This window comes from Bradyrhizobium sp. 35 (assembly GCF_023073215.1).
GTDB lineage: Bacteria > Pseudomonadota > Alphaproteobacteria > Rhizobiales > Xanthobacteraceae > Bradyrhizobium > Bradyrhizobium canariense_D.
The window spans coordinates 56585-114255 of sequence record NZ_JADPJC010000157.1 but is presented as its reverse complement, the minus strand read 5'-3'; the positions used below and the strand labels follow the sequence as shown (position 1 = coordinate 114255).

51 protein-coding genes and 1 pseudogene (2 of these 52 running past the window's edge) are annotated in these 57671 nt (G+C 64.1%); 17 read left to right on the top strand and 35 right to left on the bottom strand.

Annotated elements, in window-relative coordinates:
- The 3 genes in view from IVB36_RS32885 to IVB36_RS32875 are tightly spaced (at most 4 nt apart) and all read right to left on the bottom strand, a layout consistent with a single transcriptional unit that may run on beyond the window.
- Positions 1-211 carry the 5' portion of an amidohydrolase family protein gene (locus tag IVB36_RS32885; protein ID WP_018458704.1) on the bottom strand. It extends 1160 nt beyond the left edge of the window, so the window shows 211 of its 1371 coding nt (coding positions 1-211); it begins with the start codon at positions 209-211; its stop codon lies beyond the left edge, outside the window.
- 4 nt (positions 212-215) lie between these two features.
- Positions 216-1295: a maleylacetate reductase gene (locus tag IVB36_RS32880; RefSeq protein WP_018458705.1), complete on the bottom strand. Its 1080-nt coding sequence runs from the start codon at positions 1293-1295 to the stop codon at positions 216-218.
- Positions 1292-1615, bottom strand: coding sequence for a Dabb family protein (locus IVB36_RS32875; protein ID WP_018458706.1), 324 nt, complete (start codon positions 1613-1615; stop codon positions 1292-1294). Before IVB36_RS32875 ends, IVB36_RS32880 begins: the two co-directional genes overlap by 4 nt.
- Before the next feature lie 108 nt (positions 1616-1723).
- On the opposite strand from IVB36_RS32875, the gene IVB36_RS32870 reads away from it, so the two are divergent.
- The 6 genes from IVB36_RS32870 to mdlC all read left to right on the top strand — a co-directional run bounded on the left by IVB36_RS32870 (position 1724) and on the right by mdlC (position 9456).
- Entirely contained in the window at positions 1724-2647 is a 924-nt protein-coding gene (locus IVB36_RS32870) for a LysR family transcriptional regulator (RefSeq protein WP_018458707.1), read from the top strand.
- A 43-nt stretch (positions 2648-2690) separates the two neighbouring features.
- A complete protein-coding gene (locus IVB36_RS32865) occupies positions 2691-3158 on the top strand; it encodes a MarR family transcriptional regulator (RefSeq protein WP_018458708.1) in 468 nt (155 codons plus the stop codon).
- Between the two features lie 46 nt (positions 3159-3204).
- Complete coding sequence (locus IVB36_RS32860) at positions 3205-4914, top strand: FAD-dependent oxidoreductase (RefSeq protein ID WP_026233641.1); 1710 nt, start codon at positions 3205-3207, stop codon at positions 4912-4914.
- 89 nt (positions 4915-5003) lie between these two features.
- Positions 5004-6329 (top strand): MFS transporter, encoded by a 1326-nt coding sequence (locus IVB36_RS32855; protein WP_026233642.1) that lies wholly within the window; start codon positions 5004-5006, stop codon positions 6327-6329.
- 35 nt (positions 6330-6364) lie between these two features.
- Entirely contained in the window at positions 6365-7813 is a 1449-nt protein-coding gene (locus IVB36_RS32850; RefSeq protein WP_247394370.1) for an aldehyde dehydrogenase, read from the top strand.
- A 35-nt stretch (positions 7814-7848) separates the two neighbouring features.
- Positions 7849-9456 carry a benzoylformate decarboxylase gene (mdlC, locus tag IVB36_RS32845; protein ID WP_018458712.1) on the top strand — a complete coding sequence of 536 codons (1608 nt, stop codon included), beginning with the start codon at positions 7849-7851 and terminating at the stop codon, positions 9454-9456.
- On the opposite strand, the gene IVB36_RS32840 is transcribed toward mdlC, so the two are convergent.
- From IVB36_RS32840 to IVB36_RS32830, 3 genes are all read right to left on the bottom strand, one after another.
- On the bottom strand, positions 9453-10988 hold the full coding sequence (locus IVB36_RS32840; protein WP_026233643.1) for a hypothetical protein: 1536 nt from the start codon (positions 10986-10988) through the stop codon (positions 9453-9455). The genes mdlC and IVB36_RS32840 overlap by 4 nt on opposite strands.
- 30 nt (positions 10989-11018) lie before the next feature.
- Positions 11019-12194 (bottom strand): glycosyltransferase family 4 protein, encoded by a 1176-nt coding sequence (locus IVB36_RS32835; RefSeq protein WP_018458714.1) that lies wholly within the window; start codon positions 12192-12194, stop codon positions 11019-11021.
- 301 nt (positions 12195-12495) lie between these two features.
- Positions 12496-13842 (bottom strand): polysaccharide biosynthesis C-terminal domain-containing protein, encoded by a 1347-nt coding sequence (locus IVB36_RS32830; RefSeq protein WP_018458715.1) that lies wholly within the window; start codon positions 13840-13842, stop codon positions 12496-12498.
- A 433-nt stretch (positions 13843-14275) separates the two neighbouring features.
- Here IVB36_RS32830 and IVB36_RS32825 point away from each other — a divergent pair, with 433 nt between their 5' ends.
- On the top strand, positions 14276-15499 hold the full coding sequence (locus tag IVB36_RS32825) for an NAD(P)/FAD-dependent oxidoreductase (protein ID WP_018458716.1): 1224 nt from the start codon (positions 14276-14278) through the stop codon (positions 15497-15499).
- A 30-nt stretch (positions 15500-15529) separates the two neighbouring features.
- Here the strand turns inward: IVB36_RS32825 and IVB36_RS32820 are convergent, their stop codons facing one another.
- A complete protein-coding gene (locus IVB36_RS32820; RefSeq protein WP_018458717.1) occupies positions 15530-16666 on the bottom strand; it encodes a GNAT family N-acetyltransferase in 1137 nt (378 codons plus the stop codon).
- A gap of 1067 nt (positions 16667-17733) precedes the next feature.
- Here IVB36_RS32820 and IVB36_RS32815 point away from each other — a divergent pair.
- Positions 17734-18882, top strand: coding sequence for an ABC transporter substrate-binding protein (locus IVB36_RS32815; RefSeq protein ID WP_018458718.1), 1149 nt, complete (start codon positions 17734-17736; stop codon positions 18880-18882).
- Positions 18883-18916: 34 nt separating this feature from the next.
- On the opposite strand, the gene IVB36_RS32810 is transcribed toward IVB36_RS32815, so the two are convergent.
- Positions 18917-19675: an SDR family NAD(P)-dependent oxidoreductase gene (locus IVB36_RS32810; RefSeq protein WP_018458719.1), complete on the bottom strand. Its 759-nt coding sequence runs from the start codon at positions 19673-19675 to the stop codon at positions 18917-18919.
- Positions 19676-19838: 163 nt separating this feature from the next.
- Between IVB36_RS32810 and IVB36_RS32805 the strand changes: the two genes are divergently transcribed.
- From IVB36_RS32805 to IVB36_RS32780, 6 genes are read left to right on the top strand one after another with little or no spacing between them, the layout of a single operon-like run.
- Positions 19839-21098, top strand: a complete 1260-nt coding sequence (locus IVB36_RS32805; RefSeq protein ID WP_247394367.1) for an extracellular solute-binding protein — start codon at positions 19839-19841, stop codon at positions 21096-21098.
- 50 nt (positions 21099-21148) lie between these two features.
- Positions 21149-22042 carry a sugar ABC transporter permease gene (locus IVB36_RS32800; protein ID WP_088930799.1) on the top strand — a complete coding sequence of 298 codons (894 nt, stop codon included), beginning with the start codon at positions 21149-21151 and terminating at the stop codon, positions 22040-22042.
- Entirely contained in the window at positions 22035-22883 is an 849-nt protein-coding gene (locus IVB36_RS32795; protein ID WP_247299707.1) for a carbohydrate ABC transporter permease, read from the top strand. Before IVB36_RS32800 ends, IVB36_RS32795 begins: the two co-directional genes overlap by 8 nt.
- 22 nt (positions 22884-22905) lie before the next feature.
- Positions 22906-24003 carry a Gfo/Idh/MocA family oxidoreductase gene (locus IVB36_RS32790; RefSeq protein ID WP_247299704.1) on the top strand — a complete coding sequence of 366 codons (1098 nt, stop codon included), beginning with the start codon at positions 22906-22908 and terminating at the stop codon, positions 24001-24003.
- 10 nt (positions 24004-24013) lie between these two features.
- A complete protein-coding gene (locus IVB36_RS32785; RefSeq protein ID WP_026233644.1) occupies positions 24014-24658 on the top strand; it encodes a ThuA domain-containing protein in 645 nt (214 codons plus the stop codon).
- Positions 24655-25704, top strand: coding sequence for a LacI family DNA-binding transcriptional regulator (locus tag IVB36_RS32780; protein WP_026233645.1), 1050 nt, complete (start codon positions 24655-24657; stop codon positions 25702-25704). The genes IVB36_RS32785 and IVB36_RS32780 overlap by 4 nt, the downstream gene beginning before the upstream one ends.
- Before the next feature lie 23 nt (positions 25705-25727).
- Here the strand turns inward: IVB36_RS32780 and IVB36_RS32775 are convergent, their stop codons facing one another.
- From IVB36_RS32775 to IVB36_RS32655, 25 genes are all read right to left on the bottom strand, one after another.
- On the bottom strand, positions 25728-26354 hold the full coding sequence (locus IVB36_RS32775) for an NAD(P)H-dependent oxidoreductase (protein WP_026233646.1): 627 nt from the start codon (positions 26352-26354) through the stop codon (positions 25728-25730).
- Positions 26355-26357: 3 nt separating this feature from the next.
- A complete protein-coding gene (locus IVB36_RS32770; protein WP_085394193.1) occupies positions 26358-27932 on the bottom strand; it encodes an isochorismatase family protein in 1575 nt (524 codons plus the stop codon).
- A gap of 18 nt (positions 27933-27950) precedes the next feature.
- Positions 27951-28799 (bottom strand): MBL fold metallo-hydrolase, encoded by an 849-nt coding sequence (locus tag IVB36_RS32765; RefSeq protein WP_007593031.1) that lies wholly within the window; start codon positions 28797-28799, stop codon positions 27951-27953.
- Between the two features lie 41 nt (positions 28800-28840).
- Positions 28841-29725, bottom strand: a complete 885-nt coding sequence (locus IVB36_RS32760; protein WP_018458727.1) for an amidohydrolase family protein — start codon at positions 29723-29725, stop codon at positions 28841-28843.
- A complete protein-coding gene (locus tag IVB36_RS32755) occupies positions 29722-30843 on the bottom strand; it encodes a VWA domain-containing protein (RefSeq protein ID WP_018458728.1) in 1122 nt (373 codons plus the stop codon). The genes IVB36_RS32760 and IVB36_RS32755 overlap by 4 nt, the downstream gene beginning before the upstream one ends.
- Complete coding sequence (locus IVB36_RS32750; RefSeq protein WP_018458729.1) at positions 30840-31721, bottom strand: MoxR family ATPase; 882 nt, start codon at positions 31719-31721, stop codon at positions 30840-30842. Before IVB36_RS32750 ends, IVB36_RS32755 begins: the two co-directional genes overlap by 4 nt.
- A gap of 7 nt (positions 31722-31728) precedes the next feature.
- Entirely contained in the window at positions 31729-32751 is a 1023-nt protein-coding gene (locus IVB36_RS32745) for a molybdopterin cofactor-binding domain-containing protein (RefSeq protein WP_085352430.1), read from the bottom strand.
- A gap of 1 nt (position 32752) precedes the next feature.
- Positions 32753-34348, bottom strand: a complete 1596-nt coding sequence (locus IVB36_RS32740) for a molybdopterin cofactor-binding domain-containing protein (RefSeq protein ID WP_247299701.1) — start codon at positions 34346-34348, stop codon at positions 32753-32755.
- Between the two features lie 11 nt (positions 34349-34359).
- On the bottom strand, positions 34360-34836 hold the full coding sequence (locus IVB36_RS32735; protein ID WP_007593025.1) for a (2Fe-2S)-binding protein: 477 nt from the start codon (positions 34834-34836) through the stop codon (positions 34360-34362).
- 5 nt (positions 34837-34841) lie between these two features.
- Positions 34842-35660, bottom strand: coding sequence for an FAD binding domain-containing protein (locus tag IVB36_RS32730; protein ID WP_018458732.1), 819 nt, complete (start codon positions 35658-35660; stop codon positions 34842-34844).
- Positions 35657-36106: an SRPBCC family protein gene (locus tag IVB36_RS32725; protein WP_018458733.1), complete on the bottom strand. Its 450-nt coding sequence runs from the start codon at positions 36104-36106 to the stop codon at positions 35657-35659. Before IVB36_RS32725 ends, IVB36_RS32730 begins: the two co-directional genes overlap by 4 nt.
- A 5-nt stretch (positions 36107-36111) precedes the next feature.
- On the bottom strand, positions 36112-36549 hold the full coding sequence (locus tag IVB36_RS32720; protein ID WP_018458734.1) for an SRPBCC family protein: 438 nt from the start codon (positions 36547-36549) through the stop codon (positions 36112-36114).
- A 9-nt stretch (positions 36550-36558) separates the two neighbouring features.
- Positions 36559-39462, bottom strand: a complete 2904-nt coding sequence (locus IVB36_RS32715; protein ID WP_026233647.1) for a flotillin family protein — start codon at positions 39460-39462, stop codon at positions 36559-36561.
- 25 nt (positions 39463-39487) lie between these two features.
- Positions 39488-40321, bottom strand: coding sequence for a phosphoenolpyruvate hydrolase family protein (locus tag IVB36_RS32710; protein ID WP_018458736.1), 834 nt, complete (start codon positions 40319-40321; stop codon positions 39488-39490).
- Between the two features lie 3 nt (positions 40322-40324).
- Positions 40325-42538, bottom strand: a complete 2214-nt coding sequence (locus IVB36_RS32705) for an ABC transporter permease (RefSeq protein ID WP_018458737.1) — start codon at positions 42536-42538, stop codon at positions 40325-40327.
- Entirely contained in the window at positions 42531-43313 is a 783-nt protein-coding gene (locus IVB36_RS32700) for an ABC transporter ATP-binding protein (protein WP_007593014.1), read from the bottom strand. Before IVB36_RS32700 ends, IVB36_RS32705 begins: the two co-directional genes overlap by 8 nt.
- Positions 43306-44427 carry a branched-chain amino acid ABC transporter permease gene (locus IVB36_RS32695; protein WP_247299699.1) on the bottom strand — a complete coding sequence of 374 codons (1122 nt, stop codon included), beginning with the start codon at positions 44425-44427 and terminating at the stop codon, positions 43306-43308. The genes IVB36_RS32700 and IVB36_RS32695 overlap by 8 nt, the downstream gene beginning before the upstream one ends.
- Before the next feature lies 1 nt (position 44428).
- Entirely contained in the window at positions 44429-45439 is a 1011-nt protein-coding gene (locus tag IVB36_RS32690; RefSeq protein WP_018458740.1) for a branched-chain amino acid ABC transporter permease, read from the bottom strand.
- A 200-nt stretch (positions 45440-45639) separates the two neighbouring features.
- On the bottom strand, positions 45640-46467 hold the full coding sequence (locus IVB36_RS32685; protein ID WP_018458741.1) for an AraC family transcriptional regulator: 828 nt from the start codon (positions 46465-46467) through the stop codon (positions 45640-45642).
- Between the two features lie 130 nt (positions 46468-46597).
- Positions 46598-47848 carry an ABC transporter substrate-binding protein gene (locus tag IVB36_RS32680; RefSeq protein ID WP_026233649.1) on the bottom strand — a complete coding sequence of 417 codons (1251 nt, stop codon included), beginning with the start codon at positions 47846-47848 and terminating at the stop codon, positions 46598-46600.
- 339 nt (positions 47849-48187) lie between these two features.
- Positions 48188-49153 carry an ABC transporter ATP-binding protein gene (locus IVB36_RS32675; RefSeq protein WP_018458743.1) on the bottom strand — a complete coding sequence of 322 codons (966 nt, stop codon included), beginning with the start codon at positions 49151-49153 and terminating at the stop codon, positions 48188-48190.
- Positions 49150-50124 carry an ABC transporter ATP-binding protein gene (locus tag IVB36_RS32670; protein ID WP_247394364.1) on the bottom strand — a complete coding sequence of 325 codons (975 nt, stop codon included), beginning with the start codon at positions 50122-50124 and terminating at the stop codon, positions 49150-49152. The genes IVB36_RS32675 and IVB36_RS32670 overlap by 4 nt, the downstream gene beginning before the upstream one ends.
- Before the next feature lie 3 nt (positions 50125-50127).
- Entirely contained in the window at positions 50128-50973 is an 846-nt protein-coding gene (locus IVB36_RS32665; RefSeq protein WP_240543193.1) for an ABC transporter permease, read from the bottom strand.
- A gap of 11 nt (positions 50974-50984) precedes the next feature.
- Positions 50985-51929 (bottom strand): ABC transporter permease, encoded by a 945-nt coding sequence (locus IVB36_RS32660; RefSeq protein WP_247394362.1) that lies wholly within the window; start codon positions 51927-51929, stop codon positions 50985-50987.
- A gap of 78 nt (positions 51930-52007) precedes the next feature.
- Positions 52008-53549, bottom strand: coding sequence for an ABC transporter substrate-binding protein (locus tag IVB36_RS32655; protein WP_026233651.1), 1542 nt, complete (start codon positions 53547-53549; stop codon positions 52008-52010).
- Between the two features lie 15 nt (positions 53550-53564).
- Between IVB36_RS32655 and IVB36_RS32650 the strand changes: the two genes are divergently transcribed.
- Together IVB36_RS32650 and IVB36_RS32645 are read left to right on the top strand one after the other, a co-directional pair.
- Positions 53565-53765 carry a hypothetical protein gene (locus tag IVB36_RS32650; RefSeq protein WP_157643066.1) on the top strand — a complete coding sequence of 67 codons (201 nt, stop codon included), beginning with the start codon at positions 53565-53567 and terminating at the stop codon, positions 53763-53765.
- Positions 53766-53788: 23 nt separating this feature from the next.
- Complete coding sequence (locus tag IVB36_RS32645) at positions 53789-54745, top strand: MurR/RpiR family transcriptional regulator (protein WP_018458748.1); 957 nt, start codon at positions 53789-53791, stop codon at positions 54743-54745.
- Between the two features lie 33 nt (positions 54746-54778).
- Here IVB36_RS32645 and IVB36_RS32640 read toward each other — a convergent pair whose 3' ends face one another.
- Both IVB36_RS32640 and IVB36_RS32635 read right to left on the bottom strand, forming a co-directional pair.
- On the bottom strand, positions 54779-56146 hold the full coding sequence (locus IVB36_RS32640) for an amidase (RefSeq protein WP_018458749.1): 1368 nt from the start codon (positions 56144-56146) through the stop codon (positions 54779-54781).
- Positions 56127-57324: pseudogene (locus IVB36_RS32635) on the bottom strand (MFS transporter). Before IVB36_RS32635 ends, IVB36_RS32640 begins: the two are co-directional and overlap by 20 nt.
- Positions 57325-57350: 26 nt before the next feature.
- Here IVB36_RS32635 and IVB36_RS32630 point away from each other — a divergent pair.
- Positions 57351-57671: the 5' portion of a hydroxyisourate hydrolase gene (locus IVB36_RS32630; protein ID WP_026233653.1), read on the top strand. The gene runs 15 nt beyond the window's last position; the window shows 321 of its 336 coding nt (coding positions 1-321); it begins with the start codon at positions 57351-57353; the stop codon falls past the right edge of the window.

The following is a 57671-nucleotide window of genomic DNA, read 5'->3' as shown; positions in this document are numbered from 1 at the left end:
GCCAGGTGTGCATATGGGCGTTGATCAGGCCGGGGATGACGATGCGGCCGGTGCCATCGACGATCTCGGTCTCGGTCGCGCCGCCGACGTCGATCGATGGACGCACATCAACGATGCGGCTGCCCTCGATCAGCACGTCGCCGCCAGGTAAATCGCCGATCGTGTCATCCATGCTGATGATGACGGCGGATTTGATGAGCGTGCGCCGCATCGAATCAAACTGCCGTTTTGATGGCGCCGGGCGGCTCGCCGGCCCAGGCGCGCGCGATCAGGTCGCGAATGGCGTCGCGTTCGAGCGGGCGCGGGTTCCAGTAGGCGTTGGTGACCGCGAGGTCGGCAGCCTTGTCGATGCCGCCTTCGGGCATGCCGATGTCGCGCAATGCGACCTTCGCACCCAGCCGCTTCGCGAGCTCGAAAAGTCCTTGCGGTGCATCGGCGGCGCCGATTGCGCGTGAGATCCGCGCCATCGCATCGGGCACGGCCGGCGCGTTATAGGCCAGCGCGTGCGGCAGCACGATGGTGTGGGTCTCGGCATGCGGCAGGTCGAAGGTGCCGCCGAGCGTGTGGCAGAGCTTGTGATGCAGCGCCATGCCGACGGTGCCGAGGCAGACGCCGCACAGCCAGGCGCCATAGAGCGCTTCGGTGCGAGCCTCGCGATCGTCGCCCTTGGCGGCGATGGCGGGCAGGGCACGCGCCAAGGCGCGAATGCCTTCTTCTGCCATCAGCGAGGTGACGGGATTGGTGTCGCGCGCGTAGAGCGCTTCTACCGCATGTGCGATGGCGTTGATGCCTGATGTCGCGGTCAGGCTCGCCGGCAGCGTCAAAGTGAGATCGACATCGTAGATCACGGTCTCCGGCAGGATGGCGGCGTCGCGGACCGTGGTCTTCAGGCCATTCTCGGTCTGGCCGACGATCGGCGTCATCTCCGAGCCGGCATAGGTCGTGGGAATGCAAAGCTGGTTGATGCCGGTGCGCAAGGCCAGCGCCTTGCCGAGGCCGGTCGTGGATCCGCCACCGAGGGAAATGACGCAGTCGGCCTCGCACGCCTTCATCGCCGCGAGCGCCCGCTCCGTGACCTCGACCGGCGTGTGCATGGTCGCGCCCGGAAAGATGCCGCCGTAGAGCGGACCGAGCGCCGCGCCCAAACTTTTGCCTTGCGCCTCCTGCTGCGGCGTCGTCAGCACCAGGGCGCGCTTGCCACCGAGCCGCTCGACCTCGGCCTTGGCCGAGGCCAAAGCTCCGCTGCCGAACACGACGCGGCAGGGCAGGTTTTCAAAGGTGAACGTACCGATCATGCGCCGGTCTCTTTGATGGGATAATCGACCTGGAAGCGTCCGATCCGCAAGTCGCCCAGCGCCTCGCGCACGCGCAGATGTTCCGGGTGGGTGGCATAGGCCGCGAGCGCAGCGTGGTCGGTGAATTCGGAGAACAGAACGACGTCGCAGGCGTAGTCGACATCGCTGACATCGAGACCGACTTCGATATGGGTGAGGCCGTCGATCCGGCCGCGCAGCCCCTCGAACAGGGTCTTGACCTTGACCCGGGCGGCAGAACGCTCCGCCGGCGTCTCGCCGCGCAGCCGCCACATCACGATGTGCCTGATCGGGCCCGACATTTCCCTGTTTCCTCGCCTGCTATCTTGCTTGTGTTTAGGCCATTTTGACTTGCGGGATACGGAAATAAAGCTCAATAATCGTAAGTCTCTTTTCCTGTTTGCGAAAAAATGGACCGCCTGCTCCAGTTGGAAGTATTCGCCAAGACGGCCGAGCTCGGCAGCATGTCCAAAGCTGCCGAAGCCCTACGGATGTCGAATGCTGCCGCGAGCCGCCATCTCAGCGCTCTCGAGGAGCGCCTTGCAGTCCGGCTGATCGAGCGCAACACCCGTCGGCTGTGGTTGACTGAGGCGGGGCAGGAGCTGCTGGAGCGCTCGAGCCGGGTTTTGAGCGAGTTGGCCGAGGCCGAGGACATCGTCAGCGATCGGGCGCTGTCGCCGCAAGGCATGCTGCGGGTCACGAGCTCGCTGTCCTTTGCGGTGATCTATCTGGCGCCGATGCTGCCAGCCTTCCGCGCGCGCTATCCGAAGCTCAACATGCAGATCACCACCGCCAACCGGTACTCCGATTTCATCGAGGCCGGCATCGACGTGGCGATCAGGACGCGCGAGCAGGAGCCGGATTCCAACATCATCGTCCGCCGCATCGGCCAGATGCGGCGGGTGCTCGCTGCTGCGCCGTCCTACCTCGCAAGCTGCGGCGAGCCGGAGCAGCCCGCCGATCTCGCGCGCCACAACATGCTGATCTACAATCTCGCCAACGATCCCTATTCGCTGCGCCTGCGCAAGGGCAATGGCGCGCAGACTGTTCGCATCACGTCGACGCTCGACAGCAATGACGGCCAGGTCATCCGCGGCGCCGCGCTGGCGGGGCTCGGCATCCTCATCCAGCCGCTCTATATCGTGCAAAGCGATATCGCTGCGGGCCGCCTCGTCCCCGTTCTGATGGACTGGGAGCTGCCGCTGCTCACGATGAACATCGCCTACCAGAACCGTGCCGGACTGCCTGCCAAGATCAGGGTCTTTTCCGACTTCCTGGTCACCCACATCCGCGAGCATTCGCAGCCGGGGATCTGGATCGACGCGGCGAAGTGAGCGACATTTTCGAATTCAGGCGGCTTTGTAGAAGGCACATCCATTGAAAGCCAGGACATCCGGCACCGCATGGCGGCATGCCAACATCGGTCGGCTGCTCAACAACGCGGTGCGGCGCTTCGAAGGTCGTGTGCTCGAACTGATGAGCGAGAAGGGGCATGGCGAAACGAGGATCGCGCATGTCGGCCTCACACGTAATCTCGACGTGGAGGGGACCAGACTGACGGAGCTCGCCCGCCGCGCCTCCATGAGCAAGCAGGCGATGGGCGAGCTGGTCGATCAATGCGCCGAGCTCGGCTTGGTCGATCGGATCGCCGATCCGACCGATCGCCGCGCGCGCATCGTCATGTTCACGCCGGCCGGGCGCAAATGGCTCGATGCGTTCCGCGACGCGGTCGACGTCGCCGAGCAGGAGATGCGCGCCGAACTCGGCAAGGCCACGATGGATGCAATCCTGAAGGGACTGGCGGTCTATGGCGCGACGTTCGATACGCTCGATGACGCCAAGTAGTCAGGCTACTTGACGATATCGTCAGGCGACCTTACCATGCGGAATAATGCTGGTTGGGAGAAGCGCCTTGGAAACATGTCTGACGGCCTCGGTGCTCATCGTGGGTGGGGGGCCCTGCGGCCTGATGCTCGCCAACGAGCTCGGCCGGCGCGGCGTGTCCGCGATCCTGGTCGATGAAAAGCCGGGCACGGCATTCAATCCGCAAGCCAATGCGACGCAAGCGCGCTCAATGGAGCACTATCGGCGGCTGGGTTTTGCCGACGAGATCCGACGCGAAGGTCTGCCTGCGGATTATCCGACCGACGTTGCGTATTTCACGCGCTACACCGGTTACGAGCTGGCCCGATTTCAATTGCCGTCATCGTCACGCGCGGGCGAGCTCGTCAAGGGCATGTCGGGCTCCTGGAGCGCCGCCGAGCTGCCGCATCGGGTCTCGCAAAAATACGTCGAGGCGGTGCTGCGCCGCCACGCCGAACGGCTTCCCGGAATACGGCTCAGCTACGGTCATCGTCTGATCAGCTACGTCGAGAGCGGTGACGGCGTTATCGCCGAGATCGAATGTCTCGATGACAACAGCCGCTTTCAGGTCCGGGCCGACTTCCTGGTCGGAGCCGACGGGCCGCGCTCGATGGTCCGGCAATCGCTCGAGATCGTCTACGGCGGCGAAACCGGAACGCAGCGCGATTTCATGGGCGGCCGCATGCTGGCGGTCTATCTCCGTTCGCCTGGCTTCTACGCGAGCATCCCGCATGCCAAGGCGTGGATGTACAATTGCTTCAACGGCGACCGCCGCGCCTTCATGGCATCCGTGAATGGTCGCGACGAATTTGCGTTTCACACGCAGCTTCGGCCCGGGGAAGACGAGATTGCGATCACAATCAACGAGGCCAAAGCAGCGTTCCAGCGCGCTTGCGACGCGCCGATTGACTGCGAAGTGCTGTCATTCGTGACCTGGACCGCCGGCCACGCGCTGGTCGCGAACGGAATGCAGCGGGGCAGAGTGTTCCTCGGCGGCGACGCGGCGCATCTGTTCACGCCGACCGGAGGCCTTGGCTACAACACCGCGATCGAGGATGCGGTCAACCTCGGCTGGAAGCTCGCAAGCGTCGTCAAGGGTGTGAGCCCGGCGGGGCTGCTCGACAGCTATGAGGTCGAGCGGCGTCCGGTGGCGCTGCGCAACACCGATTATGCGCGTCGCTTTGCCGACTCGCTCGGTCTGTTCGCTCCCGCGCCTGACATCGAGGACGCCACCGAGGCCGGCGACGAGGCGCGGCGGACGGCGGGCGTCTATCTCGAACAGCACGCCCGCGCGGAATTCAACATTCCCGGCGTCACCTTCGGTGGGCGCTACGACGGCTCGCCGATCATCGTCTCCGACGGCAGCCAGCCGCCGCCCGATGCCGCGAACGTCTACGTTCCGAGCGCCTGTCCCGGCGGCCGCGCCCCGCATACGTGGTTGGAGGACGGCGTCTCGCTGTACGACCTGTTCGGGTTCGAGTGGACGCTGCTCCAGTTCGGCGAGGTCATGACCTCTCAAGCGTCAGTCGTCGAGACCATCCGTGCGATCGGGGTTGATGTGAAACTCGTCACGCTGCCGAAATCCCTGCGCGATCTCTATGAGGCGGATCTGGCTTTGATACGCCCCGACCAGATCGTGGCTTGGCGCGGCAGCGCGTCACAGGCTGGTACGATCGGGCGCGTCCTTGCCCGAGCACTCGGACACAACGCGAGCGACGGCGCACGGCTGGCAAGCTGATCGACTCTCGCCGTTGCATCCGACCAGCGGCTGCGGCGGCCAATAACAACAAGACAACAAAACGACAAATGACACCGGAGGAGGAAACCGTGACGACAAGAGCATTGGAGCACTACGACGACCATGCCGCCGCCGGCGCCACTGCCGAGCAGACGGCGAGCAGCCGCCGGCGTATCCTGATCGCCGGCACCATCGGCACCGCGATCGAATGGTACGACTTCTTCATCTACGGCCTGATCGCGCCGCTGGTGTTCGATCAATTGTTCTTTCCGAAGTTCGACCAGCTCACGGCGACGATTGCGGTGTTCGCGACGTTTGCCGTCGGATTTTTGGCGCGTCCGCTCGGCGGGCTTGTATTCGGCCATTTCGGTGACCGTCTCGGCCGAAAGTCCGTCTTGCTGTGTACGCTGCTCATGATGGGACTTGCGACCATGTCGATCGGATTGTTGCCGACCTACGCCAGTGCAGGCGTGGCTGCGACCGTCGCGCTCGTGGCGTTGCGCTTCGTTCAGGGGTTTGCGCTCGGCGGCGAATCGACTGCGGCGATCCTTATGGCGATCGAGACGGCGCCCGGGCACCGGCGCGGCTTCTCGGCCGCGGTGATCCAGGCCGCAGGACCCGTCGGTGTCGTGCTCGCCTCGTTTGCGGCGCTCACGATCGCGCGGCTGCCGGAAGCGGACCTGCTGTCATGGGGCTGGCGCGTGCCGTTCCTGATCAGCGCGGTTCTGGTCGCGCTCGGCGTCTATATGCGCCTGCGCATCGAGGAGAGCGCGACATTCCGAAAGGCGAAGGTGACGGAAGTAGCGCCTGTGGTCGAAGCGCTGCGGGAACATTGGCGGCCGATCCTCATCGTATTCTTCGCCGAGATGGCGCAGACGTCCTATTTCTATCTGACAGCCATCTTCACCATCTCCTTCGCGACCCGTCAGCTCGGCGTCCAGAAAGACGTCATCACGCAGGCCGTGCTGTTCGCCAATCTCGTCGGGCTCGTTGCGATGCCACTCATCGGAGCCTGGTCCGACCGTATCGGACGAAAGCGTCTGTTCTTGGCCGGCGTGGTGCTTGCAGCCATCTCGATGTTTGCATTCTACGGTGTGGTCGCGAGCCGCGACACGGTGCTGGTGACGGGCGCGGTGATCCTCGCCGCGGGGGTGATCCATCCGCTGATGTTCGGCAGCGAAGGAAGCTATTTTCCGGAATTGTTTCCGACCCGCATTCGCTTCACCGGCGTGTCGATCGGAAAGCAGCTCGGGACGGTGCTCGGCGGCGGCATTGCGCCGCTGGTCGCCACCAGCCTGTTTGCGCAGACGGGCTCCACCTACGCGATCACAGGATACTACGTTGCGCTCGCGCTCGCGGCGATGATTGCGCTCGGCTTTGCGCGTGAAACCGGAAAATCGCGGCTGCTCGGCTAGAGCGAGCGCCATTATCAACCCCAGGGAGGTTTTTCATGGACGTCAGTCTTCTCATCAACGGGCAGGATCAGGCCGCTTCCAGCGGCAAGGTGTTCGAGCGGCGCAATCCGCTGTCGCAGGAGGTCGCAAGCCGCGCGGCCGCCGCGACCGCTTCCGATGCCGACGCCGCGGTGGCGGCGGCCTCCGCCGCGTTTGCCGCATGGTCGGCGCTCGGCCCGAATGCGAGGCGAGCCCTGTTGCTGAAGGCCGCAGATGCGCTTGAGGCCAAGCGCGACGCCTTCGTCCGGATCATGATGGCCGAGATCGGCACGACGGAGATCTGGTCGGCCTTCAACGTCAAGCTCGCGACCGGCATGCTGCGCGAAGCGGCGTCGCTCACCACGCAGATCGCCGGCGAGGTGATCCCGTCGGACAAGCCGGGATGCCTCGCGATCTCCATTCGACAGCCCGCCGGCGTGTGCCTCGGCATCGCCCCGTGGAATGCGCCGATCATTCTCGGCGTTCGCGCCGTGGCGACGGCGCTTGCCTGCGGCAATTCCGTCGTGCTCAAGGCCTCCGAGATATGCCCGGGGACGCACCGGTTGATCGGCGAGGTCTTCAAGGACGCAGGCTTTCCGCCCGGTGTCGTAAATGTTCTGACCAACGCACCGGCCGATGCGCCCGCTCTGGTCGAGCGCCTGATCGCCAATCCGGCCGTGCGGCGGATCAATTTCACCGGCTCGACCCGCGTCGGTCGCGTCATCGCCGAGCTGGCCGGGCGCCAGCTCAAGCCAGTGCTGCTCGAACTAGGGGGCAAGGCGCCTCTGGTCGTGCTCGACGATGCCGACGTCGATGCCGCCGTCGCGGCCGTGGCGTTTGGCGCCTTCATCAATCAGGGCCAGGTCTGCATGTCGACCGAACGGGTGATCGTCGACGAGGCGGTAGCGGCGTCCTTTGTCGACAAGCTCGCGAAGAGAACGGCTGCGCTTCCGGCCGGCGCCCCGCGCTCCGGTCCCGTTGTCGTCGGCTCGATGATCGACGAGGCGCCGGCCAAGCATGTCGTTGCGTTGATCGACGACGCGGTCGCCAAAGGCGCCGTCAAGCTCGCGGGCGGCGACCGGGTTGGCACGGTCGTCCCGGCCACCGTGCTCGACCGCGTGGTGCCCGGCATGCGCATCTATACCGAGGAGAGCTTTGGTCCCGTCGTCTCGGTGATCCGGGCAAGTGGCGTGGATGACGCGGTGCGGCTTGCCAACGATACCGAGTACGGCCTCTCGGCCGCCGTGTTCGGCCGCGACGTCGCGCGTGCGCTGACGGTGGCGCAGCGGATCGAAAGCGGCATCTGCCACGTCAACGGCTCGACCGTGCATGACGAGGCGCAGATGCCGTTCGGCGGCATGAAGGGATCGGGCTACGGCCGCTTCGGAGGTCAGGCCGGGATCGCCGAGTTCACCGATCTGCGCTGGATCACCATCGAGACCCAGCCGCAGCACTATCCCTTCTGACCGCGCAACAAGCGAAGCCCATCAGGACGCTATTCATGAATTCGAAAGTTCTCACGGTTCGGGAAGCGACCCTCGGTGTGCTTCGCTCCTTTGGCGTCGATCGCGTTTTCGGCAACCCCGGCTCGACCGAGCTTGCCTTCCTTGGCGACTGGCCCGACGACATCGACTACGTGCTCGGATTGCAGGAAGCCTGCGTCGTCGGCATGGCAGACGGCTATGCGCAGGCCACGGGACGAGCGGCGTTCGTCAATCTGCACTCGGCGGCTGGGCTCGGTCATGCCCTCGGCAATCTCTTCACCGCATTCCGCAACAAGACACCGATGGTCGTGACAGCCGGGCAGCAGGCGCGCAGCCTATTGCGGATGCGACCCTATCTCTTCTCCGAGGACGCCGCACAGTTTCCAAAGCCCTATGTGAAATGGAGCGCCGAACCGGCGCGCGCCGAAGATGTTCCAGCGGCGATCGCGCAGGCCTTCCTCACCGCCATGCAGCATCCCCGCGGTCCGACATTCGTGTCGGTCCCGTCGGATGATTGGGCGCGGCCCGCAACCGCTCCACCGGTCCGCTGCATCGCGACGGAGTTTGCGCCCGATCCGGCGGCGATCGTTCGGCTCGGCGCGGCGATCCGAGCCGCCAAAAAACCTATCTTCGTTGTCGGACCCGAGATCGATCGCAGCGGCTGCGTCGACGCGATGGTCGCTGTGGCCGAGCAGGCGAGCGCGGCCGTTTGGGCAAGCCCGATGTCGAGCCGTTCGAGCTTTCCGGAATTGCATCCGCTGTTCGCCGGCTTCCTTCCGGCAGCACCGGGAGGGCTCGCCCGCGCATTGCGCGGCGCCGATCTGATCGTCGTGGTCGGCGCGCCGGTGTTTACTTTCCATGTCGAAGGACAATGCGAATTGCTCGACGATGGAACGCCGGTCTGGCAGATCACGGATGATCCGACGGAAGCCGCATCCGCTTCTGTCGGTGACACCATCATCAGCACGCTCCCGAAGGCGCTGGCTGGGCTGCTGTCGGTGATGCCTGACATCGCGGAGCGCGAGGTGCCGGCCGCGCGGTTGCGGCCTGCCGCTCCTGCCGCGCAAAATCCGATTCCGCCGGGCTATGCGCTCGCCCGGCTCTCGGCGTTGATGCCGGGCGATGCGATCGTGGTCGAGGAGGCGCCGTCGCATCGCCCCGCCATTCAGCAATTCCTGCCTCGGCCCGGCGCGGACAGCTTCTACACGATGGCGAGCGGCGGACTTGGTTATAGCCTGCCGGCCTCGGTCGGCGTGGCGCTGGCGCGGCCGGGCCGCCGCATCGTCGCCCTGATCGGTGACGGATCGGCGATGTATTGCATCCAGGCAATCTGGACCGCGGTGCAACGCCGCCTGCCGATCACTTTCGTGATCATGAACAATTCAGGCTATGGCGCGATGCGCGCCTTCAGCCAGCTGATGCAGGCGCATCGCCCGCCCGGGATCGACCTGCCCGGGCTCGACTTCGTGGCGCTCGCAAGGGGAATGGGTTGTCCGGGGCAGCGCATGACCGATGTCGGCGACGTCGACGCCATCTTGACCGAAGCGTTGGCATCAAGCGGTCCCGCGCTGGTCGATATCGCCGTCGACGACGCCACGACGGACCTGTTCAGCCATCCGCGCTAGCTGGCGGCAGAGGGGCTGGTCCGCGGCGACAAGACAGCCGATGGAAATTTGCCTCCGAAGGCACGGGTCTTCGGTTGGACACGCGACCCGTCGATCACCTCGAGTTGTCCGCAGCGATTCAAGGTATGCAACTTCCTGCCGGGCCATGCTGGCCCTGGCCGCAGAGAGTGGCGGATAATCTGCTTGAACGTCGTCGGCGACAGTTCGACGATTTCCGCCAGGGCGAGCGCTGCCCCATATCCGCCGGCACAATCCTGGACCGGGCGCCACAATTTGTCATTGATGGTGACGAAATTCCCCGCAGGCCGCGTGCTCGCGCGGTCGATCAGGACCGGGTTGCTGGCATGCGGCAACCACGGGCCCATGAGGTGCTCGGCGTGATAGATCGCCAACGAATCCGAATACCCGCCAGTGCCATCGCGCCAGGCTCCGAACAGATAGTGCAGGCCGTTGTGCCGCGTGATCGTCACATCGGCGAGTTCAAGTCCTGAAAGCAGCGTCGCGTGGCGCTCCCATTTGTCCGGGAACCGAACGCATTTATAGATGGCGACGTCCCCATTGGTCGAGCTCTCCGGGATCATCCACAATGCGCCATCGTCCTCGATCAGGAACGGATAGGAGAGGTGCCAGGGCTCGTCCAATACGGGCACGACCGCTCCGACCGGGCCCTTATCGTCGAACTCGATCGCGGAAATGATTCCTTTTCCAATCCGGTGATCGAGATCCTCAAAGAAGACGAATGTTCTTCCCTGCCACGTGATGGGGAAAGGATCGGCGTAGAAGTGGTTTCCGGGATCGGCAAGGACGTTCCAGCGAGGCCCTGACAGGTCTCCGGTCTGCCAGACGCCTGCGCCCTTGTTGATGCGCCATCCGACATGCCAATGCGGGGCATAGCAGCAGAGGCGATAGATCTCCTTGGCGATCGATATGGTGAGGCCGCGCGCGACATAAGCCGTTGGCGGGCGGCCGTTGTCCGCTCGGGCCGGTCGTGCCAGCTGCGGCACGATGCGCGGTCGTCCCGACAGGATGGCGGCCACCATGGTCAGGGTTCGCGCCATGACCGTTTCCAGGCCCCCGCTCAGACCGGCCGCGATTTCGGCGGAGGGATGGCCACGATCGAGGACTGCACCGTCGACCTCGTCGACGATTTCGATCACCGGCAGATCGCCGGCGAGAATGGCGGCAAGAGCTGCGTTTTCGCCTGCCACTCCATTGAACAGCGGGCGGAGATACTGCCGGGCGGAGCAGTTCGGATCCCGCGCGCCACCGGTGAAATCGACGACGACGTCTGCCGTGCCGGCGCGAGCCTGCATCCGGTCCGGACTGATCTTCAGCCTTTCGGTGCCGCTGTGTTTGCCCTTGTGCAACACCAAACGTTCGAGCTCGAACAGCATGTCGAGACCCGCCGGCCGCGGCTCCGCCGTTGCCGTCCACGCGATCTGGACCGGTACATCCCGCCCGTCGATCGACAGCGTCTCGCGGCCCATCCACCGCCGCGCATTCTCAATTTCACAGCGAAACTCGATGGTCATGTCGAGCCGATCCGTTTCCATGCGCCCCGATCAAATGACCTGGCCGAGAATTCGAACGTATTCCTCCACCATGGCGTCCACTGAATAGCGCAGCTTCAGGCCTTTGGCGTTTTGCCGCAGTTCGTCGCTCAGTCTTTGGTCCGTCAGGAGCCTCGAGACGGCCGCTGACAGCTTGGCGTGATCGGAGGTATCGACGAACAGCGCTGTCGGCTTCCCTTCGACGGACAACACTTCGCGCAAGACCGGAAGATCGGTGACGACCGAGGGAACGCCGGCGTTTGCAGCCTCCACAGCGGCGAGGCCGAAGGTCTCCGCCTGCGTCGGAAATACGAACACGTCGAGAGCGGCGAGAAACTCCGCCATCTGGCGCGGGGTGATTTCGCCGAGCAGATGCAGCCTGTCCGATACTCTCAGCTCATCCGCCAACTGCCGCAGCCGGGCCTCGTCGGCTCCCTGGCCGGCCAGCGCGAGATGCCAGGATGGTTGATCCGGCAACAGACGTATCGCCGCGTCGAGCCGCTTGTGCGGGTGCAATCTTGCTGCGCAGCCGAGCAGGGGGCTATCCGGCGGGAGATTGAACTTCTGTCGCGCAGCTTGCTTCGACAGGGTGAGCGCCTTGTCGTCGAAGCCGTGCGGGACATGCACCATGCGCGCGCGATAAGCCCTGGGGTAGCGCGAATACTCGCGCTGCATGTCCAGCGAGTTGAGCGTGATGCGGTCGAAGAAGCCGAGGCTGCCCATGACGATGTCGGCCGTACGGACCGGCCAGCTCATCGACAGCGCGGATGAAACCTGATTGGCGATGACAGGTGCGCGGCAGATCAGGCGCGCCACACCGGCGCCGATGACATTGCCGAAGTGCTGAAAGGTCAGAACGGCGTCAGGCCTGGTGGCCCTGATATGGCGGCCGAGCGTCCACAGCATTTGCAGCAGCGCCAGCGGATTTCCCGGCCGGCTCGACGCGCAATAGACCGTGTGGGGCGGCTCATCGAACGAATCCGACTTGCGGAAGAAGAAAAGATTGGTGACGCGATAGCCGCGGGCGGTCAGCCCGGCGCCAAGCAGGCGCGAGATCTCCTGCGCACCGGCGTTCTCAGCCTGGGTCTGTACGAGCAGCACGTGCGGCTTGCGTCCGCCACCGTTGGGCGACGGGAGTGCTGTCGCAGTCGTCTCGCCCAACGCCTTGTTTGGCTGGTAATGCAGCACGGATCCCGACCCATTAGAGAAGCGAATTTTTCACCTTCTTAACTCCGTATCTACCATGCGGGCATCGCGCGGACACCGACTAGCAATAAACGGAGTTAATGCGCCCTGCCGCAAGGGCATGAGGGAATTCCGCTGGTTCCGACGAAGTGCAGAGGACGCGGGCAACCGCCGATTAACCATCGATATTTGGGTTGGAGCGGGCCCACTAAAGCATATGAAAACGACGCACATTCCGCCGGTGCGCCGACGGCTGCTGGTGCGCTCTCCTTCATGCGGGACACGCGCGACATATGCTGACGCTCTATTCGCCGGAGTCCGCGCCACGGACCGCGTAGGCGCTGGGCTTCGATGCGGAGAAGCGCAGAAGCCCTAGAATCGAAGGATCGACGCCGGTTCGCCGGCGACAGAGGATGTTGAGGACGATGGTCGCTAACGCGAGCGACACAGTGGCCGAGATCGCTGCGCCAAGAACGCCGAGCCAGGGAATGAGGACGAGAAATCCAACCAGCCGTAGCGCTACGTTCCCGGCAATCACGGGGACATACTCGCGCTCATGGCCGGTCAGTTGCAATATCGCCGCAGACGGACCGCCCGCCGCCTGGACCGCCGTTCCGATCGCGAGCACGATCAGGACCCAGTGCTGCGCAGCGAAATGTGGCCCGAACAAGTTGAGTAGATGGGGACCTCCAACCCAGATCAGGAGGAGTCCGCTGACCACGCACACCGCGGTCACTTCCGCCATGAGCCGCAACGTTCGCTCGAATTCCTGATGGTTCTTGCTGAAGTACAGCGAGGGGAGCCGACGTGCGCCAAAGCTGTACAATGCGGCCGACAGCATGGCGAAGATGTTGGCCAGGCGCGAAGCGGCAAAATAAATTCCGGCGGTTGCCGGGTCCAGCATCCAGTAGACCAGAATGACGTCGAAATACTGGTTCGCGGCTTCGAGAATGGATGCGACCCAGAAATGAAGCGCGCTCGATCTCCAGCGCGACGGCTCGGAACGCACCGCCGTGCCGCGGAAATCCGGTAGAACTCGCGCAATCGCGATGATCTGTGCGACCAGTCCGACCGACATGGCAATCGTCATCACGGCGATCAATTCGGCGGGATCAAGCTGCCGATGGCCGAACATGATTGCGAGCAGAAACAGCACCACGCTGACTCGCCAGAAGAACTCCCTGTTTCCTTCCCCCATGAGAATGCTGACCAGCGAGCGTGCGATCTGGCTGCCAAGCATCAGTCCGGCATTCACGGCTGTGTAGGCCGACACCGCGACAACCAGCAGCCACGAGGCGCCTTTGATGTTCGCGCCGATCGCGATTGCGCCGATCGCAATCAGCATCGCGACGGAGGAAATCTTGAAGCTCGATAGCAGCACGCCCTTGGTGAGATCAGGCTGATTTCCCACCCGATACTCGTTCAGAAATCGCACCAGCAGCGATTCCTGGCCCACCAGACCGACGACCGCTGCCATCTGGGCGACCGAAAGCCAGGTCGCAAAGATGCCAAACCCATCGGGCGACATCGTTCGTGCCGCAAGCGAGAACAACGCGAACGCAAGCGCGCCGCTACCAACCTTGAGAAGGATGGTTCCGGCAACACCGCGCGTCACGTCGCGCCGCATGAACTGGACGATGGATTCGATCATGGAGATTTAAGGGGCAACTTCCCCTGAAGAGACATTTTCCGATTACCTGCGACAGCCTAGCATGCCGAAAAACCGCGAGTGTTAATGGACGGCCTCCATGATCCCGCCGGCCGCGGCGACGTCGCGGCCATGCCTGTTGCTTCACTATGGAACATCGCTGACCCCATTGTCCCAGATAGAGCAAAGTGCGGCCCGGTCGCGTGGCGGCAGAGCGCCGCATCGACGGCCGATGAGGCGAGATGAGCCGTTGGAATGCGGACCGGCTCGGCGGGAATGGCCATCCCGAGCAAGGCGCGTGCCGGATCTCATCGGGCCGGGCAGGTCTCCGCTGCGTTAACCGAGATATCGAGAAATGATCGCGTTTGGTCCTGCGATGCGACATCAGGCGAGAGAATTGCACGGGCAACCATCGTTGACCGTGGGAGCCTGGACCATGACGGCGGATAGCAACGTGACCGAGCCGAGCGCTGGATCTGCGACCGCGGCGATCGTCGTCGACATCGCGATCGTCGGCGGCGGCCTTGCGGGCTCGCTCGCGGCGGCCGTGCTCGCGCGGGCAGGGCATCGTGTCGCTCTCGTCGACAAGCGCGCGGTCCATCCGGACGAGTTTCGGGTCGAAAAAATAGGCGGCCGTCAGCTGGAGATGTTGCGCAAGCTGGGCTTCCTCGATGCGCTCGACAACGTGGCCTGTCGATATGATCAGGTGCTCAACATCAGGGAAGGCAAGGTGGTCGATGTCAGCGTCGGCCGGGCTTACGGGCTTCCATATGCCGATCTCGTCGCCATGGCGCGCAGCCAGCTGCCTGATCCGTCCAGCCTCATTGTCGATGAGGTCACTGCGGTCAATTGTCGCGACGATCTCCAACATGTCGAGCTCGCGTCAGGGGGGCGCATAACTGCGCGCCTCGTCGTGCTGGCCACGGGCATGGCGGGCGTGCTCGGCTACAAGCTCGGCATCAAGCGGCGCGTGCTGGCCGAGCGCCATTCGGTTTCGTTCGGCTTCACGATCGCCCGCCGCGACCACGCGCCGTTCGATTTCGAGGCGTTGACCTGTTATGGGGAGCGCACAGCGGACGGCATCGATTATCTCAGCCTGTTTCCCGTGCGTGCCGGCATGCGGGCAAATCTCTTCATGTTCCGAGACCCGACCGATCCGATCATGCGCGAGCTGCGCCGTGAACCGGAGGCGACGGTCTTGCGCCTGCTTCCGGGATTGCGGCCCTACCTTGGCGACTTCCACGTGATCGACCGGGTGCAGAATTGGGTGATGCACCTGTCCGTCGTGGAAGGACATCTCCAGCCCGGAGTCGTGCTCATCGGTGATGCGTTCCAAACGAATTGTCCGGCCGCCGGCACGGGCGTCGCCCGTCTGCTGGTCGACGTCGAGCGCCTCTGCACCGAATATGCGCCGCGTTGGCTCGGGACCGAGGGCATGGGTCGGGAGAAGATTTCTGAATTCTATTCCGATCCCGACAAGGTCGCGGCGGACCAGCAGTCACTGAAGATGGCGCGCTTCCGGCAGGCCCTGACGTCCCGCAACGATATTGGCTGGGACGTGCGGCGGCGGCTGCACTTCCTGCGACGCAGTATCACCCACCGGCTCGATCAGATGCGGCCCGGCTGGCTCGCGCAGGTTCGAAGCGCGCTACGCGCCTGAGAGCGGCACCCGGTCGGCCCCTCGCACCGGTCAGCGCGTCGGCGTTGAGGTCCGGGTCGGCAGGAACCTGAACTCCGACATCCGCTTGGCGGCCAGCTTGAGCCAAGGCGCCTGTTTCAGTGCGAACAAGGAGATGGCGCCCGTGGTGCTGCCCGCCTGCGTGACCGTCCACATCGGTGAAGGCTGAGCGCCGAACTGCTTCTTGTAGGGCTCGTCGCCGATGGTGAAATCGAGCATCTGATCCCCGCGCTCGATGCAATCCTTCGCCACCTGCTCGAACATCAGCGCGCCCAAGGACTGGCTTTTGTATCCGGCAATGTCGAAGGCGCCCATGATCACGAGGAAGCTGCCGTGATGGCTGAGTCCGAGCACGGCTGCGATGACCTCGCCGTTCATCTTCATCGCATAGAGCCGGACAAAGGAGCCGAGGCCGCGCTGCGCCACGTCGGAATAGAAGCCGTAATATTCGGGGCGCTGGAGCAGATCTCCGTCGCCGTGTGCCTGAAAGCGCGGCCCGCGAAATTTCTTCATCACGTCCAGCACCTCCAAGACAGCGGCACTGTCGCGGCAGCATGAAAAACTCAAGTCCCCCTTCTTCTGGAGCTGCCGGGCTTTCTTTGCGAGCTCCTTCTGGTAGGAACGGTCCAGCGCACTGGCGCGCCATTGCTCGAACGGCGCGACCAGAACGGTCGCATAGGCATTGGTGTCCATCGCTATGCGGCGGGGCGCAGCCAGCAGGTTCTCGATCGGAAGCCGTCCATCCGGCAGCTTGGTCATCCGGAGCAGATCGAACGGGCGGACGAGGCACCGGATTTCTGCGCAGGCACTCTCGTCCTTGAGCAGCTCGGAAAATACCTGCGGGCTGCATACGGGCGCGAGGTAGTCGGAAACGCGGAGGTCGGCGAATTCGACGGTCCGTATCGGGCCGCGCCGGATCCGCAGCAAGGGCAACACCATCGCAAGGGCGCCCGTCGCGCGGTGGCGGACCACGACAACCAGAGGAGTTGCGCTCACATGAGACGCGAGCCTGGTGTAGAGGGTGTCGAGCCAAAGCGGATGCTGGAACGCGGTGGCGGCCGAGTTGTCGAACAGCTCCGCGTAGTCCGGCGACAGGAAGTCGAATCCCTGCTCGATGGCGATGTCGAATGTGTTGCTAGGTCTGTTCATACGCAACCAAGAAAGCAGATGGCTCGGGACGATTGATGGAGCCGGATCTACGCTCTATAGCAGGGTCGTTACGGGGGAGACACCGGCGGCGTATGATTTGCATTAATCCTTCGAGCGAGGCGCGTATGGTTACCAAACCGCTAATTCCTCATCGAGCGGCCTCGCAGCCGAAACAGCCACGACCGCGTCAACCCCCCTCGTCAGAAATATTCCACTTTACCGAAATTCGGTTTTAGCGTATGTGTCGTCCATCCCGGCTCATCCTTGAGGGGCGATCTTGTGGTCGTCATGTTCGCGAGCCGGGCTTGCGGTGGACGCGGCAGCGTTCGGGTGCGAGAGGCTAAGGGCAGGGCGGATTGCTCTCCGTGAGCCCAGGCTGCGTTCCGACGAGCGGCGCTGCTAGGCTTCGTCTCGTCTGTAAGTTTCCGGCTCCGTCGACAGGGCTGGGAAAACTGCGGCGAAATGGCGAGCCGTGCGTACGGCAAAAACCGTGTGGTCCTAGCCGTCGTTGCTACGGTCAAGCCCTGGCGAATGCGGCATCTGCGTCAACCGGCGCGGTGGCGGTGACTTTCGTTGGGACGAGGGAGGCCAAAGAGAACTCGGCTCCCGGGAGAGCACGGCATAAGCCGTCCAACCATCGCGCAGGGAAGGCCGAGTGATTGGCTACACCTGTATGCTGCTGTGCGGTTTTCCTGCGTGTGCTTTTCGCGCAGCGGACCGCGGGTGCCAGCCGGCACCCGGCCTTCCCTGCGCCCTCTTGGACAAGAGGGTGAAGCGACCAAGCAAAGCTCGGGCGAAATGCGCCGCGAGAACGCGAAGGCGTGTCCGTCTACCTCGAGATTCCGGTTCGAGCACCGACGTCTTGTCCCTAACGCTAGGGACAGACACGTTGCCGCGATCCGCTTAGCATGATCCGCCCGCTTGCTCGGGACCGCAGGAGGGAACGCGTATGTCGGACGACGTGCCTTCTGGGCAGCGTCGGTGCGTCCCGGAGAGCAGTGCAAGCTCGAGCCGGGGCGCCCGATGCAGCCGGCGGAGTCATCAAAGCGGACAGGGAGGAACGGGACATGAAGATCGGTTTCGCGCGAGCCTCGCTTCTTGTGGCATGCGTCCTTTTTGGAAATGCTGCTCACGCGGACATCAAAATTGGAATTGTGATTTCGGCAAGCGGCCCGGGATCCGCTCTGGGACAGCCGCAGCTCAAGACGGTTGCAGCTCTTCCGAAAGAGATCGGTGGAGAGAAGGTGACCTATATCGTCCTGGACGACGAGTCGGATTCGACCAAAGGGGTCCAGAACGCACGCCGGCTGGTGATCCAGGATAAGGTCGACGTGCTGGTCGGCTCCTCTCTGACCCCGGTGACCATGCCGATGCTGGATGTCGCGCTCGAATCGAAGACGCCGCTGCTGTCGCTCGCTGCCGCTACGGCCATCGTTCAACCGATGGATGAGAAGCGTGCCTGGGCTTTCAAGGTCGTTCCCAATGACGACCTCATGGCGGCCGCCATCCTCAAGCATATCGCGACATCAGGCGTGAAGACGCTCGGCTATATCGGCGTTTCGGATGGCTACGGCGAGGGCTACTACAAGGAGGTGAGCCGCCTCGCGCCTGCGTTGGGGCTGACCGTAGCCACACATGAGGTCTACGCGCGCGCCGACACCAGCGTCACCGGTCAGGCGCTGAAGGTGATGTCGACCAATCCCGATGCCGTCTTCATCGCGTCCGCAGGAACTCCGGCCGTCCTGCCGCAGCAGGCGCTCCGCGAGCGCGGATACGCCGGGAAGATATTTCAGACACACGGCGTGGCCAGTGAGGAGTTCATCAAGCTCGGCGGCGCGAACGTCGAAGGTGCGGTATTCGCGGGCGAAGCTTTTACCATTGCCGCCGATCTTCCCGCAGGAGATCCGTTCCGTCGTTCGACGGAGGAGTTCGTGACCGCGTATGAAGCGGCGAACGGACAAAAGCCCAACATGTTCGCTGCTCACCTCTGGGATGTCGTGGCACTGATCGGAAAAGCTGCACCGGATGCGCTGAAGACGGCAAAGCCTGGCACAATCGAATTTCGCGCGGCGCTGCGGGACGCACTCGAGCGTGGGCAGAACATCTATCTCAACAATGGGCTGTCGAACATGAGCAAGGCCGATCACAACGGCTATGATGAGCGCTCGGCCTTTCTCATCAAGGTCGAAGGCGGGAAGTTCCGCCTGGCAAAGTAGCGGCGCGCCGATGCACGATCTGGTCTGGTCCGCCTCAGACCCAGCCGCCATCGACGATGTAGTGCTGGGCTGTGCAGGCAGAAGCCTCGTCGGAAGCGAGGAAGATGGTGAACTTCGCGACCTCGTCGGGCATGAGCTTGCGCTTCAGGCATTGTCGTTGCATGAGCTCGACCTCGCCCTGGGGTGTCATCCATTTATCGAGCTGGCGCTCAGTCATGATCCATCCCGGCGCTATCGCGTTCACGCGGATATTGTAGGCGCCGTAATCGCGCGCCAGAGAGCGTGTGAGACCGATCACACCCGATTTGCTGGCGGTGTAGGCGGCCATGCCGCCTTGTCCGGCGATCCACGATACCGAGCCGAAATTGATGATAGCGCCGGCGTTCGCCGCCTTCATGTCCGGCAACACGGCCTGCGCAGCAAAGAACTGGTGCTTCAAGTTGACCCCGATGCGGTCGTCCCAATATTCCGGTGTCATTTCCTCGGTGCTGTGCCGCTCGTCATGCGCGGCATTGTTGACGAGGATGTTGATCGCGCCGCGCACATTGCGCGCCTCCGCGACACCGGCACGTAACGCGGCAATATCGGTCAAGTCGACACGCATGAAACGCGCGCTAAGACCTTGATCCGACAGCTCGCGTGCCAGCGATTGGCCCGCGTCGACATTGATGTCGAAGAACACGACATTGGATTTCTGCTGTGCGAAGCGCCGCACGATCGCAGCGCCAATGCCCGATGCGCCTCCGGTGACGAGAACGACCTTGCCGGCGAGGTCGGAATAAACGGCAGCCATGGATATCCCTCGATTTGCGTTGGGGGCAGCGCGACGCGGCCCGACTCTCCCGCTCACCTTAGCGACCTCCCTCGTGAGGTGCATAGGTCAGAATTTCAGTTGCGTACCTCAAAAATCGAAGGCAGGATTGCATCAAAGAATAAGAGCCCTTGGGAGGAATGTGATGAGACTGCTCGGGAAACTGGGACTAGCCGTTGTCGCATGCCTGTTCGGAGCGAAACTCGCTGCGGCCGAAACGACGGTCAAGTGGCTGCACATCGAGGCCAACCCGGCCCAGGTCAAAATCTGGGAGGAGGTTGCGCGCGCCTATGAGGGGTCGCATCCCGGCGTCAAGGTCGAGATGCAGTTCCTCGAGAACGAGGCCTACAAGGCCAAGCTGCCGACCATCCTGCAATCCAGGGACCGGCCCAACATCATCTACAGCTGGTCCGGCGGTGTCCTGAAGACGCAGATCGAGGCCGGCGTGCTCGACGACATCACCGATTCCGTGAAGGGCTACAGCGACAGTCTCACACCCGCGGCGCTCGCCGCCTTCACCAGCAACGGCCGTGTTTATGGTCTGCCCACGGCGCTCTCGCAGGTCGGCTTCCTCTGCAACAAGGAGCTGATGGCCAAGGCGAAGGTCGACCCTGCCGGGATCAAGAGCTGGGACGATCTGCTTGCTGCCGTGAAGACGTTGAAATCCGCCGGCGTGACCCCGATCGTGGTCGGCGGCGCCGATAAGTGGCCACTGCACTTCTACTGGACGCATCTTGCTGTGCGCATCGGCGGCAAGGCGGCGTTCGATGCGGCGCTGCGTGGCGAGAACGGCGGCTTTGCCGGGGAAACCTTCCAGAAATCCGGCGAGCTGTTCAAGCAACTCGTGGATCTCCAACCGTTCCAGAATGGCTTCCTGGGTTTCAAGAACCCGCAGGCGGTCGGCTATTTCGGCGACGGCAAGGCGGCGATGACGCTCGCGATCAGCACGGTCTATCATCTGCAGCGCGCTCTCGCCGCCGACAAGATCGGATTGACCGAGGACAAGATGTGCTGGTTCGACTTCCCGGTCGTGACCGGCGGTAAGGGCGCGCCGACCGATACGCTCGGGGGCATCACCGGTTGGCTGATCACGAAAGGCTCGCCGAAGGAGGCTGTCGATTTCCTGAAGTACTTCGTCTCCAAAGAGGTGCAGACGCGGCTTGCCGCCGGCAACTTCATCATCCCGGTGGTGCAGGGCGCGGATGTCGGCCTCAACAACGGCTTCATGAAGCTGATCGCCGCCAATCTGGCGAAGTCGAACTACCACCAGAACTTCCATGACCAGAGCCTGGGTCCGTCCGTCGGCCGCGTCGTCAACGACGTCACGGCCGAGATCGCCGGCGGCAGCATGAGCCCGCAAGAGGCTGCCAAGGCGATCGAGGCGGCGCGGAAACAGGGCAACTGACGGTGACGCGGCGGACCGCGAGCGTGTCGGCGATCGGCGCTGCTGGCGAGATGGTCCCGCAGGTCACGGTCCGTGGCCCGAGTTGGGACGGCAGGCTGACGGTGCTCATCCTGTTCCTGCCGCCGGCGCTGCTGTTGTTCACGTTGTTCGTTGTGCTGCCGATCGGCGAAGCAGCTTGGTACTCGGGCTTCAATTGGAACGGATTCGGCAGGCCGACCAACTGGATTGGCCTGGACAATTACCGCTTTGTGCTGGAGACCCGCGCCTTCTGGCTCGCTCTGCGCAACAACGGCCTGATCATCGCTGTTTCGCTCGCCATCCAGCTGCCGCTTGCGCTCACCCTGGCCTTGATGCTCGCCGAACGCTTTCGAGGGGCGGTGGCGCTGCGCATGCTGGTCTTCATGCCCTATATCCTGGCGGAGATCGCAACCGGGCTGATCTTCAGCTTCGTCTATGATGGCGACTACGGCCTTGTGGCCTCGATCTGGCGCAGCTTCGGCGCCGAGCCGCCGCATCTGCTTGCATCGACGGATACGGCCATGCTGGCGGTGCTGATCGTGGTCGTCTGGAAGTACTTTGGCTTCCACATGATGCTATTCATCGCAGCGCTCCAGGGCCTCGACAAGAGCCTGGTCGAGGCGGCGCGTATCGACGGCGCGACCCGATCGCAAGCCTTGCGACATGTGGTCATCCCCTTGCTCTATCCGACGATAAGGCTATCCGTGTTCTTCGCCATCGTCGGCTCGCTGCAGCTGTTCGACCTCGTCATGCCGCTGACGCGCGGGGGGCCAGCGGACTCCTCGAACACGATGGTGAGCTTTCTCTACAACAACGGCATCTCGCGCATGCGGGTCGGCTACGGCAGTGCCATCGGCGTCATTTTGTTTGCGATCTGCGTGACCTTTGCCTTCACGTACAAGCGATGGTTCATGCGCGATGAGTAATGCCAAGGCGATCCGCGCGCCATTCGATCCCGCAATGCTGTTCAAGCTGGTGTTCCTCGCCGTCGTCGCCATCATCGTAGTGGTCCCGCTGCTTGCGACCTTGTTCGGTGGTTTCAAATCGCTCGGCGAGCTGCGCGTCAATCCGTTCGGCCTGCCACGTCACTGGGAGTGGCAGAATTACGCCGACATCCTGTTCTCGGCACGCTACTGGCAGCTCTTGCGCAACTCGCTGATCATCTCGACCCTCACGGTGGCCCTGACCCTGATCGTCGCCTCGATGGCGGCGTTCACCTTCGCCCATATCAGGTTCTATGGCAGCTCGATGCTGCTGAGCTACCTGACGCTGGGCCTGCTGTTTCCAGCCGCGACAGCGGTGCTGCCGCTCTTCATCAAGGTCCGCGATCTCGGATTGCTCGATACATACTTTGGCGTTGCGCTGCCGCAGACGGCTTTCAGTCTCGCCATGAGCGTGCTGCTGCTGCGGCGTTTCTTCAAGGACATCCCGTACGAATTGCTGGAGGCCGCGCTGGTCGACGGCTGCAGCTATATCAAATTCTTCCGCTATGTGACCCTGCCTTTGTCCCGGCCGATCCTGGCGACCGTCGGTACCATCACTTTCGTCAACAGCTGGAACGCCTATCTGCTGCCGCTGGTGATGCTCAACACCGACGCGCTCTATCCCTGGCCGCTCGGTATCATGATTTATCAGGGCGAGTATTCGTCCGAGTGGCATCTGATCCTGGCCTTCATCACGTTGACCATCCTGCCGACGATCATTCTCTTCCTCCTGGCGCAGAAGCACATCGTCGCAGGCCTCACCGCCGGCGCGGTCAAGGGATGAACGGTACCTCACGGAGATCACAATGAGAAAAGTCGGCATCGGCATCATCGGCTGCGGCAATATCAGCACCGCTTATCTGAAGGCGGCCCAGCGCTTCGCGGTCATGGAAATCAAGGCGCTCGCCGATATGCGCAGCGATGCGGCAGAGCGGCAGGGCGCCGCCTTCGGGTTGCCGGCGATGCGGGTTGATCAGCTGCTCAAGCGAGACGACGTCGAGATCGTCATCAATCTCACCGTGCCACTCGCCCACACCGACGTCAGTCTCGCAGTGCTGAACGCCGGCAAGCACGTTCATTCCGAGAAGCCGCTCGGCATCAACGTCACGGAAGCGCGCAAGGTGATGGAGCTCGCTGCGCAGAAGAGTCTTCGCGTCGGTTGCGCACCCGATACGTTCCTTGGCGGTGGGCACCAGACCGCGCGCAAGCTGATCGACGATGGCGCGATCGGCACGCCCGTGGCCGGCAGCGCCTTCTTCGGCTGCCCCGGCCACGAGCGCTGGCATCCGGCGCCGGGTTTCTATTATTTGCGCGGCGGCGGGCCTATGCTTGACATGGGCCCGTACTACATCACCGATCTCGTGCAGCTGCTCGGCCCCGTGGCGAGCGTGATGGGTTCGACCGCGCGCCCGAAATCCGAACGGCTGGTCACCAGCCAGCCGATGAACGGAACGCTGATCCCGGTCGAAGTTGCGACCCATGTCGCCGGCACGCTCGAATTCGAGAGCGGGGCGATCGTCTCGATCGCGATGAGCTTTGACGTGCCCAAGCACCGGCACGCGCCGATCGAGATTTATGGCGACAAGGGCAGCATGCTGGTGCCGGACCCGAACCGCTTCGGCGGCGAGGTGCAGGTCGCCAAGGCTGGCGGCGACTGGGAGCCGGTCCCGCTGACCCACGGTCATGTCGATGGCGAGTTCCGTTCCATTGGCGCCGCCGATATGGCCTCCGCGATACTGAACAACCGGCCGCATCGTGCGAGCGGCGCGCTCGCTTTCCACGTGCTGGAGGTGATGGAGGCGTTCCAGATCTCTGCCGACGAAGGCCGGCGCGTCAAGATCGAGAGCCGCGTCGAGCGGCCGGCGATGCTGCCGGCCGGGCGCGAAACCGGACAGATCGACTGAGGGAATGACCATGCGCAAGGCAATGATTGTATGGGGCGGCTGGCCGGGACACGATCCCGATCTCTGCGCTTCGATGATCCGCGGCTGGCTGAAGGCTGAAGGCTTCGAGGTGCGGATCGAAACCACCACCGCCGCGTTCGCCGATCCCGCGATTCACGACCTGTCACTGATCATCCCGATCTACACCATGTCGAAGATCGAGAAGGCGGAAGCGCTCAATCTCTGCGCTGCGGTCCGAAGCGGCGTCGGGCTCGCCGGCCATCATGGCGGCATGGGTGACGCGTTCCGCGATTCCGTCGACTACCAGTTCCTGTGCGGCGGGCAGTGGGTTGCGCATCCCGGCAACATCATCGACTACAAGGTCGACTTGACGAAGCCGGATGATCCCATCATGAAGGGCCTGAAGAGTTTCGAGCATCGTTCCGAGCAGTACTACATGCATGTCGACCCCGCCAACGAGGTGTTGGCGACGACGACCTTCACCGGCGAGCACGCGCCCTGGATCGAGGGCGTGGTAATGCCCGTGGTCTGGAAGAAGCGATACGGCGCGGGCAGGGTGTTCTATTCCTCGCTCGGCCACCGCGCCTACGAGCTCGACGTACCGGAGATCCGGACGTTGATGACCCGCGGCATGCTGTGGGCGGCGCGCGAATGAATGCTGGTGCGAGCCAGCCGGTGATTCGTGCCACGCTTGAGGACGTTGCGCGCACGGCGGGTGTTTCGCTCGCCACGGTCGACCGCGTCGTCAACCGGCGCGAGGGCGTGCGCGCCAAGACCGTCGCGCGGGTCGAGGCCGCGGTGGCAAAACTCGGCTATCGAGCCGACGTCGCGGCCGCGCGGCTTGCCCGCGGGCAGACGTTCCGCTTTGCCTTTGTGCTGCCGACGGGCAGCAACAGCTTCATGACCAACCTGACCGAGCAGGTCCAGCGCACCGCAGACTGGCTCGCCGGCCAGCGCGGCTTCATTGATATCCTGCGTGTCGACGTGTTCGATCCGGACGTACTCGCCGCCGCGCTGGAAAATCTCTCGCCTGCCTATCAGGGCGTCGCCGTGATCGCGCTCGACCATCCCAGGGTGCGCGCCGCGATCGACGAACTCACTGCGCGCGGGGTCGCTGTGGTGACCCTCGTGTCGGACGCGCCGAGCTCGCGCCGGCTGCACTATGTCGGCATCGACAACCCGGCGGCAGGCCGCACCGCTGCAACGCTGATGGGACGGTTCCTCACTGGTCGCAAGGGGACGGTGGCCGTCATCGCGGGATCGTTGTCGCTGCGCGATCACACCGAACGGCAATTCGGCTTCCACCAGATCCTGTCCAGCGAATATCAGAGCCTAGTCGCGCTGCCGGTGATCGAGGGCCGCGACGACAGCGAGCGCACCCGGGAGCTCACTGCGGCACTGCTCGCGCGCCAGCCCGATCTGCGCGGCATATACTGCTGCGGCGCCGGGAACCGTGGCATCGCCGACGCGCTTGAGGCCTCGGGACGGGCGCGCGAGGTGGTCTGGATTGCCCATGAGCTGACCCAATACACGCGGCGTTTCCTGGTCCGCGGCACGCTCGATGCCATCATCAACCAGGATCCCGGCCACGAGGCACGGTCTGCGGCGCGAGTCCTGCTCGCGCATTGTTCGGGTGAGCCGATCAGCCCCGACCAGGAGCGCATCCGCATCGACATTTTTCTGCGGGACAATCTGCCGTAGCCTCGACTGACCTGCGGGGCGCATCAGAAGCTCTCGGCCATTGCGGCCAGGCGTCGATGGGCTCGTTCGCGAGCCACCTCAATGGGCTGTTGCGGTCCGGTGGTTGGTCCGATCGGAATGAAACGGACATTGCTGATGCCGACAAAACGCAAAATTTCGCGCAGGTAAGGCGCTGCCATGTCGATGCGCCCGCGATTCATTCCGGTGGCGAAATCGCTGCCACTGGCAATGATGACGATGGTCGGCCGGTCCTTCAGCAACGGGATATACCCCAGCGACGGATCGAACCGAAAGGTGAGCCCGGGCTGGACGATAATGTCGAACCATTGCTTGAGCTTATAGGGAATGCCGAAGTTCCACATTGGCGTCGAAATCAGCACCCGCTCGGCGAGCGCTAAGCGCACCGCCATCCGCTCGGCTTCCGCGAAGCTGTCCCGCTGCGCGTCGTTGAAGGCCTGCGCCTTCATCCGTGCATATTTGGCTTCGACAATGGGGCCTGAAAATTCCGGCAAGCGCTCGCGCCAGAGATCCATAACGTCCACGTCCCAGTCGGGCCGAGCTCGGCGAAAGCCGTCGAGGAAAACGCATGCGCCGGCGCCTGACCAGGAGTCGCCGCGGGGCGAGCAAGACAGGTGCAGGAGCTTCGCCACCGCTCATCCCAGCGCTTTGATGACCGCATCGGCCTTGGTCACGACGGCGACGTTCTGCATGGCGAAATTGATCGACGCGGCGTGCCAATCGGCGTTCATGGTCGAGCAGCAATCCTCGGGAACGATCATGAAGTAGCCCTTGTCGGCACCGGTCCGCGCTGTGTGCTCAACTGACATGTTGGTCCAGGCGCCGGTGTTGATGATCATGTCGCGGCCGGTGGCTTTCAGGATCGTTTCGAGCCTCGTGCCTTCCCAGGCACTCATTCGCACCTTCTCGACCACGAAATCGCCGGGCCGTGGTTCGAGACCTGACACCGGTGCCGCCCCCCAGCTTCCGCGCACCATCGCCTTGCTGTCGACGAGACCCTCGAACAGCGGCGCATTCAGCGTCACGCCGGGCGCGCCGGGCTCGACGACGAACCAGACATGAATGATGGCCACGCCTCGCGCCCGCGCCGTTTCGGCTAGGCGGCGGACATTCTCGACGACGCGCTGCTGCTTCGCGTGACCTGGCGCGCCGGAATCGGCAAAGGCGCCGCCATCCATGATGACGTCGTTCTGGAGATCCTGGATGATCATGGCGCAGCGTCGCGGGTCGAGCTGCATTTCGCCGTCGGCAAGGATGGGGGCAGCGGAAGCAGAGCCCGCGGCCGCAGTGCCGCTGCCTCGCTTGCCGCTCATATAGGGCTCGTGGCGCGGTCCGACCCTGGTGGGAATTGCATAGACCGAGTGCGTCGAAGTCAGGTACAGCGTGCGGAAATCCGGCCCGCCCCAGGTAAGGTTGGCGACGAGTTCGGGCAGGCGGAGCTTGCCGAGCAGCTCGCTCCGCGGCGAATAGACCCAGACCCCGCCGGGTGCCGTAACCCAGACGTTGCCGTGCTGGTCGCACTTCATGCCGTCGGGCAAGCCGGGCTCGAGCTCGGAGCGGATGGCGCTCGCGAACACCCGCGCGGTCGACAGGGAACCGTCAGAATTGACATCAAACACGCGGATGAGTGCCTGCACGGTGTCGTTGACATAGAGCAGTTTCTCGTCGGGCGAGAAGCACAGCCCGTTCGGCTGGTCGAACAGATTGCGGTCCACGACGAGCTTCGGGTCGGCGCCGGGCACGACGCGATAGACGCCCTGGAAACCGAGCTGCCTCGGCCGCTCGACGCCATAGACCGGCATGCGGCCATACCAGGGGTCCGAGAAATAGATCGCGCCGGAGGAGTGCACGCAGACGTCGTTGGGGCTGTTGAGCTCCTGTCCCCCAAAGTGCGAGGCCAGCACCTCGCGCCGTCCGTCCGGCCGCTCGCGGATCAACGACGATGTCGCGTGCTCGCAAACGATCAAATTGAGCTCGGCGTCATAGGTCATGCCGTTGCATTTGTTCGAGGGACGCTTGACCTCGGCGACGCCGCGCCGCGCATCCCAGCGCCGGCGCACGTCGCCCGGCATGTCTGAGAACAGCAGATAATGATCCACCGGATGCCAGATCGGTCCTTCCGTAAAGTCAAAACCGGTGCCGATTTGCGCGACTGGTGCGTAGGGATCGATCAGGGTCTCGAATTCGGAGCGCAAGGTGACGTGGGTCATCGGTCGATCCTCTGGCGTCTAGGCCGGAAACCAGTTGCGCTGGGGCAGAGACTGCACGACCGGCCCAGGCACCTGGTCGTGCAGCCGGCCGACGACGTTGCCGCCTTCGATCTTGGCGGGGCGGTCGTGGACCGGCAGCAGATAGCGCGAATTGCTGAGCAGCTTTTTGATGGCGGCCTTCTCGGCCCGCTTGGTGGTGCCGTGGTTGCCAGTGGTGCGCGGCTCCCAGTCGTGGATCTCGTTGAAGGGCGTCACGATCTGGTCGTTGAAATCATAGATGACGTCGCCGCAGATGGTGGCGATGCCGTCGGCCGTTTCGACGATGATATTCATCGATCCCTCGGTATGCGCATTCGCGGCGTCGCAGTAGACACCCGGCATCAACTCGATGGGACCTGTGATCTCGAGGTCGAGAAAGCGCAGCGCACTCTTGGTGTGCAGACGGTCGATCAGATGCTTGATATCCGGTGCCGGATATTGCGGATGCATCAGGCCGGACACAGAATATTCAAGCTCCCGACGGTTGAGGACGACGGTCGTGTTCATCGGAAACAGATCGTCCTTGCCGGCGTGGTCGATGTGCAGATGGGTGTGGCAGACGAAACGCACATCGCCCATCCGCACGCCGTGCCGCGCAAGCTGGTTCTCGATCATGTGCTCGTGATACTGCAGGCCGCGCATCCCCAGCGTTTCCATGATCTGGTTGGAACGGTAACCGGTGTCTACCACGACCGGATACTTGCCGCCGAGGATCAGGAAACCGAGGGTGAGGACGCGGCGGGTGCGGCCGCAATCGCGGCCGAGAACCAAAAAGCTCGATTCCAGCTCAATATCGCCATAGTCCAAAATCTTGATCTCCAGCGGCATTCCGTCCCTCCCTGTGTCCGTTCTCGTTGTTTCCTCGGCGCTCAGAGCCGATAGACGCGCATAGCGGTGGTCTTGAAAATGGCTTCGCGCTGATCATCGCGTAGCGGCGCCGCGGCGGCACGGAATGCATCGATCAACGCGCGATAGCTGGTCCACAATTTCTCGATCGGAAAATTCGAGCCGAACAGGCAGCGTTCGGCGCCGAAGATCGCAATCGTATCGGTCAGGACGGATGCGATATGCGCGGGGTCGTTGCGGTGGATGAAGGTTCCGAGCCCCGATAGTTTCGACACGACGTTCGGGCATGCGGCGAGGCGGGCCATCCCGGCGCGCCACGCGGCGCGGCCTGCCGGTGAAAGGTCCTCCAGCATGCCGGCGTGCTGGAGGATAAAGGTCACCTTAGGGCAGGATTCCGCAAGGCGCGCAGCGTCAGGCATCTGTGGCGTGAACACCTGAAGCTCAAAGCTCCAGCCATAATCCGCAAGGCGGGCGATATTGCGCTGGATCACGGGATCGGTGCAAAGGTCCGGCCGCGCGGCAAAGCGATAAAGCGGGTTCTCGTGCCAATGCAGTTGCATGCGAACGCCGCGTACGAGGGCATAACGCTTCAGGCGGTCGAGCTGTGGACGCACGTCGTCCACCGAAAAGTCGGCGTAAGCTACGATGGCATGCGGCCAGCCGTGCTCCTCGGCGGTCTGCTGCACCCAAGCGGCCTCGTCCTCGAAGCGGTCATTGGCCCAGTTGGTCTGGACATAGACCGAGCGGGTAACGCCGCTGCCCTCGATGTCGCCGAGATATTCCTCGATCGGGTAATCGCGCCGGATCGGCTCGTACGGACCGAAGATGCGCGGCTGCATCGGACCCACCAGCCAGGGCAGGTCGGTCTGGCGCCAGATATGATGGTGCCCATCGACGACGTCGGTCACGCAACTCTCCTTTGTCCCAGCGCCAGCACATGCGCGACGATCGACGCGCTCGAGCCACCATCGACGAGGTCGTCGACGAAGCGTTCGATCGCGACCAGCGCTTCGGTCTGCGGGCGAAAGTCGGGACCAGCCGCGAGCGGTGTCAGCCAGCTCACGCGCCACGCACGGCGCGATAGTTTCGCGACCGCATCGCGCAGCGCATCGGGTTCGCCCCGTTCCAGGCCGTCGGAAACGATGATCACGGCAGCGCCCCGCGCGTATCCACCGAAGCGGGGCACGGCGAGAAACGCCTGAAGCGCATCGCCGATTCGGGTGCCGCCGTCCCAGTCGCTGACCGCATGGGCCGCCGCCCTGAGCGCCTGCTCTCGGCGTTTGAGTCGCAACGGGCGGGTGATGCGGGTCAGCCGCGTGCCGAAGGTGAAGACCTCGACGCTGGGCGCCGCCTGCACCAACGTGTGCGCGAACTTCATATTCTCTTCGGTGCGGGTCTTCATCGAGCCGGAGACGTCAATCAGAAGCAACATCTTGCGTGGGCGCTGCCGCCGCTTCAAACGCCCCAGCCGGAGAATTTCGCCATCGCTGCGAACGGAGTCGCGCAGGGTGCGGCGCAAATCGGCGTAGGGTCCGCTGCGAGCCCGCATGCGGCGATGGCCGCGCCGCTTCGGCAGGCGCCTCGGCGCCTCGCGGGACAGCCGGCGCAGCGCATCGGTGGTCGAGAGCTGCGCAAAGCGGCGCTCGACCAGGGTTTCGGCGCGCGCAGCTGCGAGACCGGACTCGTTGGCCTCGTCCGACAACAGCGGCTCGTCGTTTCCACGGGCCTCCTCTTGCAGCCGAACAGTCTCGTCGTCCTCACCGTCATCGACGCGCTCGATTGCCTCGTTTCCGCGAAAGTGCAGATCGAACAGCCGGTCGAACGTTGCGCGACGCTCCGGTGGAGGAGCCAGTGTTGCGAGGGCTGCCTGCCGAATGTCCTCCAGGCTGCGGGGACCGAGCAACTGGATTGCGGCAAGGAACGACGTCGTCTGTTCCGGTGCGACGGCAAATCCGTTCGTTCGCAACAAGCCGACGAACGAGATGAATACACGCGCAGCGCGCGGCAGTTCGGGTTCGGCGCTCATGCAGAGGCCTCCGCCAGCAGGGCATCGAGGCGCGGCGAAATGAAGTGCAGATCCTCCTCGTCTTTCAAGGCAACGCCGATCGAGCGCCTGAAGGCATCAGGCCACCGTGCGCCGCCCTTGTGCAGCAGCGTGGCGGCCTCGGCCCAGTCGACGGCCTCGGCGATCCCGGGCGCCTTGCTGAGTGGTTCGCGTCGCAGCTTCTCGACGGCGGCGACGACGGCCCGCGCGGTCCCCTCGGCGACGCTGGAGGCCCGCATCATCACGATGCGCGCTTCGCGCTCGGCGGAGGGATAGTCGATCCAGTGATAGACGCATCGCCTCCGCAACGCTTCATGAAGATCCCGCGTGCGGTTCGAGGTCAGGACGACAACCGGGCGCTCAGAGGCGCGAACCGTACCGCGCTCCGGAATCGAGATCTGGAAGTCGGACAGGAACTCGAGCAGGAAGGCTTCGAATTCTTGGTCGGCGCGGTCGATTTCGTCGATCAGCAGCACAGTTGAGTCAGGTGCGCGCAGCGTCGCCAGCATCGGTCGCTCGATTAAAAACGTTTCGCCGTAGATGTCGACGCTCTCATCGCCGGCCTGGCGGATTGCGAGCATCTGGCGCGGATAGTTCCATTCGTAGAGTGCGGCAGATGCGTCGATGCCTTCGTAGCATTGCAGGCGGATCAGGCGGCGGCCGAGGACCGCGGCAATGGCTTTGGCGGCCTCGGTCTTGCCGACGCCCGGCGCGCCCTCGAGCAGCAATGGCTTGCCGAGTGCCAGCCCGAGATAGGCTGCGGTCGCCAGCCCCTCGTCGGCAAGGTAATAGGCTGCCCGAAGCGCTTTCTCCAGTGCCTCTGGGCTGTCGATGCCGACGATGTTGCTGCGGACGGCCATCGAGACCTCAGCGCCGCGCCTGAGGGCGCGCGCCGCCCTCGGCCTTGATCGCGCGCAGCACCTTCTCCGGCGTAATCGGCAGATCGTCGATGCGCACGCCGACGGCGTTGAAGATGGCGTTCGCAACGGCCGGCAATACGGGATTCGCGCACATTTCGCCGGGCCCCTTGGCGCCGAAGGGGCCATCGGGAGCGGGGCGTTCCAATACGGCGATGTCGTGCGGGCAGATATCGCCAGGACCGGGCATGACATATTCGACGAAGTCGCGAGGGCCGTGGACCGGGTCGGGATAATAGGGTTCTGGCGTCTCGTAGAGCGCGTGACTGACGCCCATCCAGGCGCCGCCGACGAGCTGTTGCTCGACCAGGCGCGGGTTGAGCGCACGGCCGAGCTCATAGGCAGAATCCATGCGGATCATCGTGACCTCGCCGGTCTCGTCGTCAACCTCGACCTCGGCGACGAGACAGGCATGGGCGTAACAGGTCGCCGGCGACATCTCGCCGGTTTCCGGATCGACATTGGACAGAGGAACCAGGAAGATGCCGCGGCCGGCGATGGTCTTGCCCTGCTTGAACTGCGCGGCGATGGCGACGTCCTTGGTGGAGATCGAGCGGTGCGGCGCGCCCTTGACGTGGATGTTGCCACGTCCGTCGGTTTCGAGATCGGCGGCGTTGACCTCGAGTTCTTCTGCGGCCGCCTCCATCATCACGCCGCGCGCCTCGCGCGCCGCCGCCATCACTGCATTGCCGACGCGATGGGTGCCGCGCGAGGCGAACGAGCCCATGCAATGCGGGCCAGTATCGGAATCGGCGGTATCGACATAGACGTCCTCGACGGGTACGCCGAGCGTCTCTGCGCAAATCTGCCGCGTGACCGACTTCATGCCTTGGCCGAGGTCGATCGAGGACAGCGCTACGGTGAACTTGCCGCTTGGATTGGAATGAACCAGGGCTTGGCTGGGATCGCCGCCGAGGTTCATGCCGATGGGATAGTTGACCGACGCGATGCCGCGTCCGCGATGTCGCGTCATCTCAACGCCTCCTGGTGCCGAACACGGATGAGAATCGGCCCGCCCCATGCGAGGGCGATGTTGGTCGCGGTGGCGATGGCGGTGGCGGCGCGGGCGGTGGGGGCTCGCGCGGGGGTTCGCGCGACGCGGCCGTTGGCAGGCGATCATAGCTCGTGCGCTGCTGCGCCGGCGCGGTCGTCCGTACGTGGATGTCGGCAGGCGTCCGCGGGATGGCAGCGCGGCTGCCGCCTCCGTCTTTGCGGGAGGAGGCGCGCTTGAACTCGTCGCGGATCGGCCATTTGGCTTTCTCGGCCGCGACCTGGACGCACTCGATCAGCGCCGTGTTCTTGGCCTCGCGCCGATGCGCCTTCATGTCGCCGTCGCGATAGGCATTGAGGATGCGGAACTCCATCGGGTCCATGCCGACGAGGTTCGCGAGCTTGTCCATCTGGCATTCGATCGCAAAGTCCATGGCGGTGACGCCGAAGCCGCGCATCGCGGTTGCAGGCGTACGGTTGGTGAAGACGCAGTAGACGTCGCCATAGACGTTCGGGATGGTGTAGGGTCCTGGCAGATGGGCTGCGCATTTCACCGCTGCATAACTGGAGAGCCGCGTATATGCGCCGCTGTCGAAATATGCGCGGATCTTTCTCGCGACGACGCGGCCATCGCGCATCACGCCGTCCTTGATGTAGATGCGCTCGGCGCCGCGCGGCGGGCCGTATTGCATCTCTTCTTCGCGTCCGAACACGTAGCGCACGGGACGTCCCGTCAGCATCGCACCCAGGATGCATAACGGTTCGGTCAGCGTGTCGACCTTGCCGCCAAAGCCGCCGCCGACGGTGCCGCCAATGAAATGGAAGGTGTTGGAAGGGACGTCGAGGATCTTGGCGCAGGTGTCGACCGAGAAGAACAGCGCCTGCGTCGACGTATAGACGACATAGCGCCCGTTGGTGTCGGGCGCCGCGATCGACCCATTGGTTTCGGTCGGCGCGTGCTCGATTGGTGACATCTGGTAGCGTTGTTCAAGCACGTGATCGGCGGTCGCGAGTGCGGCATCGGCATCGCCGAAGCGGAGCTTTTGGTGGTCGTATGTGTCGTGATAAATGAAGGCATTCTTCGGATAGGTATCGTTGACGACGGGCGCGCCGGCCTTCAGCGCATCTTCCACGTCGAACACGGTTGGCAACGGCTCATAGTCGATCCGCACCTTTGCGATCGCCTCGAACGCCTCGCGCTCGCTGTCGGCGACGATGGCCAGGATCGGCTCACCCTTGTAGCGGACCTTGTCGACGGCCAGCGATGGTTCGTCGTCCTTGCCGAAATTGATCAGGCTCAAAAGTGTGTTGAGGTTGCGGGGCACGTCGGAGCCGCGGATGATCCGGCGCACGCCGGCTGAGCGCTCGGCGTCCGCGGTATCGATCCGCCGGATCCTTGCATGCGAATGGGTCGAGCGAACGACTTTCAGGTGCAGCATGCCCTGGAGCTTGTGGTCGTTGAAATAGCTCGAGGTGCCCGTGACATGGCCAAGCATGTCCTGGCGCTGTGTGCCCTTGCCGATCTCGTTGAGATTATCGTCGCGCTCGTCGGCGAAGATGTCCTTGCGTAGTTCCAGCATGATCTGGTCCTTCAGGCGCTCACCCTGCCGCCGGAGGCGGCGAGGATGGCGTTGATGATCGGCTCGTAGCCGGTGCAGCGGCAGATGTTGCCGGAGATCGCCTCCACGATCTCGGCGCGGCTCGGGGAGGGATTGCGGTCGAGCAGCGCCTTGGCAGCCATCAGCATGCCCGGCGTGCAATAGCCGCACTGGGCAGCAAAATTCTCGGCGAAGGCGCGCTGCAGCGGATGGAGGTTCGGTCCCTGCTTCAGGCTATCCAGCGTCTCGACAGAGCGGCCGGCGACGGTCTCGGCCAGCGTCAGACAGGAGAGATGGAGCTCGCCGTCGATCAGGACGCTACACGTGCCGCAGCCCCCCTGGCCGCAGCCGAATTTCGGCGTCATGTCGCCGATCAATTCGCGAAGCGCGACGAGCAGGTTGGTGCCGCCATCGACGAAAATGGCGACATCGCTGCCATTGTGACGAAATTGCAGGGCAGTCTTGGCCATACGATCTATTCCTGACCCAAGAGAAGACGACGCAGATGGACGCCGACGATCTCGCGGCGGTACCAGGCGCTGCCGAGCGCGTTGTCGGAGGGCGATGTTCCTTCCGCCGCTGCGGAGGCTGCGGCCGCAACGGTCGCGGCATCGAGCGAGCGACCTTCCAGAGCGCGTTCGGCCGCCCGCGCACGTATTTGCGTCGGCGCCATCGATCCCAATGCGATTCGTGCCCCGGCGACCCGCCCGCCACTGATGGGCAGATGTGCGGCGAGCGTGATGACCGAGCCGCCCTTGGGCTTGATCCGTGCGATCTTGCGGTAGCGAAAAGCCTCCGCGCTAGTCGGTCGCGTGCATGACACCGACAGCACGAGCGCGCCCGCCTGCCTTTCACGTGACTGCAAAAACTCCTCAATTGGAATGTCGCGCGATCCAAAGCCGCCTTGCAGGGCCACCGTGGCATCGAGCGCAAGCAGGGCGACGGTGAAATCGCCATAGGGATTAGGCGCAAACAGATTGCCGCCCACCGTACCCATGTTGCGCACCGCCGGGCCGCCAATCGAGCGGGCAGGGGCGTGCAGGAAAGCGAGGTCACGCTCGCCCAGAATCCGGGCGAAAGTTACGCCAGCACCCAAGGTGATCCGCGGACCAGATGGGTCGATGCGCGTCAAGGCTTGGTCATTGGCGCGCACGATGGTCGAGAGCGAGATATCGCCTTCGTTCAGAGCGCGCATCACGAGCGTGCCGCCACCGAGATAGCGAGCGGTGCGATCGGACGACAGCGCGGCGGCGGCCTCGCTCGAGCTTGTGAAGGTCTTCACCGTCACAGTCATGTTGACACAGCCTCCTTGAGGTGTCGGCGGATCGCTACGAATCCCGCTTGGTAGATATCTTCCGCGACCATGTGGGTGATACGATCCTTGTCCTCCGGCCGCGTCGAGAAGCGCGATTCCCAGTGCCAGAAGGTACGGTCGCCGTCCGTCACGGGCAGCAGGCGGACGTGGGCTACGTAGTTGAACATCGGGACCGGCGTATCGAGCAGGCAGTAGCTGAAGGTCTGCTCCAGATCCGACAGCGTCAGCAATTGCTCGCGCAGCTCCGAGCCGTCCTGCAGCTTGAACCGCCTGACGCAGCCGATCTTGTCCGAGGCCTGCGCCCGCTCGATGGTGGAGGCCGCGACCGCCGGATGCCAGCGATCGTGCCCGTTGAAATCGCGCAGCACCGCCCACACGGACCCGGTCGGCGCATCCAGGATCGTGCTCTTGACGATATGCGGCACTGCGCTCAGCCTCCGAACTGGCGTTTGAGGGCGTCGAAGCCGCCCTGGAACACGCCGCCGCCGATATTCGCGACAAGCTCCGCCTCCCGCTCGGGTGCGCATTCGAACTCAGCGGTCCATTCCATGAAGGTCTGGTCGCCATCCGTGACCGGCGTCAGCCGAAGCGTCGCGACGTAGTCCTCGACCCCCATCGGGGATTCGAGGATCGAGTAGGTGCAGAACATGTCGTAATCGGACAGGCCAAGCAGCTTTTCCCGGATGCGATCGCCGTTGCGGAGGCGAAAATCCCTGACGCAGCCGATCTTGTCGGAGGGCTCGCCACCCTCGATGCGGCTTTCCGCAATCGCGGGATGCCAGTTCGGCAGACCGTTGAAGTCGCGCACTCGCGCCCAGACGCGATCGTTGCGCGCCTTGACGACGGTCGAGACGTAGACGCGGGCCATGGTGCGACCTCAGCTCTTCTTTCGGGGGCTGCGCTCGGCGGGCGGCTCGCCGTCGGCTGCAGGCGAGGGTGCAGCGGCTGGCTTCTCGCCACCGCCGCCGCTCTTGCGCGCGGAGTCCTTGATGCCCTGCATGTCGCGAGCTTCCCGGATCAGGCCTGGCATCTTGGCGAGGCTGCCACCTTCGACGCCGATGTCCGCCAGAAGCGAATCGATCAGCGGCGCCTGGACGCGGTAGCGCAGCGCCGAGTCGATCACCTCGTCGGTGGCGCTACGGCCGCCATTCCCGCCATGGCCGTTGCCGTTGAGACCATCGACTTGCAGGATGCGGATGCCCTCGATCTTCTCCATCGGCTTGACGCTCTCACGGACGATGCCCTCGATGCGGTCGAGCAGCTTTCTACGGAATAGCGAGTAGCGCGCCTGGTCGGTCAGCACGTTCTCGGCCTCGTTGAGCATACGCTGCGCCTCGGCCTCGACTGCAGCGCGGATCCGTTCGGCTTCCGCGGCAATTCGCGTCTCCTCGGCCTGCTTCTCGGCGATCAGGATCTCCACGGTCTTGCGACGCTTCGCGATCTCGCTCTCGCGCGCGGTTATGACGCGCTCGGTGGCTTCAGTGGCATGCACCCGCGCTTCCTCAGCCGAGGCCTTGGCCGCGGATTCCTCCAGCGACTTGAGGTGGATAGCAATCGCCTTTTCCATCAAGACGGTCTCGACCTCCTTCTCGCGATTGATTTCGAGCTTGCGCAACTCGCGCTCGCGGCCGATGCGGGCCTCGTCGAGGCCGCGATCGGAGGCGATGCGGGAGCGCTCAACCTCTTCCCGCGCGGCAATCTCGGCTTCCTGGAGCGACTGGACGCGAGCGACTTCGAGCTGTTCGATCGAACGGCGGCGCTCGATTCGCGCCGCCTCTAGCGCATGCTCGCGCGAGACGTCGGTGGTCTCGACCTCCTTGCGCGCGACAATCTCGGCCTGCCTGACCTGGCGGTCGGCGTCGATGCGCTCGGACTTCTTGGTCGAGAGCGCGATGACGCGGTCCTCATCCGCGATCTCGATCGCCTTCTTGTGCTCGATATTGAGGACTTCGCGCTTCTTGGAGGACGTGATCCGCTCGGCCTCGAGCGCGAGATCGACGCCGATGCGCTGGCGCTCGATGGCGTCGCGGCGCTTCAACTCGGCCGCCTCGAGCACGGCTGAGCGCTCGATCTCGAGCGCGCGTGTGTCACGCTCGGCCTGGATACGCTCGGCTGCAACGGACTTCTCCTGCGCGATCCGGGCGGCTTCGATGGCTTCCCGCGAGGCAATGTCGGCTTCCTCGACGGCGCGGTTGCGGGCGATTTCCAGCGACCGCACGCGCTCTTGCTGGGTGATGCGGGCAGCTTCGGTGGCTTCGCGCGCCGCGACCTCTGCGACTTCCAGCGTCTGATTTCGCTCGATTTCCAACTGCCGGGTATTCTGCTCGACCGCGATGCGCTCGACGGCGAGCCTGTGCTCCCGGTCGATTCGCGCCGCCTCGACCGCGCGCTGCGCCTCAATCTCGGCTTCCTGGATGTTACGCACCTGCTGGATCTCCAGCGCACGGGTGCGCTCATCGGATGCGATGCGCTCGACATTGACAATCATGGTCTGGGCGATGCGGGCCTTTTCGGTCGTCTCGCGGGCAGCAATCTCGGCTTCGTCCACGGCGCGGGTCCGGTCGATCTCGCGGCGCCGGGTCTCCTCTTCGTTAGCGATGCGGGCGTCGGTCACGACGCGGTCCTGCTGGATACGCGCTTTCTCGATCGCTTCGCGGGCGGTGATCTCGGCTTCCTCGACGGTCCGCATCCGCTCGATTTCGCGCTGGCGCACCTCGCGCTCGGAAGCGATGCGGCTGGTATCGATCGAGCGCTGGTTGGCGATCCGGGCTTTTTCGATTTCCTCCCGTGCGAGCAGTTCCTTCTCCTCGATGGTGCGGGTGCGCTCGATCTCCCGCTGGCGGGTCTCACGCTCCGAGGCGATACGGGCTTCGGCGATCGCCTGGTCGTTGGCGATTCGCGCCTTCTCGATGGTTTCACGGGCGGAAATCTGCGCCTGCTCAGCTTCGGTCTCGCGCAGGGCCCGTTCGCGTGCGACCTCGGTGCGTTGCAGGGCGCGGCGCATCTCGATGTCACGCTCCTGTTCGAGGCGCGCCGTCTCGCTTTCGCGTTCGATCTCGAGAGCCTGCCGCTCGGCCTCCAGGTTGCGGGAGCGGATCTTGATCATCGAATCCTGCTCGATGTCGTTGCGCAGTTTGCGCTTGGCCTCGATGTCCTCCATCAGGCGGGTCAGACCTTCGGCGTCGAAGCGGTTCGAGGGGTTGAAGAATTCGAGATCGGTCTGGTCGAGATCGGTGATCGCGACTGATTCCAGCTCGAGCCCGTTCTGGGCGAGGGCCTCTGCGGCGTTCGCCTTGAGGCGGGCGACGTACTCACCGCGCTGCTCGTGCATCTGCTCGAGGGTCATCTCCGAGGCAACGGAACGAATGGCCGAGATGAATTTGCCGGCGAGGAGGGCGTGGAGCTGTTCGGGCTCCATGGTGCGGCGGCCGAGTGTGGCGGCCGCGATAGACACGGCTTCGCGGGTCGCCTGCACGCGGACATAGAAATCGGCCTCGATGTCGACGCGCATGCGGTCACGGGTGATCACGGCGTCCTGGCGGGAGCGCACGATGCCCATCGGCTGCACGTTCATGTTGACGGGCGTGTAGTCGTGGATGAACGGCAGCACGAAGGCGCCGCCGTTGATCACAACGCGCTCGCCGAGCAGGCCGGTCCGGACGAATGAGGTCTCCTTGGACGAGCGGTGATAGAGCCAGTTCACGATGTAGACGCCGACCACGATCACCACGACGGCGACGATCAGCCAGAGGATCAATTCACCGACCAGAGTCCCTGACATGTTTCTCTCCCTCGACCTTTCGGCGTTATCGCGCGCCGATCGCCTTGAATTTGCGAACCTGATCCGTCAGCGCCCGCTCGACCGGCAGCCGTTCCATTGAGGAGGCGCCGTAGAAGCCGTGGCAGTTGCGTGTGTTCCTCATGATGAAATCGGCATCGTCCGGATCGGAGATTGGTCCGCCGTGAGCGAGCACCAGAATGTCCGGATTGACGCCGAGCGCGGCGGAGGCCCAGGTGTCGATGTGCGCTGGGCAATCGGTCAGCTTGAGTGCGGTCTGCGCGCCGATGCTGCCCCCGGTCGTCAGGCCCAGATGACAGACGATGATATCCGCGCCTGCGATCGCCATCGCGGCAGCTTCCTTCTCGCTAAAGACGTAGGGCGTCGTCAGCAGGTCCTTCTCGCGCGCCTTTGCGATCATGTCGATCTCGAGGGCATAGGACATACCGGTCTCTTCGAGATTGGCGCGGAACACGCCGTCGATAAGGCCGACGGTCGGAAAGTTTTGTACGCCAGCGAATCCGAGCGCTTTCAATTGGTCCAGGAAAAGATCCATGTCGCGGAACGGATCCGTGCCATTGACGCCGGCGAGCACTGGCGTCCTGGTCACCACGGGCAGCACTTCGCCGGCCATCTCCAGCACGATGGCGTTGGCGTCGCCGTAAGCCATCAATCCCGCGAGCGAGCCTCGGCCGGCCATGCGGTAGCGGCCGGAATTGTAGACGACGATGAGGTCGACACCGCCGGCCTCCTCGCACTTGGCCGACAGGCCGGTGCCGGCGCCGCCGCCGACGATGGGCTCGCCGCGCCTTGCCATCTCGCGGAAGCGATTCAACAGTGCAGCGCGTTCAAACCGGGCCATCGGTCACCTCGCTAGTCTCCGGCGCGCCCCAATGCGGCCGAACAATGTTCGGAACGCGCTGACGATGGTGGAGGCGAACTCGGGGTCATTGATATTCTTGGGAATGCGGATGAGCTGACGGTTGGCGGTCTGCCGCACGTTGCGCTCCAGCGTGCGGAACAGCGCCGCATCGGCGTCCGGATCCCAGAATGACTGTCCTCGCGCGTCGAGCGCGGAGACACCGCCCTCAGGCAGGAAGAAGCGCACCGGGCCGTCCATCCGGTTGAGCCGGTCGGCGATCCAGTGCCCCATGCGCTCGTTCTCCTCTGCAGTGGTGCGCATCAGCGTGACCTGCGGGTTGTGGACGTGGAATTTCCTGCCGCGGTAGCGCTCCGGGATGGTCTCGGGGGCGCCGAAATTCACCATGTCCAGAGCGCCCACCGAGCCGACATAAGGCACCCGGCTGCGGATGATGGCGCCAAAGCGGTCGTCGATGGCCGGGAACACGCCGCCCATCAGGAGATCGCCGACCTCCGTGGTCGTGAGGTCGATGACGCCTGCGAGCTGTCCGGAATCGACGAGCTTCTCCATTGAGCGTCCTCCGACGCCGGTGGCGTGGAAGACCAGGCACTCGAAATCCTCGCGCAAGTCGGCCGCGATCTTCTGCCCCGCCGGCGTGGTGACACCAAACATGGTGATGCCGACCGACGGCAATCCGCTGTCGCCGCGATCCTTCCGCGAATGCTGATCAAGGCGCGCCTTGACCATGCCGGCCAGCGCGTTGGCGCCGTTGGCCAGCACGGCGCGCGAGATCGAGTTGAGGCCCTGAACGTCGGTAACCGAATGCATCATGGTGATGTCCGCGGGGCCGACATAGGGCCCGACGTCGCCAGAGGCGACGGACGAGACGATGAGCTTCGGCACCCCGACAGGAAGCATCCGCATACCGGGCGCGACCAGCGACGCTGCGCCCGAGCCACCGGCAGAAATCACGCCGGCAACATTGTTCTGGCGTCGCAACCAGCTGGCGAAGGCCTCGGCCATCGCGGCGACGGCGGCGCCGCGGTCGGGTCCGAATACCGCCGATCCGCCGCGACCATGGTTCAAGGCAATCTCCTGGGCGGAGACGTCGCTGGCCGCGTGCCTGCCGCTGGTGGAGACATCGACCAATCGGGTTCGCAGGCCGGTCCCGGCGATGATGTCGCGGATGAAGCGGAGCTCCGTGCCCTTGGTGTCGAGCGTACCGACGACGAGGACGACCGGAGGGCCCTGCGTTTGTGCGGCGACCGGTTCGCGCCGTCGCCGTGCCGTCTCGTCGAGTCGCATCACCTGTGTCGAGAACATGCGGGCCGCAGCCTCGATGCGGGCGATCGGCACAGGTTGCGACCACCGTGTCGGCGGCGTCGGGTTTGACATGTAGATGCGGATCGCGCCGCCTGGACGCGTCTGCTGCGGACGAGGCTTCGCTTCCGTATCCGCCGGTGGCACGTCGAGGTCGAGCTCGAGTCCGGCGTGCATTCCGACACCGAGCAGGCGCTGCTGCAGTTCGCGATCGGCGGCAAGCCGCACCGAATCGATGATGCGGTTGACGCGGCCGTTGACCATGATCGCGACATTGCGCGACACGGCGGTCGCCACGCCGATATTCTGCTCGATCACGAGCACGGACATGTCGCCGTCCTCGCCAAGTCGTAGCAGCATCTCCTCGACCTGGGCCACGATGACGGGCGCGAGCCCCTCAGTGGGCTCGTCCATGATCAGGAGCCGCGGGTTGGTGAGCAACGCGCGCGAGATCGCAAGCATCTGTTGCTCGCCGCCGGAGAGCTGGCCGCCGCCGTGATCCTTGCGCTCGGCCAACCGCGGAAACGTCTTGTAGATGCGCTCGACCGTCCAGGCGCCGCGGCGCAAGCCGGCGGCAAGCCGCAGATGCTCATCGACGCTGAGTGAACGCCACAGCCGCCGTCCCTGCGGAACGTAGCCGACGCCGAGTCGGGCTATGTGGGCAGGCGGCTGTCGGGTGATCTCATCCCCGCGGATGCGGATCGAGCCGCCGCTGACCGGCACCAGCCCCATGATGGCCTTGCATAGCGTGGTCTTGCCCATGCCGTTGCGGCCAACGACCGAGAACACGCCGGCCTCGAGCGTCAGATCCACGCCCTGCAGCGCATGCGAATGGCCGTAATAGACGTCCAGGCCGCGGACTTCGAGCGCGGCGGCGGTACTGCGGACCTCATTCATGGCCGCCTCCGAGGTAAAGCTCCTGCACTTCGGGATCGGACTCGATCTCTTGCGGACGGCCTTCCTTGAAGATCCGCCCGTTGTGCATCATCGTGACGCTCTCGACGACGCGCAGGGCGACGTCCATGTCGTGCTCGATGATGATGTAGCCGATATGCGCGGGCAGGGAGGTCAATATCTCGATCAGCTCGGCACGCTCGGTCGGCGACAGCCCCGCGGCGGGTTCATCGAACAGGACGAATCGCGGCGCGCCGGCAAGCGCAAGTGCGATCTCGAGCTGGCGCTGCTGGCCATGCGCGAGCTCGGCAACGCGCTGATCCTTCACGCCCGAGAGATGGACGGCCTGTACGAGATTTTCGGCCGCGTGCATCAACGCATCGTTCTGACCGGGGCGGAGAAACGAGAAGCGTCCCCGTGAGACGCCACGGCAGGCGAGGTAGACATTGTCCTGGACGGTAAGGCCCGGAAACAGCGCGGAGATCTGGTAAGTCCGGCGCAGGCCACGGCGGATGCGCTCATAGGGCGGGAAGTGCGTGACGTCCTCGCCGAAGAAGCGGATGGTGCCGGAAGAAGGTGGGAAGTCGCCGGTGATGCAGTTGAACAGCGTAGTCTTGCCGGCGCCGTTAGAGCCAAGCACGGCGCGCCGTTCGCCGGGGCGGACGGTAATGGTGATGTCGGTGAGTGCCGCCAGCGCGCCGAACAGACGTGTCACGCCGCGCAGCTCCAGCGCCGCGCCGGCGCCCACGACAGAGAGGCGTTGCGCGACGCTATCCATGGTGGGATCCTTGGCTGGATCCTTGGTCAGATTCTCGGCCACGTCGTCCGCTTGAACTTGCCGCGCCGGAGCGTTGGCGGCGCCGCCAGCTCTGCCAGAGTCCGATGACGCCGTCCGAGGACCAGAACACGATAGCGAGGAAGCCGAGGCCGATCAGGAGCCGAAAGCGGTTGCCGTCGAGCCCCAGCTTGACCAGGAAGTCGAGTGCGAAGGTCCGCAGCAGTACGAAGATCAGCGCGCCGATAAAGGGTCCGATGGGACGCGTGATGCCGCCGACGACTGCGATGATGAGGATATCGATGCAGGCCCCAACGCTCACGGATCCCGGCGAAATCTGCCGGTAATTCCAGACCTGGAGTACCCCTGCCAGCGCCGCGACGAAGGACGCCAAGACGTAGGCCGCGACGCGATGCGCATTGACGTTGAAGCCGAGTGCCGCCATGCGGCGGGGATTGTCGCGGACACCTTGCAACGCGAGGCCGAACGGTGCGCGGGAGATGTAGTCGACGGCGAAGTAGCACAGCGCGGCTACTGCGAGGACGATATAGTAGAATGGAATGTCGGCGCGCCAGTTGACGCCCCAGAAATGCGGTGTGGCAACGGTATTGATGCCGGTATGACCGTTGAAGATCGCCCAGTTCTGGTTAGTGAAATAATAGAACGCCGCGCCGATCGCGAGCGTGATCATGATGGTGTAGATGCCCTCGGTGCGCACCGCCAGCGCGCCGCCGAGCGTGCCGAATATGGTCGCGAGCGCGAGCGCCATTGGGACCGCAAGCCACCACGGCCAGCCCAGGCTGATATTGGCGTTGCCGCTGACGCCAAACACCGCGACCATATAGGCGGAGAAACCCGCGATGGTGAGCTGCATCAGGCTGACCATGCCGCCATAGCCGGCAAGAAACATCAGACTCAGCGCCATGGTTCCGAGGATCAGCGTGGTCGCAAAGATCTCGATCAGGAAGAAGCCGTTGGCGATCAGGGGCATGATTAGGAGAATGGCCGCGACGGCCCAGGCCGCCGGATTGTCGATCTCCGGCCATCCGCGCAATTTCGAGCGCTGCACCGCAGTGGCGGGACGAACCGGGACGCGGGCGTCGTGGGCTAGGGACATGTCAGCGCCTCGTCAACAGGCCCTGCGGCCGAATTGCCAGCACCAAAACCATGATCAGGAAGGTCACGACGATGGCGTAGGTCGGGATGTAGACCGAGCCGAGCTGTTCGGCGAGGCCGATGATGAGCGCGCCCAGCGCAGCCCCTGGGATCGAGCCCATGCCACCGACGATCACAACGACGAGGGAGGCGAGCAGGAAGCGGATATCCTCGCCGGGTGAGAGCGACTGGAACGTTCCGCCGACAACGCCCGCAACGCCAGCGAGGCCGGCGCCGAGCGCAAACACCACCACGAAAACGAGTTGGATCCGTACTCCGGTCGCAGCCAGGATGTCGCGATCGTCGACCCCGGCGCGGATGATCATGCCGATGCGCGTGCGGTTGAGCGCCAGCCACATCGCCACGCCGATCACGACGGAGGCGACGAAGATCACGAGTCGGACCAGGGGATAGCGGAGATAGACCGGCTCACCTGAGGACTTGACCGCAGTGACCAGCGGCAGCTCCACAGGTCCGATCAGCCAGTTCGGGGTCTGGATCTGATAGAAATCGCCACCGCATGCCCACAGCATCAAATCGGCGAACACGATCGAGAGTCCGATCGTCACCATGGTCTGGCGCAGGTCCTGGCCTTCCATGCGGCGGAAGACGAGGACCTGGAGCAGGACGCCGACCAGTGCCGTCAGGATGAAAGCGACGATGAAGCTGAGGACCCATGAACCGGTCGCGACGCTGATGGCGTAGCCGACATAGCCGCCGAACAAATAGAGCGAGCCGTGCGCGAGGTTGACGTTACGCATTAAGCCGAAGATCAGCGTAAAGCCGCTGGCGACGAGGAAATAGAGACCGCCGAGCGTGATGCCGTTGAAGAGCGCGTTGAGGAAGACCCGCTTGCGGCCGAACGCATCTTCGACGCTCTGCGGCCACACTGCGAAAATTAGCCAAAGTGCTACCGCGATTGCGATGATGACAATCAGTGCCCAGGCGGGATGGCGTTCGACAAAGCGGGTCATGATCGCCGCTCCGTCTTCGCGTCACCCCATCTCTCACCCCGCAAGCGGGGCGGAGGGGCACGCAGACCGTCGCCGGCCGCAAGCCCTGCCATGAACGTGCGCTCCCTATCGCGCGCGATCCTCGTTTCGGGATCGCGTTTGTCGCATCCTAATGCGGCTGTAACGGAGGCGCTTGATCGTGAGTATCTTTTCGCGTGACCTCAGGCGCGCAAAACCTTGGCCGCGCGGCGATAATCGGTCGGCGCCATGCCGACATTGGCAGCGAAGAAGCGGGTGAATCCGCTCTGCGACGAGAAGCCGAGATCGAAGCCGATATCGGCGATCGGCGCTTCGCTCGCCACCAGCGCCTCCAGCGCCTGCTCCATCATCAGCGTGTTGAGATAGAGGTGTGGCGTGACGCCGGTCTGGGTGCGGAAGAGCCGGTAGAAATGCGGCCGGGAAAGGCCAGATTCGCGCGCGATGGTATCGAGCTCGATCTCGGCGCCAGGACTCTCCGACATCATCTTGATGCACTTGCGCACACGAAAATCCGTGACGGAACCGTTTGCGCGCGGATCGCGCGCGGTCACCGCCTGTTGCCAGCTTTCGTCATAACAGATGTCGATCAGGCTTCTCAGCTCGCCATCGAGGCTGTTGAGCGAGGGAGCGCCGCACACGAGGGCGGCTGCGTGCCTGATGTGCTTGTCCAGCGCAACGGACCGCGTGAACTGGGTGCGGCCGAAGCGCAGGCGGTCGGCGCCGGGCGCGTCGGGCGCAAACCACTCCGCATTGACGTAGAGCACGAAGAAAACGGCGCCGCCTTCGAGATCGGACGGCAGGAAATTATGCGGCTCCCACGGATTGACCGCGACGACGGAACCTTCGGTGAGCTCGTAACGTCCGTCACTGACATCGATGCATGCGGAACGCCCGCCGACATGGAAGATCAAATGACCTTCGCGATGTGCGTGGATGTTGAAAGGGCGGTTCAACTGATAGACCGTCGCCCGACCAAAGCGGCCGTGGAAGACGGCGAGCGCCCGGCTCATGCCTCTCCTCCCAAAAGCTCTTGGTATTTTTTGGTAGCGTTCAACAACCGAGGAGAGAATGCAAGGGCGCACGTGTCGCGCTTCTGGCAAATCTCTCCCCGGCCGGTCATCGCTCGCGAATGAGACTAGGTCAGTATTTCTTACATTCCGGTACTGTGCGGCTCGGCAAACCGATTTTGGCGAACACCGCGGGATCGTAGCCCAGCGTTTGGTTGACGTCCGGGATCACCTTCACGACCTTTGAGAACAGCGCGCCCTTGCCGTCGTCGACGACCTCGGTGACAAAGTTGGTGCCGATCGCCTGGCGGTTGGAGTCCAGCTTGATCTTGCCGTTGGGTGCGTCGATCTCGATCTTGGCAAGGGCCTCCTTGTACTTGGCCTGATTGTTGGAGAGATCGCCATTGACCTGGCGGAGCGCCTGGATCAGCGCCATGGTCGAGCCGTAATAGTTGGTGGCGAGCAGCGATGGGCTCGGGAAGCGCTTGTTGGGCGGGAAGGCGTCCTGATAGTCCTTCACGAACTTCTGCCAACTTGGGTTCTCCCAAGTGTCGGCCTGGCCGCTCGCGGCCAGCGTGCCGATCAGGGCATTCTTGGCGTTTCCCTTGGACGACAGGATGGTCTGGTCGATCATGATCGAGCCGCCCATCAGATGCGCCTTGCCGCCGGCCTGCTGGTACTGATTCAGGAAGTTGACGGCGTCGGCGCCGCCGAGGCCGAGATAGATTGCGTCGACGTCGTCGGGCAGTGCGGCGATGACCGAGGCAAAGTCCTTGGTGCCGAGCGGCACCCATTGCCGGTTGGTGACCTGTCCGCCGGCACCGCAGAACTCGAGCACGAGGCCGAACACCTGCGTATAGATGAAGGAGTAGTCTTCGCCGACGGTCGCGATCTTGCGATACTTCTTTTCGTCATAAGCATATTTGCCGAGGCCCACCTGCCACTGCGCACCGTCCATGTTGTAGCGGAAAAAGTTCGGAGCCGGATCGACATAGGTCGTTTCCTGGGCCCCGGAGGCGGCGTTGATGAAGGTCAGTTCGGGATGGGTCTTTGCAAAATTTTTGACCGCGATGCCTTCGTCACCAGAGAGCGGCGACAGCAGGATCTGTACCTTGTCCTGCTCGATCAGCTTGCGCACGGCTCGCACGGCGGAGTCCGGCGTCGCGTCGGTCGAGGCGATGACAAATTCGAGTTCCTTGTCGCCGACCTTCTTGCCGAGGACGTTGAGGGCCGTCTGGAAGCCGCGGATGCCGTCCTCGCCGAGTACGGTGTAGGTGCCTTCGAGCGTCGCGGTGACGCCGACCTTGATCTTCTCCTGTGCGAAGGCGGTGCCCGAAAGTAACAGGCTGCTCAACGCGATCAGTCCTAGACTGCCTTTCAACATTGCTCTCCTCCCTGGGCGTTCTTGTCACTGTTTTTCACCGCGCCTTGACGCGCCCGCCGCGCGGTGCGGCGTTCGGACAAGGCTAACGGTGCTTGAAACGGAGGCTAACCGAACTCCGATGCAGCGCACGTGCTGGAGCCGTGCGCGGCTTAACGGGCAGTCTCATTTTGAATGTTGCGTCGCGATTAACATCGCGGTGCAACAGGCGTCAGGCTTCCCGATTTGCACCCGCCAGCCGCATGGCGGCCGCGGACTGCCGCCGCTTGAATTGGATCGCTCGAATAGAGGAGAAATCAATCGTAGGCGTTGCGTCATTTCGCGGCGCGCGGCACTCGCTGGTTATACGTTGTGGCAGGCGATCGTCCGACCGTCCGCACCGACAAATCGAAGTTGTGGCACATCGACGAGACAGCGATCGCTGGCCATAGGGCAGCGGGGCGCATATGCACAGCCGTGCGGTCGCGTGAAGAGGCTTGGCGGTTCACCCATTTCGATCGCGCCCTGGATCCGTTTCGATGGATCGGGCTTCGGAATTGCCGCCACCAACGCGCGCGTATAGGGATGGAGCGGATGATCCAGGACCGTCCGCGTCCCGGCCTGCTCCACGATGCGGCCCATATACATGACAGCAACGCGGCTGCTGATCTGCCCGATCACGCCAAGGTCGTGCGAGATGAAGAGCATCGACAGTCTCAATTGGTCACGCAGATCCATCATCAGATTGAGCACTTGGGCCTGCACGGACACGTCGAGGGCCGAGACCGGCTCGTCGGCGACGATGATGCACGGCGTGGGAAGAATGGCGCGTGCGATTCCGACCCGTTGCCGTTGCCCGCCACTCAGTTCGTAGGGGTAGCGAGCGGCGAAAGACGGGTTCAACCCGACGGCCGTCAAGGTGGCAGCTATGGCCGCGCTGCGCTCGGCGCGGTTCTTGAAGAAGCCGCTGATGTCGGCCGCCTCCGCCACCGAATCTCCAATTGCGCGCCGCGGGTTGAGCGATGCATTGGGGTCCTGGAAAACCATCCGGACGCTCAGACGCATCTCGCGGAGGCCGGAGCCGCGGGCTCCGATCATTTCGGTTCCCTTCAAATTGAAGTTGCCGCTGTCGGGCTGGACCAGCCCGACGAGGGCTCGGCCCAGCGTGGTCTTGCCGCAGCCGGACTCGCCCACGATCCCGAGGACCTCGCCTTCGGCCAGCGACAGCGATACACCATCCACCGCCTGCACCCGGTATTTCCGACCGGCCCGCCTGGCACTGAACGAGACCATCATGTCCCGGACCTCGAGGATTACATTGCCGCTCATGGCAGCTCTCCGCCGGCCAGCGGAAACGCGCAGAGCACCTCGTGCCCTTGGGAAGCCTCCAGGCGGGGCGGGGTCGCCACGCGGCACTCATCGCGCACCGCTGCGCAACGCAAGGCAAACACGCAGCCAGCGGCGACCGAACCTGGCAGCGGCGGCTGACCAGAAATGGTCGGCAGCCGGCGCGCGCCGGAATTTCGCGACGGCATGCAATCCATCAGTCCGCGGGTGTAATGATGACGGGGTGCGCCGAACAGCGCATCGACTGAAGCGGTTTCCACGATCTGGCCGGCGTACATGACAGCGACACGATCGGCGAGCTGCGCAATGACTCCCATGTCGTGAGTGATGAACAATATCGCCATATCGAGCCGATTGCAGAGCTCGCGCAAGAGCCCGAGAATCTGAACCTGTATGGTGACATCCAGCGCAGTGGTCGGTTCGTCGGCGACCAGCACCTGTGGCCTGCAGGCCAGCGCAATCGCGATCATGACCCGCTGGCGTTGGCCTCCGGACAACTGATGGGGATACGCGGACAGCTGCATTTTGGGGTCCGGCATACGTACCAGTTCGAGCAGTTCGCGCGCACGGACCAGCGCCGCTGCGCCCGAAATTCCCTCATGCACGCGTACGGCTTCGGCGATCTGATCGCCGATCCGACGAACAGGGTTCAGTGAGGTCATCGGCTCCTGAAAGATCATTGCCATGCGGCCGTGGCCCGCTTCGACACGTTGCCAGGGCTGCAGCTGCGTTACGTCGCAGCCCTCCAACAGGACGCGCCCGGCCCGGACTCGGGGACCGGGCTGCGGCAGCAATCCCATGACCGCAAGCGAGGTCATGCTCTTTCCGCAGCCGGACTCGCCGACGAGGCCGAGGATTTCGCTCTTGGCCAAGCCGAAGGACACGCCCGCGACGATGTCGACCGGCGCGGTTTCCGGCCCCACTGACACCGTAAGGTCGCAAACTGTCAGCACGGCCTAACCCTTCTCACCAAAGACTTGACGGAACCGCGGATCGAGTCGATCGCGCAATGCATCGCCGACCAGGTTCAGAGAAAATGCCGTCGCCACGATCATCATGCCCGGGAAGAAGAGCAGCCACGGCGCGCGGGTGATGAAGGTCCGTGACTCCGCCAGCATATTGCCCCAGCTCGGAATGTCCGGAGGGGCGCCGAGGCCCAGGAAATCGAGTGAAGCCGCGCCGAGCTGCGCGAACGCGAAGACGAAGCTGGCCTGCACGAGAAGTGGCGAGACCAGGTTCGGCAAGATGTGCCGACTGATGAGCCATGCCGCTCCGGCGCCCATGCTGCGGGACGCCTCGACATAGGTTTCCGCGCGCAAGCGCAGCGTCAGTCCGTAGACGATGCGGGTCGTCGTCGTCATGTAGCCGATCCCAATGGCCAGAATGACGGTGGCCACACTCGGGCTCAAGATGACAATCAGGCCAAGTGCGAGAAGCAGAGTCGGGAAGGCCATCAGCACGTCGACCATGCGCATCAGCAGGTGACCCAGCCGCGGGAACAGTGCGGAAAGTACGCCGGCCGGAACGCCTGTCGCGAGAGCGAAGACGACCACGCCCGAGCCGATCAAAAGTGCCATGCGTGCTGAATGAATGGTGCGCGACAGGGTATCCCGGCCGAATTGGTCGGTGCCGAACCAGTGGGTCATGTTCGGGGGCGTCAGGCGGATCAGGGGATCGATGGCATACGGATCGTAAGGCGACAGCCAGGGTGCGAAGACCGCGGCGAGCACAGTCGCCAGAAGGACGCCGAGCCCGGCCAGCGCGATCGGGCGGGCGATGAACGGCTTGAGCCACAATGTCACGCTGTTGCTGCTCATTGAAGTTCAACCCGCGGATCGAGCAGACGATAGCTCAGATCGACGATCAGATTGATCAGGAGATAAACCACCACGATGACCAGGATGACGCCCTGGATCACAGGGTAGTCTCGGCGAAGGATCGACTGAACGACGAGGCGGCCGATGCCGGGCAGGGCAAACACGGTTTCGGTCACCACCGCCTCGGACAGCAGCGCGGCGAAGGTGAAGCCGAAGGCCGAGACGACCGCCAGGAGTGCATTGCGCCAGATGTGGCGGCGCACGACCTGCCACGGCCGGATTCCCTTTGCCCGCGCCGTGCGCACGTAGTCCTCCCGGGAGACGTCGAGCATGCTGGCGCGCGTCAGCCGCAGGATCAAAGCAGCATTCGGAGCCGCAAGCGCCAGGCTGGGGAGGACGAGATAGCGGAGATTGACGACACCGCCTTCGAAGATCGACGGATAGCCGGAGCTCGGAAACCAGCCGAGCCACGCGGCGAAGATCAGGATCAGATAGAGCCCGACCCAGAACGTGGGTATCGAGGCCATCAGCATCGCCCCACCGGACAATCCCTGATCGAGCCACGTGCCGTGCCGGACCGCCGCAATCATTCCGATCGGCACGCCGATGACGGCAACCCAGATCATCGTGATGGTGGCGAGCAAGGTGCTGGTCTCGGCGCCATCGGCAATCATCGACAGCACGGGCGCCTGGAAGAAGATCGACCGCCCGAGGTCGCCCTCGAGCACATGGCCGGCCCAAGTGAGATATTGCAGGATGATCGGCTGGTCGAGACCGAGCTGGTGTCGCAAGGCGTCGATCTGGTCGGGAGTCGCGGTATCACCGAGCAAAACATAGATCGGGTCACCCGGCACGATATGGATGAACGCGAAGATGATGATGGACGCTGCCAGCAGCGTCACCGCCGTCGTTCCTGCGCGCTTGAATGCGTAAGACCACATGTGATTGGGCGCCTGTCAGCGGCAACGATGCGCGCCGGCGCCGGCGCTCGACAGTCCTCGCGGCCTCATTGCCCGTCCTTATTTCGTGGACACATTCCAGAACACCGGACCGTTTGGGTTGAGCCCCTTGAGCTTGGGAGAAGCAATGTCGTAGGTGTAGGCATCGCCTACTTTCATCACCGGTACCTGCTCATAGATCAGCGACTGGATCTTGTCCCATGTCGACTTGCGCGCGGCTGGATCGGTCGTGTTGATCAACTCGGCCCGAAGCGAGCCGATCTCGGGGCTGTCCCACCAGCCGGGATAACTCGCATTCAGGAACGTGAGCAGCAGCGGGTCCGGCGCGAAGGAATGGTGCGTGACGAAGATGTCCCACTGTTCCGGCTGGCCGCGCATCTTCAGAAGGGTCGCCCAATCGACGACCATCATCTGAACATTGATTCCGGCGTCGGCCAGCTGACGGGTGAAGACGGAGGCTTCGTCATAGTGTGCCTGATAGTTCGTCGAGACCAGCAGGCGGATCGGCGTCCCCGTGTAGTCCGCCTCCTTTGCGAGCTCCTTGGCCTTCTTCGGATCGTGCGCACTATAATTTGAGGCGCCTTCCGTCGAGTACCAGGGGGTGCCATTGGGAAAGATCGATCCTTCGGCATTCCACAGGTCTTTGGGACCGAAGGCGACGCGCAGCGCCTGCGACTTGTCCAGCGCGGTCTGGATGGCGCGGCGGAGCTTGTAATTGTCCTTCAGGATTCCCTGCTTCGAGTTCATGAAGAAAAGGCCGAAGATCGGCGCGTTGGTACGCTGCACCTGGACCGATGGATCTTTGCTCAGGGACTCGTACAGATCGCCGGAGATCATTTCCGCATAGTCGTAGTCACCCGCCTGCACGCCGCTCACGCGCGTGCCGACGTCAGGCACCGGAATGAACCGGATCTTGTCGAAGCTCGCAACGCGGGCGCCGGCGAAGCCGTCACCCTTTTCCTTCACCGGCTTGTAGCCCTCGAACCTCTCCACCTCGACATAGCGGTTCGGCCGCCACTCCACGAACTTGTAGGGCCCGGTGCCGATATAGTCCTTCTGCTCGATCGGCCGGTTCCCCGCTTTGGCGGCTATGTCTTCCGGATAGATCGCAAGACCGCCATTGACGTCCGCAATGAGAGCCTTCCAGGCGCCGTTCGGCGCGGACAATTTCAGCGTGACTTCATACTTTCCGGTCGCCTCGACCGACGTAGCCGCCGCCATCAGGAGCTTGCCGCGTGCACCGAAACTGCCCCATCGCGTCATCGAGGCGACTACGTCCTTGGCGGTCATCTCCTTGCCGTTGTGGAAGAGGACTCCTTCGCGGAGCTTGATGACGATGGTCCGACCGCCGTCTTCCGTGCGATCGCTCTCGGCCAGCATCGGACGCGGCGTATAGGTCGAGTCTAGCGCATACAGGGTCTCGAAGATGTGGCGGCCGATGACCGATGCGACGTCGGCGGTCGTCAGCATGACATCGAGCGGCGGCGGTTCTCCGATGGTGGCTTCGCGTAGCAGGGTGGCGGCATTGGCCTGCGCAATCAAAAATGACGCGGTGGCCAGCCCCACGACGCCACGCATCAAGACACTTGGACCGTATCTCATGATCGCCCTCCCGCCTTGTTGAGCCGCCTGCTTCCCGGTGCAGGGATGTGCCTTTCAGCTGTTGGGCTGACGGCACGCTATTGCTTGTTTGAAAGTTACATACACAATTTGGCAATTATCAAGCAGAAAATGCTGTTATTGATGTGGCATGCCGATATACGTTTGGTCGATGCTGAAGGTTTCTTACGGCAGCTTCTTGCCAAGGGCGCAGGTTGATCTGACCTGGGAAAGGGCGGGCAATGGCGCGTGCAAAGCGAAATCACCCGGCGAGAGCCGTTGGTGCAGCAATCTCGAAGCCGCCCGGCGACGACAATGTCGTGGCCGGCGACATCATCTCCCTCATCAGGCAGAGCGCTCTAAGCCTCAGCCCGTCCGAGCAACGCGTTGCCACGGTGCTGCTGGCCGATATGGAGTTTGCCGTTCACGCCAGCAATTCCGAGTTGGCCCGTCGGGCGCGCGTCAGCGAGCCGACGGTAACCCGGTTCAGCCGCTCCGTCGGTTGCCGGGGCGTCCGCGACCTCAAGGTGAGGCTGGCTCAAGCAATGGCGGTCGGGCGGATTTACGTTGAGCTTCCCCCGCATGTCGGGACCGATCTGGCGCGCCCCGCGCTCTGGCGGTCGGTGTTTCAGGAAATTCGCCGTGCAATTGCCGCTGCCGAGGAGGGACTTCGCAAGGAGGACATCGAGCGGGCTGCCGAAGCTATCTCCCGCTGTTCGAAGCTTGCAGCGTTCGGGGTGGGGGGCGGTTCCACTCTTGCGGCGGCGGAGGTTCAGAACCGGTTCTTTCGTCTTGGGATTGCCGTCTCGCATGCCTCCGATCCGAGCTTGATGCGCATGATTGCCGCGACCTTCGGACGGGATGATGTCGTCGTTGCCATCTCGACCACCGGTGCAGCCAACGAGGTGATCGAGGCAGCCAGTATCGCCAAGCAATACGGCGCCTTGGTCATCGCAATTACCAAGCCGCAAAGCAGGCTGGCCTCGATCGCCGATATTGCGCTTGGCGTACACGTGCCCGAGGCGCCCGACGCGCTCAAGCCGACGGCGTCGCGCTATGCATTTCTCGCCACCATCGATCTGCTTGCGGCGTCAACTGCCTATTGCAAACCGCTCGAAGCCCAGGCGCGCATGCGGCGGATCAAATACGAGTTGCTGAAGGGGAGCGACGGGGACGCCAAAGGGCCGCTGGGAGACTGAGCGGGCAATTAGCCCACCGCCCGCCTCTCGGGATTATGTTCGCAATATGGCCTCGATCTCTTGCGCTGCTTCAAGCAGCGTGCGGTCTTGTCCGCGCGCGGCGATGACCTGAAGGCCGAATGGAAGTTCGCACCGATCCGTTCCGCACGGCAGCGAAATCGCCGGCAGACGAGCATGATTGACAAAGGGCGTTAACGCCGCGTGCGCGCGCGGGCTCGCCGCGCGGCCACCGATCATGTCGGGTCCGAGCTGGGTGAATGGCCAGGCGACACAGGGAACGGTTGGCGCCAGCAGCAGATCAACCTCGGTGAAGAATGCCGCGAAAGCATTGGCGATTGCGGCGCTTGCCAGCAGCGCACCGGCAACGTCGGCGCCCGACCACGACAGCCCTCGCTCGATCTGTCTGGCGATGTCAGGATCGAACACGGTCGGATCCTCGCGGAAGGCATCTCGATAGAGTGCGGCGAGGCCGGCCTGCTGAAGCGGCATGATAGCCTCTTCCGTCGCGCCCGCCGGCCAGACGGGATCGCGCTGCGCGATGCTGAGGCCAGCGGCGGAGAGACGCGCGATGGCGAAAGCGAGCCCTTCAGCGACAACATCGTCGACGGCGACGTCGAGCCCAAGGCGCGGCGAGAACGCGATGCGCAGACCGGCGATGTTTTTGGCCTCTTGAGCGATGCCGGCTGAATCCGGATCGCGCGGATCGACGCCGGCCATGGCCTCGAACGCCAGCGCGATATCGGCAACGTCAGTGGCGATCGGCGCGATGACGGAGAGGCCGAAAAACGGTTCGGCGAAGCCTGGCCCATAGGGGATCGCGCCATAGGACGGTTTGAACCCCGCGACGCCGACATGGGCCGGCGGCCTGCGGCTCGAGCCGCCCGCATCGGTGCCGATCGCTAGCGGCACGAGGCCGGCCGCAACCGCCGTGGCAGGGCCGCCCGACGAGCCGCCGGGCGTCAACGTGGGATCCAGCGGATGCCGCGTTGGCCCATACAGCGGCGAGGTGGTCACGCCCTTGCAGGCGAATTCCGACGTTGCGCCGATGCCGACGACGACGGCGCCGGCCTTGCGCAGCTGCTCGATCGCAATCGCATCCTGCGGCGCGACGAATTCGGCGAACAGGCGCGAGCCCTGTGTCACACGCCAGTCACGGACCCAGATGTTGTCCTTGACGACGACGGGGACACCGGCGAGCGGCATCGTCTCGCCGGCACGCAGGCGATCATCGACCGCTGCGGCGTCGGCAAGCGTACGCGCAGGAGCGGTCGTCACCACTGCGTTCAGCGCCTTGGCGGCCTCGATGCGCGCAAGCGCGGCCTTGGCGGTCTCGACCGCACTCGTTCGTCCGGCGGAGACGTCGGCCGCAATCTCGCACGCGCTACTTCTTCCCTTTGTCATGGCCTCCCCAGACCAGTGCCAATGTGCCGCAGAGGGCGAGGCAAGCCAAGGCGAAGAAGGCGGCACCGAGACTGGCTGCGCTGTCCAGGAAGGACACCAGCGCCGGTGCTGCCAAGAGGCCGGCGTAGGATGCGGTCAGCACCGCGCCGGTGGTTTCGCCAATCCTGTCCTGCGGGGCGAGGCGTGCGATCTCGGCGACGAAGACACCGTTCCACCCGGAGGCCGTCAGGCCGAACAGAGTTGCAATCGCGAACTGGCCGGTCCGCCCGAGCGATACGCCATCGAGACCCAGCAGCGCGGCGCAGAACGTCATACCGAGGCCGATGACGACGAGAACTCCGCGCGAGGCATTGAGGCGCGTTGCGACGAAGCCCCAGCCGAGCCGGCCGATCAGGCCGCCGGCCTGGGCGCAAGCAAGCGCCATGCCGGCCTCGACATGGCTGAGGCCGAGCTCGCGGGTGCCGAGCGTGACGAAGACCGTATTGAGCGACACCTGCATCGCGCTGAAGGGCATCGAGGCCAGCGCCAGCATTGCGATGCGCCGGTCCGCGATCACCAGTGCCAGCCGCGTGCGAAGGCTAAGCTCCGGCAGTGGCACGACCTTGACGGCGTAGGCGGGCCGCAGGCGCTCGAACCACGCTATCGCCAGCAGCGCACAGGCGCCCACGGCGGCATAGCACCAGGCGGGCCCGAGCGAGATTGCGATCGCGGGCAGAACCAGCGAGCCGCAGACGGCGCCGATCTGGTTTCCGGTCTGGCGAACCGAGAACACGAACGCGCGCCGCTCGGCCGTCACGAGCCGCGCCAGCAGCACCGCGCTTGCGGGCGTCTCCGGTCCGAAGGCGAGGCCAAGACAGAGGCCGGCTGCGAGCAGGGCCGCCGTCGAGCCGAGCGAAGCCAGCGCCATGCTGGCGATGATCGCCGCCGCGCAGAGGCTCGCGATCCGCATCGAGCCCAGGCGGGCGATGAAGCCGCCGCCCCAGAACGAGGCGGGAATGCCGACCGCGAACACGGCGCAGGAGAACATCGAGAGCTGCCAGACCTCGATATGGGCGCGCGGTGCCACCACGCCCGGCGCGAACAGAGCCAGAGCCACCAGCGCCTGCAATGAGGGTCGTGGCGCCAAGCGCGGGCAGCAATGCGGGCGCTGGTCGAACGGCCGTGTTTGCGTCTACCATGGTGCAGCGCTCTCGGGGGGAACATTGTGGCAGGTGGCATTTCCATTCACGCGGTCGATGTGGCGAGCGGACGCCCGGCGCAGGGTCTGCGCGTCGAGATCTGGCGGATCGATCCGGACTCGCTGCGCGTCGCCGACGGACGGCTTGGTGTCAACGGCGTGCTCGATCATCCCGTTGCGCAGGGGGCGGGCGTGACGGCGGGCGAGTATGAGGTCCTGTTTCATCTCGGCGAGTTCTTTGGCGAGCGCGACGGGTTTCTCACGGTGACGCCGTTCCGCTTTCGCATCAAGAATGTTGACGAGCATTTTCACCTGCCGCTGAAATTCACGCGCTGGGGCTATTCGCTG

Bases quoted from the DNA above. Each gene is read 5' to 3' on its own strand.
- IVB36_RS32880 (WP_018458705.1), bottom strand. From the start codon at position 1,295: ATGATCGGTACGTTCACCTTTGAAAACCTGCCCTGCCGCGTCGTGTTC.
- IVB36_RS32875 (WP_018458706.1), bottom strand. From the start codon at position 1,615: ATGTCGGGCCCGATCAGGCACATCGTGATGTGGCGGCTGCGCGGCGAG.
- IVB36_RS32870 (WP_018458707.1), top strand. From the start codon at position 1,724: ATGGACCGCCTGCTCCAGTTGGAAGTATTCGCCAAGACGGCCGAGCTC.
- IVB36_RS32860 (WP_026233641.1), top strand. From the start codon at position 3,205: ATGCTGGTTGGGAGAAGCGCCTTGGAAACATGTCTGACGGCCTCGGTG.
- IVB36_RS32850 (WP_247394370.1), top strand. From the start codon at position 6,365: ATGGACGTCAGTCTTCTCATCAACGGGCAGGATCAGGCCGCTTCCAGC.
- mdlC (WP_018458712.1), top strand. From the start codon at position 7,849: ATGAATTCGAAAGTTCTCACGGTTCGGGAAGCGACCCTCGGTGTGCTT.
- IVB36_RS32840 (WP_026233643.1), bottom strand. From the start codon at position 10,988: ATGACCATCGAGTTTCGCTGTGAAATTGAGAATGCGCGGCGGTGGATG.
- IVB36_RS32830 (WP_018458715.1), bottom strand. From the start codon at position 13,842: ATGATCGAATCCATCGTCCAGTTCATGCGGCGCGACGTGACGCGCGGT.
- IVB36_RS32825 (WP_018458716.1), top strand. From the start codon at position 14,276: ATGACGGCGGATAGCAACGTGACCGAGCCGAGCGCTGGATCTGCGACC.
- IVB36_RS32820 (WP_018458717.1), bottom strand. From the start codon at position 16,666: ATGAACAGACCTAGCAACACATTCGACATCGCCATCGAGCAGGGATTC.
- IVB36_RS32815 (WP_018458718.1), top strand. From the start codon at position 17,734: ATGAAGATCGGTTTCGCGCGAGCCTCGCTTCTTGTGGCATGCGTCCTT.
- IVB36_RS32810 (WP_018458719.1), bottom strand. From the start codon at position 19,675: ATGGCTGCCGTTTATTCCGACCTCGCCGGCAAGGTCGTTCTCGTCACC.
- IVB36_RS32805 (WP_247394367.1), top strand. From the start codon at position 19,839: ATGAGACTGCTCGGGAAACTGGGACTAGCCGTTGTCGCATGCCTGTTC.
- IVB36_RS32800 (WP_088930799.1), top strand. From the start codon at position 21,149: ATGGTCCCGCAGGTCACGGTCCGTGGCCCGAGTTGGGACGGCAGGCTG.
- IVB36_RS32795 (WP_247299707.1), top strand. From the start codon at position 22,035: ATGAGTAATGCCAAGGCGATCCGCGCGCCATTCGATCCCGCAATGCTG.
- IVB36_RS32790 (WP_247299704.1), top strand. From the start codon at position 22,906: ATGAGAAAAGTCGGCATCGGCATCATCGGCTGCGGCAATATCAGCACC.
- IVB36_RS32785 (WP_026233644.1), top strand. From the start codon at position 24,014: ATGCGCAAGGCAATGATTGTATGGGGCGGCTGGCCGGGACACGATCCC.
- IVB36_RS32780 (WP_026233645.1), top strand. From the start codon at position 24,655: ATGAATGCTGGTGCGAGCCAGCCGGTGATTCGTGCCACGCTTGAGGAC.
- IVB36_RS32770 (WP_085394193.1), bottom strand. From the start codon at position 27,932: ATGACCCACGTCACCTTGCGCTCCGAATTCGAGACCCTGATCGATCCC.
- IVB36_RS32765 (WP_007593031.1), bottom strand. From the start codon at position 28,799: ATGCCGCTGGAGATCAAGATTTTGGACTATGGCGATATTGAGCTGGAA.
- IVB36_RS32755 (WP_018458728.1), bottom strand. From the start codon at position 30,843: ATGAGCGCCGAACCCGAACTGCCGCGCGCTGCGCGTGTATTCATCTCG.
- IVB36_RS32750 (WP_018458729.1), bottom strand. From the start codon at position 31,721: ATGGCCGTCCGCAGCAACATCGTCGGCATCGACAGCCCAGAGGCACTG.
- IVB36_RS32745 (WP_085352430.1), bottom strand. From the start codon at position 32,751: ATGACGCGACATCGCGGACGCGGCATCGCGTCGGTCAACTATCCCATC.
- IVB36_RS32740 (WP_247299701.1), bottom strand. From the start codon at position 34,348: ATGCTGGAACTACGCAAGGACATCTTCGCCGACGAGCGCGACGATAAT.
- IVB36_RS32735 (WP_007593025.1), bottom strand. From the start codon at position 34,836: ATGGCCAAGACTGCCCTGCAATTTCGTCACAATGGCAGCGATGTCGCC.
- IVB36_RS32730 (WP_018458732.1), bottom strand. From the start codon at position 35,660: ATGACTGTGACGGTGAAGACCTTCACAAGCTCGAGCGAGGCCGCCGCC.
- IVB36_RS32720 (WP_018458734.1), bottom strand. From the start codon at position 36,549: ATGGCCCGCGTCTACGTCTCGACCGTCGTCAAGGCGCGCAACGATCGC.
- IVB36_RS32715 (WP_026233647.1), bottom strand. From the start codon at position 39,462: ATGTCAGGGACTCTGGTCGGTGAATTGATCCTCTGGCTGATCGTCGCC.
- IVB36_RS32710 (WP_018458736.1), bottom strand. From the start codon at position 40,321: ATGGCCCGGTTTGAACGCGCTGCACTGTTGAATCGCTTCCGCGAGATG.
- IVB36_RS32705 (WP_018458737.1), bottom strand. From the start codon at position 42,538: ATGAATGAGGTCCGCAGTACCGCCGCCGCGCTCGAAGTCCGCGGCCTG.
- IVB36_RS32700 (WP_007593014.1), bottom strand. From the start codon at position 43,313: ATGGATAGCGTCGCGCAACGCCTCTCTGTCGTGGGCGCCGGCGCGGCG.
- IVB36_RS32695 (WP_247299699.1), bottom strand. From the start codon at position 44,427: ATGTCCCTAGCCCACGACGCCCGCGTCCCGGTTCGTCCCGCCACTGCG.
- IVB36_RS32690 (WP_018458740.1), bottom strand. From the start codon at position 45,439: ATGACCCGCTTTGTCGAACGCCATCCCGCCTGGGCACTGATTGTCATC.
- IVB36_RS32685 (WP_018458741.1), bottom strand. From the start codon at position 46,467: ATGAGCCGGGCGCTCGCCGTCTTCCACGGCCGCTTTGGTCGGGCGACG.
- IVB36_RS32680 (WP_026233649.1), bottom strand. From the start codon at position 47,848: ATGTTGAAAGGCAGTCTAGGACTGATCGCGTTGAGCAGCCTGTTACTT.
- IVB36_RS32675 (WP_018458743.1), bottom strand. From the start codon at position 49,153: ATGAGCGGCAATGTAATCCTCGAGGTCCGGGACATGATGGTCTCGTTC.
- IVB36_RS32660 (WP_247394362.1), bottom strand. From the start codon at position 51,929: ATGTGGTCTTACGCATTCAAGCGCGCAGGAACGACGGCGGTGACGCTG.
- IVB36_RS32655 (WP_026233651.1), bottom strand. From the start codon at position 53,549: ATGAGATACGGTCCAAGTGTCTTGATGCGTGGCGTCGTGGGGCTGGCC.
- IVB36_RS32645 (WP_018458748.1), top strand. From the start codon at position 53,789: ATGGCGCGTGCAAAGCGAAATCACCCGGCGAGAGCCGTTGGTGCAGCA.
- IVB36_RS32640 (WP_018458749.1), bottom strand. From the start codon at position 56,146: ATGACAAAGGGAAGAAGTAGCGCGTGCGAGATTGCGGCCGACGTCTCC.